This window comes from Cryobacterium sp. TMT2-42-4, assembly GCF_004402645.1.
GTDB lineage: Bacteria > Actinomycetota > Actinomycetes > Actinomycetales > Microbacteriaceae > Cryobacterium > Cryobacterium sandaracinum.
Genome location: NZ_SOFT01000011.1, coordinates 1 through 56,656, shown reverse-complemented (window position 1 = coordinate 56,656; position 56,656 = coordinate 1). Strand labels below are relative to the sequence as shown.

The window sequence follows — 56,656 nt, the reverse complement described above, 5'->3', positions numbered from 1 at the left end:
TTGTGCCGAGTGTGCCCCCACGCTCACGGCCCTCAGTTCGCCAAAAATCAAATACACAGGAGAATTGTGGCTGTCAAAATTCGTTTGAAGCGCATGGGCAAGATCCGTGCACCGTACTACCGCATCGTCGTTGCCGACGCGCGCACCAAGCGCGATGGTCGTGTCATCGAAGAGATCGGCGTCTACCACCCCACGCAGGAGCCCTCCGTCATCGAGGTCAAGTCCGAGCGTGCCCTGTACTGGCTGGGCGTTGGAGCACAGCCGACAGAGCAGGTTGAGGCTCTCCTCAAGCTGACCGGCGACTGGGGCATCTTCAAGGGTGACAAGAACGCCGTCAGTACCGTGAAGTTCAAGGAGCCGAAGGCTCCGTTCGTCGCCGACGAGAAGAAGAAGCCGGTTCTGAAGCCGAAGGCCGACAAGCCTGTGGCCAAGGAAGAGGCACCCAAGGAGACCGAGGCTGCCGCGGAGGCAACCGAAGAGGACAAGGCGTAATTTTGCTCGCTCCCGCGCTTGAGCACCTCGTCAAGGGGATCGTTGATCACCCGGACGATGTGCATGTTGTGACCCAGACGTCCCCTCGGGGCGAGGTTCTTGAGGTTCGTGTGAGCCCCGAGGACCTCGGCCGCGTGATCGGGCGTTCCGGGCGCACCGCCAAGGCACTGCGCACCCTCGTGGCCGCGCTGGCCGACGGCCGCCGCGTGCGCGTTGACGTCGTCGACACCGATTACTGAACTGGTAAATGAGTAGTTGGATATGAGTTCGGTGAACGACAGTACGACTCCGCGCAGCCAGTTGAGGGTGGGGCGCCTGACCAAGGCGCACGGCCTCAAGGGAGCGATCAAGCTGGAATTGTTCACGGATGACCCGGGGCGTCGTTTCGTCCCGGGCGCCGTGTTCACGCTGCAGGTCCCCACGGGTTCACCCTGGCACGGCAAGAAAATCGAGCTCGTCGAGCTCCGCTGGTACAACCAGCACGCGGTCGGCTTCTTCAAGGATGTCCCCGACCGCGAAGCGGCCGAAGCCCTGGCCAAAGCGATCCTCTGGATCGACCAGGACGACGCGGAACAGTCCGGCGAAGAAGACGCCTGGTACGACCACCAGCTGATCGGCCTCTCCGTCGTGCGCGACGGCGTCCAGATCGGAACCATCGCGCGGCTGGAGCACCTTCCCGCGCAGGACCTGTTGATCGTGAAGACCCCCGCCGCCGAGGTCATGATCCCCTTCGTGAAGGCCATCGTGCCCTCCGTCGACATCGCGACCGGCATCGTCACCATCACCCCGCCTCCCGGCTTGCTCGAAGAGCTCCCGGAGGAACCGGACGACGACGATGACAACGCCGTCGATGACAACGTCGACAATAGTGACAACACCGCAGCCACGGCTGCCCCCGAAACTGGATCAGAACCCCAGGCCGAGATCGACGGAGCCCCCGGCCGGAGCTGAAACACGTCCTCGGGGAGAGGCGCGCCGCGCCCGACCGTCTCCCCACCTCGTCACGACGCGGCAGACCTCTTATAGGAGCACCGTCGCATGTCGTACGTTAAACCGAGCCAACTCATCGATGACATTACTCACTCCGGTCTGCTTAAAACGCAATTGACCCTGGGGCAAATGGCGATGCGGGGGGTGCTGGCCGGGGCGATTCTCGGAGCGGCCACGACCGTCGCCTTAACCGCCACGGCTCAGACCGGCCTGCCCATCGTCGGGGCCGTGCTCTTCCCGGTCGGCTTCGCGATGATCCTGTTGTTGGGTCTCGAGCTGGTCACCGGTAGCTTCGCTCTTGTCCCGCTTGCGATCATGGAAAGGCGCACGACGGTCACCCGGGGACTCAGGAACTTCTTCGTGGTCATTCTCGCCCACCTCTTCGGGGCCGGACTGTACGCCTTCCTCTACACGACGTCGATCACGTATCTGGGCACGGACATGTCCGACCCGATGGTCCAGGCCATCATCGACCTCGCCGAGCACAAGGTGCTGCCCTACGAGGCGGTCGGTGCCGGCGGCATCCTTGTCGTGATCATCAAGGCCATGCTCTGCAACTGGATGGTCGCCATCGGCACCATCATGTTCTACACGTCCACGTCCACGGCGGGCAAGGTCCTCGCGATGTGGCTGCCTGTGACGACCTTCTTCAGCCTCGGCCTCGAGCACGCTATCGTCAACATGTTCGCCATTCCGGCCGGCATCATGCTCGGCGCCGACGTCACGGTTGGCCAATGGTGGGTATGGAACCAGGCCCCGGTTCTCCTCGGCAACGTCCTCGGGGCCATCCTCTTCACCGCGCTGCCCATCTACTTCTCGCACCGCACCCATGTGAACCGCGCCCCGGCATCCGGTGACGCAGGCGACGTCGACGCGGAGGTGGCCGCCGAGACGACCGAGCATGCCGAACCGACGCTCGTTCGCTCGTAGACTGCTCCCGTGCGTATCGACATCATCACGATCTTTCCGGAGTTCTTCTCCGTCCTCGACGTCTCCCTGGTCGGCAAGGCCCGGCAATCGGGGCTGATCGACCTTCGGGTGCACAACCTGCGCGACCACACCCACGACCGGCACCACTCCGTCGACGACACGCCCTACGGCGGCGGCGCCGGCATGGTGATGAAGCCGGAGCCATGGGGTGACGCGATCGACGCGATCCTCACCGACGTGCACCCGGGTGGCGAGCCGACGGATGCATCCGCCATGCCCGAAACGACGGATGCCGGTCCGCTCCTGATCTTCCCGTCCCCGGCCGGGGAGTTGTTCACGCAGGCCATGGCCCGGGAGCTGGCCGAGGAATCGAATCTCATCTTCGGCTGCGGACGTTACGAGGGCATCGACCAGCGGGTCTTCGACCACTTCGAGCAGGACGGCCGGGTGCGCCTGGTCAGTCTCGGCGACTACGTGCTCAACGGGGGAGAGGTGGCCGTGATGGCCATGATCGAGGCCGTCGGTCGTCTGATCCCGGGGGTCGTCGGCAACCCGGAAAGCCTTGTCGAGGAGTCCCACGAGGACGGCCTCCTCGAATATCCGAGCTACACGAAGCCCGCGGCGTGGCGCGGCCTCGACGTTCCCTCGGTGTTGCTCAGTGGCAACCATGGCGCCGTCGCCGCGTGGCGGCGGGAGCAGCAATTCTTGCGCACGGCGCGGGTGCGCCCGGACCTTCTGCCGCCAGCGAACTGAGCTCGCCGGCGCAGGTCGCCCGGGTAGTCTGGTGTCGTGTTCGTACGCAGATTCTTCTACTACTGGCAGTTCATTGCCGTCCTCGTGCTTCCGGCGTGGCTCCTGGTCGGCGCCTCCGTTTACGGCAGCGGCGGCTGGGACGTGGTCGGCAGCTTCTTCAGCGGCCTCGTGGTCGGTGTGGGCCTGCTCGCCGTGAGCATGATCTTCTTCGCCCGCACCGAGGTGCGCAGCACCCGCATGGTGTCGTGGGCCGACGTGGGCATCCTCACGCTCTGGCACGCCCTGATCGTGGGCATGGGGTTCACCTACGACGTCGCGCCGGGCCTCGCCGCGCTGGTGATCGTGGTCGGAATCGGCGCGTTCTGGTTCGCCATCTGGGAGCTGATCGCCGCCGCCCGCCGCAGCATGCGGGCCATGATGCTCCTGGTCGAGGAGACGGCGAGGGGCCCCGCGTTCCCGCCGAGCGTGCCGCCCACGCTGCCGCCGACCGACGGTTTCAGCGCCACCCCGGATCCCTCCGTCATCATCGTGCGCGAGCATCCACTCCACCCGCCCGAGGAGTCGGTCGAGAATAAGGAATCCGGGAAGAAGCACGGTCAGGCGCCGGAGGCCTGACCTTCACCCAGCTTTTGCGGGGGTGGTGCGTTTCGTGACATAATCATCGCTTGTGCCGTGGCAAGCCTCTGCCACAGGGGAGCTGCAACGTATCGGCACGAAACACACTCATTCATTTGCGGATTCGCACGCCTCGCGTGTCGCATCGCATAAGCCGTAGTCGTCCTGTGGCGGATACAGAGAGCGAACAGTATGCATATTCTCGACCAGGTGGATGCCCCATCCCTCCGCAAGGACATCCCGGCGTTCCGCGCCGGCGACACCGTCAAGGTCCACGTCAACATCGTTGAGGGCGCTCGCTCTCGTGTGCAGGTTTTCCAGGGAGTCGTCATCGGACGCTCCGGCGAAGGCGTGCGCGAAACGTTCTGCGTTCGCAAGGTCAGCTTCCAGGTCGGCGTCGAGCGTACCTTCCCGGTGCACTCCCCGGTGATCGACCGCATCGAGGTCATCACCCGTGGTGACGTGCGTCGCGCGAAGCTGTACTACCTGCGCAACCTGCGCGGCAAGAAGGCCAAGATCAAGGAGAAGCGCGACTAACACCCGTCGCAGTCGACTCCCGGCTTGCGCTGGATTCCCCCTGAGCTCCTCACCCGTACACTGGGTCAGGAGCTCAGGCGGTTTAATGACAGAAAATTCTCTGCCCACGCGATCCAATCGCCCGGGAACAGAAACAAAGCGCAAGAAGCGCGGCGTTGCACTCTTTATACGTGACCTTCTGGTCATTTTCGTGGTGGCCCTGCTCATCTCGTTCCTGATCAAGACGTTCCTGGTGCGCTCGTTCTACATTCCCTCCGGGTCAATGGAGACCACCCTCCTAATCAACGACCGGATCATCGTGAACCAGCTCGAACCGAAGCTGATCCCGGTCGAACGCGGCGACGTCGTCGTGTTCCGGGATCCGGGCGGCTGGCTGCTGCCGCAGGCTCCCCTTGAGCAGAACGCCGTCATCGCCGCCGTGGACTGGGTCATGGCCGCGGTGGGGCTGTCGGCGCCGGACAGCAACGACCACCTGATCAAACGCGTCATCGGGCTGCCGGGCGACCACGTCACCTGCTGCAACCCGCTCGGCCAGATGAGCGTCAACGACGTGCCTCTGTCCGAACCCTATGTGTCTCTGCCGACCGGGGAGACGAGCGTTTCGCAGGACGACTTCGACATCGTCGTTCCGGACGGCTCGCTCTGGGTGATGGGTGACAACCGCTACAACTCCAAGGACTCCCGCTACAACACCGAGACCCCCGGCAAGGGGTTCGTGCCCATCGACAACGTTGTCGGGCGCGCCCTCGTGATCAGCTGGCCGACCGCGCGCTGGTCTTGGCTCGACGACTACTCGGAGGTCTTCCAGGGCGTCTCCACGGAGACGAGGTAGGGAATGGTCGTGGATCCGACCCTCGACGTCGAACGGGCGTTGCTGGCCGCCGGGGCGACCTGCGTGATCGGCGTCGACGAGGTCGGCCGCGGCGCCCTTGCCGGCCCGGTGGGGGTAGGTGTGGCCGTCGTCAACGCCTCAGCTCCGGCCTTCCCGGCCGGTTTGCGCGACTCAAAGATGCTCAGTGAACCCCGACGCGGGCTCCTCGCGCCGCTGGCCGTCGCCTGGGCGCTGCACTCAGCGGTCGGCCTCGCGACGCCGCTGGAGGTCGACCAACGGGGCATCATCGCTGCGCTCGGCCTCGCCGGCAAGCGGGCCCTCGCGCAGTTGTTCGCGGCCGGGGTCGATATCACCGGCGCCGTGGTGCTCCTGGACGGCAACGACGACTGGCTGAACAGGGCACTGAGCACTCCGCTCAACGTGGTGACCCGTGTGCGGGCCGACCAGGACTGCGCATCGGTGGCCGCGGCATCCGTGATCGCGAAGGTGCACCGCGACGCTCTGATGATCGAGGCGGATGCCGCGACGCCCGGCTACGAGTGGGCCGGCAACAAGGGCTACGGCAGCCCCGCCCACATGGCGGCGATCGCCCTGCTCGGACCCACCCTGCTGCATCGCAAATCCTGGCTGAAGATCACAGCGTAGGATTGAGGAACCATGGAAGAAGATGAATTCGAGGACTACGACCGCGAGGTCGAGCTGGCCCTGTACCGCGAGTACCGAGACGTTGTGGGGCAGTTTCAGTACGTCGTGGAGACCGAACGACGCTTCTACCTCGCGAACGAGGTCGAACTGGTGCGCCGTGACACGGAGCACGATTTCTACTTCGAATTGACCATGAAAGATGTCTGGGTCTGGGACGTCTACCGTTCCGACCGGTTCGTGAAGTCGGTGCGGGTGCTGACCTTCAAAGACGTCAACGTCGAGGAACTCGCGTCCAAGGAGTTCGAACTGCCGAAGGAACTCGCGCTCGACGAGTAGCACAACGAAGACTCAGGCCGGGGGCCTGCACACTCGGCGCAACGATGCGGTCGAGAACGAAGGGTATGTCTTTTGCTGCAGGAATCTGATCGCGCTCTGGCCTCGTGGATCAACCGGGAGGCACTCGCTGAAGAGATGATCCCCTTGATCGGCCGTCTGTATCGGGAAAATCACGTCGTCACGAGCGTGCACGGCCGGGGACTGGTCAACCAGTCGGTGATCGGACTGCTCAAGGCGCACCGCTTCGCGCGGCACATCGACGATGTGGAACTGCCCCTGGAGGAGACCCTGCCGCTGCTGCAGACCCTCAGCACCCTCCGGCTCGGGACCGCGTCGATCGACCTCGGCCGGCTGGCCATGGCCTACAAGCTGGAGGGCGCCGGGCGCGGCCGGGAGGAATTCCTCCGGGCCGAGCTGGCGGATGTCGTCGACCGGCAGGGTGACTTCGTCACCGCGGGCACGGATGTCGTGCTGTACGGCTTCGGCCGGATCGGACGTCTCCTCGCGCGCATCCTGATCGACCACGCCGGCGGGGGACAGGGTTTGCGCCTGCGGGCCATCGTGGTGCGCCGCGGGTCGGACAACGACATCGTCAAGCGGGCGAGCCTGCTGCGCCGCGACTCGGTGCACGGACCATTCGAGGGCACCATCACCGTCGACCCGGTGGGCAACACGATCCTCGCCAACGGCACGCTGATCCAGGTCATCTACTCGAGCGACCCGGCCACCGTCGACTACACCCGATACGGCATCCAGAACGCTGTCGTGGTCGACAACACGGGGCGCTGGCGCGACGCCGACGGACTCCGCCAGCACCTGGCCTGCCCGGGTGTCGCCCGGGTGCTGCTCACGGCGCCGGGCAAGGGCGCGCTGAAGAACATCGTGCACGGCATCAACCATGACGCCATCACCGCGGACGACACCATCATCACGGCGGCATCCTGCACCACCAACGCGATCACGCCCGTGCTCAAGGCCGTGAACGACCGCTTCGGTATCCGGGAAGGCCATGTGGAGACGGTGCACTCGTTCACCAACGACCAGAACCTGATCGACAACTTCCATTCGGGCGACCGCCGCGGGCGCAGCGCCGCCCTGAACATGGTGATCACCGAGACAGGGGCCGCGAAGGCCGTCGCCAAGGCGCTGCCCGAGCTGGCCGGCAAGCTCACCGGCAACGCCATCCGGGTGCCCACGCCCGACGTGTCGATGGCGATCCTCAACCTCACCCTCACGCAGGGCACCACCAAGGACGAGCTCAACACCTACCTGCGCACCATGTCGCTGCACTCCGAGCTGCACAAGCAGATCGACTACATCGACTCGCCCGAGGTGGTCTCCAGTGACTTCCTCGGCTCTCGCCGGGCCGGCATCGTCGACGGTCTGGCTACCATCTGCACCGACACGAAGGCCGTGCTGTACGTCTGGTACGACAACGAATACGGGTACAGCTGCCAGGTCATCCGGGTGCTGGAGGAGATGGCGGGCGTGCATCCTCCGGTGTTCCCGAAGGTGTTGATCGAGCCGGTCGCCCTGGTCTGAGTCACTCTGGTCTGAGTGACTCTGGTCTGGGTCACTCTGGACGGAGTCACCGAGCGGCGTTGGCCCGGGTTCGGGTCAGCGCGGCCGGGGCTCGCAGATCACGACCGGGATATCACGGCCGGTTTTCTGCTGGTAGCCGTCGTAACCCCGATAGGCCGCCACGATCTGCGGCCACAGCTCGGCTTTCTCCGCGGGGGACGCCGTTCGCGCCCGCAGCTTCAGGGTGGTGCCGCGCACGGTCAGTTCGACGTCGGGGTTCGCGACCAGGTTGAGATACCACTGAGGGTGGCGGTCGTCGCCGCCCTTCGAGGCGATCAGCACGAAGCGCTGGTGCCCGTGCACGGGCGCGGTGAGCATGGTTGTGCGACGCTTGCCGCTGGAGCGGCCGATGGTGTGCAGTTCGACCGCCGGCATCGACCCGAACGAGGCGAGCAGGCGCCCGCCGGAGGCCGTTAGTACCGCGCGGTGCAGCACGCTCATCGTCTTCATCTGCAGATCCGTCAGCCGATTACGCAGTCCCATGCCTCCAGCCTACGAGGTGAACAGGGGCGACCGACGGATGTCCCGGCGTCTTCTCCCCCGCTACAGCGGCAGTGCCCCGGCAATGTCCACTAGCGCGGCCTCCAGGTTGACGTCCCAGGTCTCCAGCAGCGCGAACAGCACGCCGTAGCCCGCATAGGCGGTGACCGGGATCAGCAGCAGCCACTCCCGCAGGGAGCCGGCGTTGCCCAGCACCGGCACGGACAGGTAGCCGCCCGATGACCACAGATTCTCGAGCACCGGTACCCGGCGCCACCATCTGGGCGGTTTCGGGATCCACGGCCAGAACAGGGGCAGCCCGCCGGTGGTGAGCAGGTCGCCCAGCAGGTGCACGCCGTAGCCCAGTGTGAAGCAGATCACGAACCACGAGTGCTGCTCCGGGGCGAAAACGGCGATGAAGGCCGCCACGGCGAAGCCGATCGCCCACGCCAGCCCCCACGACTGCTTCGAGAGGCCGAGCACCTTGGCCGCAAACGCGATCGCCGCGGCGCTCATCAGGGCCGGGCCGACGCGCACCGGTTCCGTGGCCCAGACGGGCTCCCAGAGCACGAGACCGATCACGGTGGCGAGCAGCCACGCCGAGAACAGGCCGAGCAGGCTGTGCAGGCCGTGCCGGTGCCCGCCGGAGGCCCGGGAGATCCCCGTGGTGACGAGCCGGCCGAGCACGGGGACGGATTGCGAGATGGTGGCCGAGTTGTGGTCGGCGTCGGCGAGGAGGGCCGCCCCGGCGCAGAGCAGCGAGCCGGCGATCGTTCCGACGGGCGTCACGGGGAAGAGCCCGAGACCGTGCCCGGCGGTCGCCGTGACGGCGATCCAGGCGGCGGCGCCGGTCATGGCATGGTGTGCACCCATCATGAGAGGGGGTCCTAACTGGTCCAGGTCTGATTCAGGCCGTCGGGGGCAGGCCGAGCCTCGATTGGGCCGGTTCACCAGGGCCGGTTCAACTGTAGGTGGCTTCCGCTCCCCGCCCGTGCCGGCCGGCACTAGCGTGGGGGCATGAGCACACCGGTTCCGTCCGCGCCCGCCCCGGCATCCGTCGTTGTCAGCGTCGCGGTATCCGTCGTCGTGGAGCAGGCGCTGGCCCTGGCCCCGCTGATCGACGGCCACAACGACTGGGCGTGGGAGTGCCGGCAGAGCCGCGACTGCTCCGTGGAGGGTCTCGGGGGCGGTCTGTCCACCGACACCGACATCGCCAGGCTGCGGGCAGGGCAGGTCGGGGCGCAGTTCTGGTCGGTCTACGTCAGCGACGACCACACAGGCGCCGACGCCGTGCAGGGCACGCTTGAGCAGATCGACTGGGTCTACCGCCTCGCCGCACGCTACCCTCACGACTTCGGCATCGCGCGCAGTGCCGCCGACGTGGAGGCCGCCCGCGCGACCGGGCGCATCGCCTCCCTGCTCGGCGCCGAGGGCGGACACAGCCTCAACGACTCACCGGCCGCGCTGCGCATGTTCGCCCGGCTGGGCGTGCGCTACCTCACCCTCACCCACGTGCACAACACGACGTGGGCCGACTCGGCCACCGATGAACCCGAGCACGGTGGCCTTACACCCCGCGGCGTCGACTACGTGCACGAACTGAACCGGCTGGGCATGCTGGTCGACCTCTCGCACGTCTCCCCGGCCACGGCGCACGCGGCGTTGGACGCGTCCGACTCGCCCGTCATCTTCAGTCACAGCTCCTGCCGGGCCCTCAGCGACCACCCCCGCAATGTGCCCGACGACGTGCTGCGCCGCCTGGCCGTCAACGGCGGGGTGCTCATGCTCACCTTCGTGCCGCAATTCCTGTCCGAGGACTACTCGGTCTGGTCCGAGGGCGACCGGGACGGGCCGGCGCCCGTCGTGACGCTGACGGATGTCGCGGACCACGTCGAACACGCCCGCCGCGTCGCCGGGATGGCCCACATCGGCCTCGGAGGCGACTTCGACGGCACCGACGAGTTCCCCGCCGGCCTCGAAGGCGTCGACGGTTACCCCGCGCTGCTGTCCGAGCTGGCCCGGCGCGACTGGCCGGCCGCCGACCTCGCGGCCCTTGCCGGCGCCAACGTGCTGCGGGTGTTGCGCGAGACGGATGCCGCGTTCGCGGCCGCCGGACACGCGGCATCCGGCTCCTCGGTGCCTAGGTTGGTGCGCTGAGCATGCCGGGCCGGCGTGTTCCGCCAACCCGGCCGGTGCCCGGCTCCGAATCAGTGTCATGACCCCTCGACGACGCCCTGCCCTCCGGATCACCGTGTGGATCGCCGCCGCCGCCGTGCTGCTCGCGGGGGCGGTGGCCCTGGCAATGCTCGCCCAGAGCGGCGTCCAGGGCCGCGGCCTGGGCGAGGTGGACTCGGGCCCCGCGGCCCGCGGCCCCGGCGAGACCGTGGTTGCCTTCTACGGTGACTCCTACACGCGCGGCACCGGCGGCTCATCCGCGGACAAACGTTGGTCGACCATCGTCTCGGCCGAGCGCGACTGGACCGAGGTCAACCCGAGCCGCAACGGCCTCGGCTTCGTGAACCAGCGGCGGGGGGATGATCTGATCGACCAGGTCATCGCTGCCCGGCCGGACATCGTGATCAGCACCATGGGGCTCAACGACAACTTCTCGATGCCGTCCCGCGCCGACGAGATCGAGGCGGCGATCACCCGCGACTTCGAGACGATCCGGGTGGCCCTGCCAGAGGCGCGCCTCATCGTCGTGGAGCCGTTCTGGTACACCGAGGAGCGCCCGGACTCCGTGGAGCAGATCATCGGCTGGGTTCAGGCGGCCGCGCTCGGCGCCGACGCAGACTACATCTCCGGCGCCTCCCACTGGCTCGACGGGCACCCCGAGTGGATGGCCGACGACGGCCTGCACCCCAACGACGCCGACTACGCCGCCCTCGCCGAGCGGATGGACGCGGAGCTCGCCGCACTGGGGCTGTAGCGGAGGGAATCCTGATCGTTTAGTTGTGTCGCTCCCGGAACGGCAGAGCTGATTGCACCGCGTGGACGCAGCACTGAACAGCACAGACGGACCGCGGGCCGGCGTCGAATGCGTTCGGGACGGTGGTGCTGGAGGCGGGCCGGGGGTGGTCCTCCCCAGACGAGGCCGCGCCGCCGACCGCACAGCTTGTCGACCCCGGGAGTGCCGGGAGTTCCTACCCGGCACGCTGGGGGCGGAGGTGCTCGTGGCACGCAAAGACGAACTGGGCAGACAGGGCGAGGAGTGCGCCGCCCTCTTCCTCGCCGCCGCCGGCTACCGGGTCGTGGAGCGCAACTGGCGCTGCGGGCAGGGTGAGATCGATCTGGTCGCCGAGCTCGGGGGAGAGGTCGTCTTCGTCGAGGTGAAGACGCGTTCGGGAACCCGCTTCGGGCATCCGTTCGAGGCCATCACGGTCGCCAAGCTCACCCGGCTGCGTCGCCTCGCGGCGGCGTGGTGCGAACAGGCGGATGCCCGGCCCGCCCGCATCCGTGTCGACGCCATCGCCGTGATCATCCGTCCCGGCACCGAGCCCGTGATCGAGCACCTGACGGGGGTGTTCTGATGGGGCTCGCCCGCACGCATGCGGTGGCCCTGGTCGGGTTGACCGGGGCACTGGTCGAGGTGGAGGCCGACATCTCCGGGCAGCTGCCGGGCATCATCCTGATCGGGCTGCCCGATGCGGCCCTGTCGGAGGCCACCGAGCGGGTGCGGGCGGCGGCGAAGAACTCGGGCTGTCCGCTCACCCGCAACAAGCTCACCATCAACCTCTCCCCGGCGTCGTTGCCGAAGCACGGGTCGGGCTTCGACCTGGCCATCGCGCTGGCCTGCCTCGGGGCCGACCAGGTGGTCTCGGCCGCGTCGGTGGGCCGGGTAGTGCACATCGGCGAGCTGGCCCTCGACGGGCGGCTGCGGCCGACGCCGGGCATGCTCCCGGCTGTGATCGCGGCCTCCCGGCTTGGCCACGGCACGGTGATGGTGCCAGCCGGCAACGTCGATGAGGCGTCCCTCGTGCCGGGCGTGCGGGTGATCGGTGTCGCCTCCCTGCGGGACGCCGCGATCTGGCACGGCGCCGAACTCGAACCGATCCCGGTTGACCCCATCCTCGTTTCCGGCGACGCCGCGGCGGAGACGGCCGAACCCGACCTGGTCGACATCATCGGTAATGACGACGCGATCCTGGCGTTGCAGATCGCGGCGGCCGGCGGTCACCACGTGTTCATGGTGGGGCCGCCCGGCGCCGGCAAGACCATGCTGGCGGCCCGGCTGCCCGGGCTGCTGCCCGACCTCGACGCTGAGGCCTCCCTCGAGGTCAGCTCTATGCGGTCGCTCAGCGGCTGCGCCGTCGGGCGCGCCCTGATCACCCGCCCGCCGCTTGAGGCCCCGCACCACACGGCGACGGCGGCGGCCATGGTCGGCGGCGGCAGCGGGCAGATCCGGCCGGGCGCGGCGGCGCGCGCCTCGCACGGGGTGCTCTTCCTCGATGAGGCTCCCGAATTCGCCTCGGCGGTGCTGGACGCGCTCCGGCAGCCGCTGGAATCCGGGGTGATCAGCATTCACCGCGCCAACGCGGTCGCCCACTTCCCGGCCCGCTTCCAGCTGGTGATGGCGGCCAACCCGTGCCCCTGCGGGCAGTACGGCGCCCCTGACCTGAACTGCACCTGCCCGCCGAGCTCCCGGCGACGCTACTTGGCGCGCATTTCGGGACCGCTGCTGGACCGCATCGACATTCAGCTGCGAGTGCAGCGCATCACTGCCGCCCAGCTGCGGCTGGCCACTGAGACGCCCCGACTGGTGAGCGCCGTTGCCCGCGGACGGGTGATCGAGGCCCGAGCCGCCGCGGCCCAGCGCCTCGCCGGCACGCCGTGGACGCTGAACTCCGATGTGCCCGGCCCCTGGCTGCGCGGTTCCCAGGCCCGGCTGGGCAGAGCGGCCACGGCCATCCTTGACCGGGCGCTTGAACGCGGAGGCATCACCATGCGCGGATATGACCGTGTACTGCGGGTGGCCTGGTCCATCGCCGACCTCGAGGGCGTGTCCCGGCCCGGCATCGAACAGGTAGGGCAGGCCTTGTATCTGCGGAAGGGAATGACGTCATGATGCTGTTTGGGCTGGAGGAATCCACGGTGGTTGCGCTGACCGGGGGCGTGCGGTCAACCGTCGGGTCTGGCCCGGCGGATGCCGCGGCCGCCGCCGATGTGTTCGCGCGCGCCGCGTGGACCGGTATCTCGGAGCCGGGCGACGGCGCCGCCGGACTGCTCGTGCAGGGACTGGGGGCTGGGCCCGCACTCACTGCCGTCCTCGACCTGTGGACCGGGGCCCGGCTCGCGGGCGCGCTGGCCGCAACAGGGTTACCACTGACCGACGACCTGCAGGCCCTACTGGAGCTGGCCCTGCAACGCTGGCGGCCGCGATTATCCTCGGCCGAGGTGATCCGTTCCCTGCAGCAGGCGGCACGCGCGTCCGCCGGGCTCCTGGTGCCCACCGATGCACATTGGCCGAGCGGCGTCGACGACCTGGCAGTCCACGCGCCGATCGCACTCTGGTGGCGGGGCATCCCGACCGCTCTGACGGCGCTGTCCAACTCGATCGCCCTGGTGGGTGCCCGCGCGGCCACCGGCTACGGCGAGCATGTGACGATGGAGGCCTCGGCCGGGCTCGTCGACCGCGGCTTTCTCATTGTCTCCGGGGCGGCGTACGGCATTGACGGTATGGCGCACCGGGCGGCACTGGCCAGCTCGGGGCTGACCGTCGCGTTCCTCGCCGGGGGAGTGGACCGCTTCTATCCGAGCGGCCACGACGCCCTGCTGAGCCGCATCGCCACGATGGGGGCGATCATTTCCGAACTGCCCTGCGGGGCCGCGCCCACCAAATGGAGGTTCCTGCAACGCAACCGGTTGATCGCCGCCGCCAGCGCGGCCACGGTCGTGCTCGAGGCCGGCTGGCGCTCGGGTTCGCTCAACACGGCCGGGCATGCCGCCGCTCTCGGCCGGCCGCTCGGGGCCGTTCCGGGCCCGGTGACCTCGCCGACGTCGGCCGGCTGTCATCGGCTGATCCGCGAGTATGACGCCGTCTGCGTCAGCACAGCCGCGGAGATGGCCGAACTGGTGGGCGAACGGATGCTGAGCCTCACCCTCGACCTGCCGCCAGCCGACGGAGACACGGCCGGGTTCGGCGGCCGCACGAGCGAGCAGGTGCGCGTGTTCGACGCTCTGAGCACGCGGGCGGCGCGCAGCGTGACCGACATCGCCCGCCGGGCCGGACTGTCGATGTCAGCGGTGCAGGGGTCCCTCGGCGCCCTCGATCTGGAGGGAGTGGTTCGGGAGAAAGAGACCGGCTGGGTGCGCGGCCGGTAACGGTTCGCCGTTCACCCCCACTGGTCGTCCCCCGTCCTGTCGACGTTTCAGCACATCGACCGTGGCTCCGTCGTTGTCATCCATGATCACTGCAAGACTCCTGATCACTGGACGATCGTGACGATGACGGAGGCGCTCACAAGCCCCGGAGCTTCCGCCCTGAACGTGTACAGGCCCGATTGATTGCCTTGGTAACTGACCTGGCAGTCACTGAACGTAGCAACACCGTTGAGAGAAGTCCCGGTTGTCGCCGCGCACAACAGCGTGCCGGCTCTGTTGGGAGGCGGACTCGCAGAGAGCGTGACGCTTACAGCGACGTTCGCTGTGTTGCCGAAGGCATCCTGGATCGTGATTTCCGGCTGAGGCACGAAGGGGGCGTTCCTCTAGTAGCTCTTCTGAGGGAATGTTCCGGTGAAAGCGAGTTTGGACGCGGCCCCGGCCGAGATCATGATGGTGTTGCTCGCGGCCGTGATGGAGCCTGCCACGGCGGCCGTCAGTGTGTAGGCGACGGCCTTGTCGATCCGTCAACCGGTGAAGGTCGTGACGCCGGCGGTGCTGGCGGAAGCACACGCGAACAGGGTGACCTCGACGGGTGCATTGGTGAGGCTCAATGTCACGGCGGCGGTGCTGTTCGTGACGGTGTTGCCACCGGCATCCTGCACCGTGACAACCGGTTGGGTGAAGAAGGCACTCTGACTGATGGCAGTGCTAGTCGGGAAGGCGATGGCTAGTTTTGCTACGGAGCCGACCAAAATGGTGATGCTGCCGGACTCGGCCGTCCAGGTCCCTGAGGCCGCCGTGAGTGTGTAGTTGCCGGGTTTGTCGATCCGGCAACCGGTGAAGGCCGCGACACCGGACGCGGCCGCGAGCGGGTTGCCCGAGGTGCTGGACAACGCGGCGCCTGCCTGAGTCGTAAAGCTGATGGGGGCAGTGCTGGTGGTGACGGTGTTTCCGAACGCATCCTGCACGGCAATGACAGGTTGGGTTGAGAACGGGGTTCCGCCGCTACTGCTATTGGCGGGCTGTGCGGTGAAAGCGAGTCTCTGAGCGGGCCCGGCACTGACGTTGATGCCGTTGCTCGTGGCGTCGGCGAGCCCGGCCGAGGTGGCGGTGAGCGTTTAGCTGCCGGCCTTGTCGATCTGGCAGCCGGCGAAGGCGGCGAAGCCCGAGACGGCGGCCCGGGTGTTCGCGGCGCAGGTCAGGATGGCCCCGGCGGGTGAGGTGAGGCCGAGGCTGATCGTTGCGGTGCTGCCGGTGATGGTGTTTCCGCCGGCGTCCTGAACGGTGACAACCGGTTGGACGGGCGCGGCGAACGTGGACTGGCTGGTGGCGGAGAAATCAACGGCAGGTTGAGTGAAGGACAGGTTCTTCACGGAGCCCACGGAAACGGTCAGGGCGGTGCTCGTGGCGGCGGTCATGGCGCCGGAGGCCGCGGTGAGCGTGTAGGTGCCGGCCCTGTCGACGGCGCAGCCGGTGAAGACCGCGACACCGGATGCTGCCGCCAGCGGGTTGGTTGGGTGCGTGAGCCTGGCACCGCCGGGCGTCGTGATGCTGAGGGTTATGGGGGCGTTGCTGACGGTGACGGTATTTCCGAACGCGTCCAGCACCGTGACCACAGGCTGGGTGGGGACCATCCCGCCGGTGCTGTTGGAAGGTTGCGTTGCGAACACGAGCTGCGTGGCGCTGCCGGCGGCGATGGTGATACTGCCGCTTGTGGCGGCGGTGAGCCCGTTCGCGGTCGCGGTGAGTGTGTACGTGCCGGCCTTGTCGAACTGGCAGCCGGAGAAGACCGCGATGCCGGATCCGGCTGGCAGCGGATTCTGGTCGGAGGTGAGGTTCGCTCCGGCGGGCGACCCGGTGATTGCCAGGGTGACCGGGCTGGTACTGGTCGGCACGGTCTCTCCGGCGGCATTCTGGATCGCGACGCTGGGCTGGGCTGTGAAGACGGTACCGCTGGTCGCGTCGGACGGTTGGGCCTGGAACGCGACGTTCGTCGGATTCGAGACCGTCACGGTGCCACTGGGGGCGCTCGCCGCGGTCCAGCCGTTGTAGACGGCGGTGACCATGTAGGTATAGTCGCCGGTCAGAACGAGCAGGTCCTCGCAAAACGCGGTGGCCACGGTGATGGTCGGGCTGGTGCCGCAGGCCGGGGTTGCCGTGCCGGTGCCGGTCTCGGTGCGGGTGGCATAGTAGCCGGTCGGCGCGGGCGTGCCGACGGATGCCGTCCAGCGCAGGCTCACGGTGCCGGCGCTCGTCGCGGGAACGATTACTTCGGTGGGCGGAAGAAGCGTGCCGAGGGCTGCCGAGCCGGAGCCGAGCCCGGGGGCGGTGTAATACGCGGAGGCGCCACCGGTGACGGACACGACCAACACGGCAAGGGTCACGGCGGCGGTGAGGCCGAAGAGTGAGAGGCGGGTGTTTCCGGATGCGGAACGGTGGGGACGCAGGGAAGTCACGTCAACCTCTCACAGCTGTCGAACGAGCAAGAATATTCAAGGACTCAGATATACCAAAATGAAAATCGCACAGGGGGGCAGGCTCGAAGGGAGCCTGCCCACCTGTGATCGAGCTAGTTGGACGTGAGCGTCAGCGTGACGGTGGCGCCCTTCCAGGCGTCCTGGTCGTCAGGGGTGTCAAGGAACTCGAGCGTCGAGGTTCCCGTGATGGTCACATCGACGGCGGTCTGGTTCCTGGGTGTGCGCATCACGCGCGTGTCGGAGACGACGGACGGGGCGATCGTGAAGTTGTCGGCGAAGACACACCCCGGGGCGTCGGTGGTGCCGGTCTGGGAGATGGTTGCGACCTTGAGGCTGGACGTGCCCGTATTGTTTGTGGAGTACGTGACCGGCACGGAGGCGCCCGGGGTCAGACTGTCGGCCAGGTGGGCGCTCAGCGCCAGCGTGCCGTTGGACTTGGCGTTGGCCGCCGCACCGGTGCCGGAGCCGGTCGTCGACCAGTAGGCGTACGCTCCGCCTCCGCCGACCAGGAGCATCGCGGCCGCGACGAGCGCGATGCTCCTCGTCCGCAGCTGCTTGGCGGTGCCGGCAGTTGCCTAGGGTGTGGTCTTTTCGGTCATGTGATGCCCTTCTATCGATCTCGGGTCTCGACAGTCCTCATCTGTGAGGACACGTGCTGAAAGCGAGGGCGGTCTCGTGTGCGCCGTTAGGCCGGATGCGCCTCCAGAACGGGACTACGGGTACCCCCAATAGTGAGCTCGCGCGATTCCCGCCGAAGGGTGAATTGGCGCGACGACAGGCCGACGTCGGGGGCAGGCCGTAGTCTGGGCGGCACCCACGAAAGGTGAGTCATGTCAGTCGTGCAACTGGGCCAATACCCTCCAGCCACCCACCTCATCGCGCATATCAGCGACACCCACTTCCTCGGCGGAGGTCGAGCGCTCTACGGCGCGGTCGACACCGACACCACCGTGTACCAGGCGATGGCGCAGTTGGAGCGGTCCGGCCTTCGGCCCGACGCGCTGCTCTTCACCGGTGACATCGCGGACCGCGGTGAAGCCGCTGCGTACCGCCGGGTGCGTGACATCGTCGAGGCCGCGGCCGAACGGATGGGCGCGCCCGTCATCTGGGTGATGGGGAACCACGACAAGCGCGAGGCCTTCCGCACCGAGCTGCTCCGGGAAAAAGCATCCTCGGCGCCGATCGACCGGGTCTTCGACATCGGGGGAGTGCGCATCATCGCACTGGACACGAGTGTTCCGGGTTATCACCACGGCGACCTGTCCGGCGCGCAGTTGGCGTGGCTGGCCGAGGTGCTCAGCGAGTCTGCTCCGCACGGCTCCCTGCTGGCGCTTCATCATCCGCCGGTGCCGACGATGTTGCCGCTGATGTCCATTCTCGAGCTGCGGGGGCAGCCCCGACTGGCTGAGGTGGTGGCCGGCAGCGATATCCGGGCGATCCTGGGCGGACACCTGCACTACGCGACGACCGGACTCTTCGCGGGTATCCCGGTGTCGGTCGCCGCGGCGACCTGCTATACGATCGATCCGACCGCGCCGCAGGGGGCGCTCAGCGGTCTGCAGGGTGGGCAATCGATCAACCTCGTGCATGTCTACGACGACCAGATCGTGCACTCGCATGTGGCTCTCGGCGAGTTTCCGGCAGCGACCGGCTTCGACGCGGCCTTCCTCGACCGGATGAAGGCGCTCACGCCCGACGAGCGCACCGAGGCCTTCTCGCGGCAGGTCTGACCGAGGTGACTATGCCTGAGTCCGTTCGTGTACCACCGCCGGTTCCCGCGCCGGTGCACCTCCTCGATGCGTCTGTCGACGACTTCGTGGTCTACCTGGCCGTTGAGCGCGGCTTCTCCGTGCACACCGTGCGCGCCTACCGCACCGACCTGGCGGGACTGATCGCCTTCGCCGAAACCCGCAGCGTCATCGACCCGGCGGCGCTGAGCCTCGATCTGCTCCGCGATTGGCTGTGGGTCGGAACCCAGTCGGGGCTGGCGCGGGCGACCATTGCCCGGCGGTCGGCCTCCGCCCGCAGCTTCACGGCCTGGCTGGCACGCACCGGCGGCAGCGCAACCGACCCCGCCGTGCGGCTGCGCTCGCCGAAACCCGGCAGACCACTGCCCCGCGTGATCAACCACACCCAAATGCAGGAGCTACTCACCCACCTGGAACTTCGTGCCGCGGGTCCCGACCCGGCGGCGCTGCGCGACCTCGCGATAGTGGAACTGCTCTATGCGTCGGGGTTGCGGGTGTCGGAGCTCGTTGGCCTCGACGTCACCGACGTCGATCTGCACCGACTCACTGTGCGGGTCACCGGCAAGGGTTCCAAGGAACGCGTCGTTCCCTTCGGCGTGCCGGCCCAGCACGCGATCCTCGCCTATCTCGAACGGGGCCGCCCCCGGCTCGTTGAGACCGCAGCGCCCGCCGAGACCGCGGGCACCGCTGCCGAGACCGCGGGGACGTCGGTGGGCGCGCTGTTCCTCGGTGCGCGCCGCCAGCGCCTCGGCGTGCGGGCGGTCTACCGGCTGGTCGCCACTCTGCTCGCCGATGTGCCCGGCAATGGCCCGGCGGGCCCGCACGCCCTCCGCCACACGGCGGCCACCCACCTGCTCGACGGCGGAGCCGATCTCCGGGCCGTGCAGGAGCTGCTCGGCCACTCCAGCCTCGGCACCACCCAGATCTACACTCATGTCTCGGCCGAACGCCTCAAACAGAGCTACCGCACCGCGCACCCGCGCGCCTGACTCCCCGGCGACGGGTTCCGGGACTGCTCCGCGACTGCCTCGCGGCTGCCGGCCCCTCAGCTGTCTCCTCTCAGGAGCAGGGCCGGCAGCAGCACCGCGCGAGGAACGCCGACCAGATACAGCAGTGGTGACACATAGCCACCGTTCAACCGGGCGCCAAGATGCAGGCACTGCCCAGCGCAGTGCCCGCCGTCAGCAACCTGGCCGACGGGTTGCCCTGCCGCGACCCGGTCACCGACCGCGACACTGGCCGACACCGGCTCGATGCTGGACACCAGGCCGTCGGCATGTTCGATCGAGAGCACGGGGCGGTCGACCACGACCCCGGCGAACGAGACGATACCGTCGGCCGGTGCGACCACCTGCCGGCCGACCTTGGCCGACAGATCCAGACCCCGATGGCCCGGCGCATACAGCGTGGCCGGCGCCTGGAAACCCCGGAGCACCGGATGCGGCGGAGCCAGCGGCCAGTGCCAGGTGCCGGAGGTGGCCGTCTCCGCAGCCGTCTCCGCAGCCGACTCCGGAGCCGTCTCCGGAGCCGTCTCCGTGACTGACGCCGCCCCGGATGGTGTCGCACCCGCCGCGTCGCTCCGCACGATGGACAGGTAGGACAGCGGCAGCAGCGCGGCCGCGAGGAGCAGACGGAAGGCATTCATGCCACCACCGTGCGGCCTCCGTCCCACCCGAAACCGGTGAGGGCGGTATTCGTGACCGGATCCCGGACCACCCCGCCTGGGGAGGGACGCCCGCACGTGCCGGCGCGCGCGCGAGGCACCCCCGTGGGTGCTAAACTTCCCGGAGCAGCGCTTGCGCGCTGACTACGCGTGCCCATTCGGCCTCCAGACCCACTCGGTCCTCGTTTCTTTCAGATGCGGGGCGGTTCTGTGCCGGGCACCAGGAGTAGTGATCATCCGATCACGACACAAACCGATTGGCGTTCGCCTGCATCGCAGCGCGCGCCGGACAAGGAGAACGGCTCATGGCCGTCGTAACCATCCGCCAGCTGCTCGACAGCGGCGTGCACTTCGGGCACCAGACCCGCCGTTGGAACCCGAAGATGAAGCGCTTCATCTTCACGGAGCGATCCGGCATCTACATCATCGACCTGCAGCAGTCGCTCGGGTTTGTCGACAAGGCCTATGACTTCGTCAAGGAGACGGTTGCCCACGGTGGCACCATCCTCTTCGTCGGAACGAAGAAGCAGGCGCAGGAATCGATCGCCGAACAGGCCATCCGCGTGGGCCAGCCCTACGTCAACCAGCGCTGGCTCGGTGGCCTCCTCACCAACTTCCAGACCGTTTCCAAGCGTCTGGCCCGCATGAAAGAGCTTGAAGAGCTCGACTTCGAGGACACCGCCAAGAGCGGTTTCACGAAGAAGGAAATGCTCATCAAGAAGCGCGAGCTCGTCAAGCTGCACAAGAGCCTCGGCGGCATCCGCAACCTCACGAAGACGCCGTCGGCGCTGTGGGTTGTGGACACCAACAAGGAGCACCTCGCCATTGACGAAGCCCGCAAGCTCGGCATCCCCGTCATCGCGATCCTTGACACCAACTGCGACCCGGACGACGTCCAGTACCCGATCCCGGGCAACGACGACGCCATTCGTTCCGTCGGCCTGCTGACCCGCATCATCGCGGACGCTGCAGCCGAGGGTCTCATCCAGCGCCACGCCAAGCCGGAGGCCGAAATCGAGCCTCTCGCCGCGTGGGAAGCCGAACTCCTGGCCGCTCCTGCCGAGAACGCCCCGGCAGCTGACGAAGCCGCCGCCGTCTCCGACGAGACCGCCGAGGCCGTCGTGGCCGCGCCGGTTGCCGACGAGGAAGCCGCCGCAGCCTCCGCCGCAGAAGCCGAAGCCGCAGCCGTTGTTGCAGCCGACGCTCCCGCCGAAGAAACCAAGTAAGGACCAAGCATGGCAAGCATCAGCCTCGCAGACGTCAAAGCGCTGCGCGAGCGCCTCGGTACCGGCATGGTCGACACCAAGAACGCCCTCGTTGAAGCCGAAGGCGACATGGAAAAGGCCGTCGAACTCCTTCGAATGAAGGGTGCGAAGGGTAACGCCAAACGCGCCGATCGTTCCACCTCCGAGGGACTCGTCGCCGCCAAGGAAATCGGCAACACTGCCACCCTGATCGAACTCGCCTGCGAGACCGACTTCGTCGCCAAGGGCGATAAGTTCGTTGCACTAGCGGAGAAGGTCTTGGACGCGGTCGCCGCTGCCACGGCCACCACGGTCGAGGAAGGCCTGGCCGCTCCGGTCGACGGTCAGACCGTCGGCCAGCTCATCGACGGCGAGGCCGCGATCATTGGCGAGAAGTTCGAACTTCGCCGCGTCGCATCCGTCACGGGTGAGAAGTTCGCGATCTACCTGCACAAGACCAGCAAGGACCTGCCCCCGCAGGTCGGCGTCGTTCTGGGTTACTCCGGAGATGACGCGGAGACCGCGCGCAGCGTGGCTCAGCACATTTCTTTCGCGAACCCCGAGTACCTCGCTCGCGAAGACGTTCCTTCCGACCTCGTTGAGGCCGAACGCCGGATCGTCACCGAGATCTCGAAGAACGAGGGCAAGCCGGAGGCGGCACTGCCCAAGATTGTCGAGGGTCGCGTGACCGCGTACTTCAAGCAGGTTGCACTCCTCGAGCAGGATTATGCCAAGGACAACAAGCTGTCCGTCAGCAAGGTCCTGGCTGATGCCGTACTGACCGTCTCGGGCTTCGCCCGATTCAAGGTCGGCGCGTAACCGGTCGTTCGATCGTAGTGAAGGAGATCGGGTTGCAGTCGCAATCCGGTCTCCTTCTGTGTGTGGGCACCCACCAGCCCACCCAGTAGTTTTAGAACACCGCCGGAACACGGCACAGCACGGCACAGCACGGCACGGCACAGAGCATCACGAGGGAAGAAGCGCACAGAATGTCAGACACGGTCAAGAAGCGCAGGGTCCTCCTCAAACTTTCCGGCGAAGCCTTCGGGGCAGGCAGCCTGGGCGTCAATCCCGACGTCATCAGTGCCCTCGCCCGCGAGATCGCCGAGGCGGCCAAGCAGGTCGAGATCGCGATCGTCGTCGGCGGCGGCAACTTCTTCCGCGGCGCCGAATTGTCGCAGCGTGGAATGGACCGCGGCCGTGCCGACTACATGGGCATGCTCGGCACCGTCATGAACGCCCTGGCCCTCCAGGACTTCCTCGAGCAGGCCGGAGCCGAGACACGGGTGCAGTCCGCGATCGCGATGACCCAGGTCGCCGAACCGTACATCCCTCGTCGCGCGGAACGCCACCTCGAAAAGGGCCGCGTGGTCATCTTCGGCGCCGGCGCCGGGCTGCCCTACTTCTCCACCGATACGGTTGCGGCTCAGCGTGCCCTGGAAATCGATGCGGACATCGTGCTCGTCGCCAAGAACGGCGTCGACGGGGTTTACTCCGACGACCCGCGCACCAACCCGGACGCGCACAAGATCGACCACATCACCTATCAGGAGGCCCTGCAGCGCGGCCTCAAGGTCGTCGACTCGACCGCCTTCAGCCTCTGCATGGACAACGGAATGCCCATGCAGGTGTTCGGGATGGCCCCGCACGGCAACGTGACGGCCGCCATTCTCGGCGCCGATCTGGGAACCCTCGTCTCCAACTAAGCTTGACAATGCCATCGAAGAAGGAGTCATCGTGATCACGGATGTTCTGTCCGACGCCACCGCCCGCATGCACAAGGCCGTGGAAGCCGCCAAAGACGACTTCGCGACCGTGCGAACCGGTCGTGCGAACCCGCAGATGTTCGCCAAGATCCTGGTGAACTACTACGGCACACCGACGCCGCTGGAACAGCTCGCCTCGCTGCAGAACCAGGAGGCCCGCACGCTCCTGATCGGGCCGTACGACAAGGGCGCCCTGCGAGACATCGAGCAGGCCATTCGCGACACCCCGAACCTGGGCGCCAACCTCGGAAACGACGGCAACGTCATCCGGGCCACACTGCCGGAGCTGACCGCGGACCGCCGCAAGGAATATGTCAAGATCGTACGCACCAAGGCCGAAGATGCCAAGGTGTCGGTGCGCAACCTGCGCCGCAAGGCCAAGGACGACCTCGACGCGCTCAAGAGTGAAGTGGGAGACGACGACGTGGCACGCGGCGAGAAAGAACTCGAACACATTACCAAGACCCACGTGGATGCCATCGATGACGCCCTGAAGCGCAAAGAAGCAGAACTCCTCGAGATCTAAGGACGATCCAGCCTCATGACGGACGAATCAGGCGATTCCGGAGAACGCGAAGGGTTGCGCGCCAAGCGTGAGCATGGTGTCAGTCGCGCCGAGTTCAGGGCCCAGATGCAGTCGAAGAAGGCCGATCTCGAACGTCAGATGCTGGCGACCCGGGCGCAACTGGATGCGACTCAGGAACGCATCCAGGCGCGCACCGGGCGTAACCTGATCCTGGCAACCCTGATCGGGCTCGCGCTTGGTTTGTTCATGCTGTTCAGCCTCATCTTCATCAAAGACCTGTTCATGGTCTGCGCGATCGCGTTCGTGGGTTTCACGGCCTTTGAACTTGCTCAGGCGCTCCGTCTCGCCGGACGCAACGTGCCGCGCGTGCCGGTTGTCCTGGCATCCGTGGGCGTCGTGCCTGCCGCGTTCTACCTCGGCGCGGCCGGCCAGTGGCTGGCCACGCTCGCCGGCATTGGATTGATCGCCCTGTGGCGGCTGGCTTTTCTCGTCCGGCGCGCCCACCGCGCTCCCGCCCGGGAGGTGCTCGGCGACATCGGTGGTGGCTTCCTGATCCAGGCCTACGTCGTCTTCCTCGGCAGCTTTTCTGTGCTCCTGGTCGCCCAACCCGACGGCCAGTGGTGGACCCTCGCCTTCCTGCTGCTGGTCATCTCCGCCGACACCGCGGCGTACGCCGCCGGCCTCAGCTTCGGCAAGCACCGCATGGTCCCCTCGATCAGCCCGAAGAAGACCTGGGAAGGGTTCGCCGGCGCCGGCGTCGCCTGTCTCGGGATCGGCGTGCTGCTCGCCGTGTTCATGCTCGACCAGCCCTGGTGGTTCGGCCTTGTCTTCGGGGTGGTCATCTTGTTCAGCGCGACTTTCGGCGACCTGGCCGAATCCCTGATCAAGCGTGACCTCGGCATCAAGGATATGAGTTCCTGGCTGCCTGGTCACGGCGGTCTCCTCGACCGGTTGGATTCGATCCTGCCGTCGGCCGCAGCCGCGTACGCCCTCTACCTGATCTTCGCTTAGCGGCCTCGGTTTAGTCAGGCGCGCGGCAGTGAGGCAGAATGTCCCAGTGACCTCCACCTTCCCTCGGACCGGCAAGAAGACGCTCGGCTACAGCGCTCCGCAGGTGGAGGAGTTCCTCGCCGTCGCCCGAAAAGCGTATGACGCCACCGACGACAGCGTCGGGTTGACCGCCGAGGACATCCGTCACACCGCGTTCAGCATGCACAAGGGCGGATATTCGCCTACGCACGTGGATGCGGCCCTCGAGCGTCTCGAAGACGCTTTCGCGACCCGCGACCGGGACCGTGCGGCGCAGGCGCAGGGCACCGAGGCGTGGCTGGCCGAGGTGCATGACCTCGCTCAGGTGCTCGTGAACCGGCTCAGCCGGAAGGACGGACACCGCTTCCACCGGGTGAGCGTCCTCAGCGTCGGCTACAGCCGGGCGGATGTCGACCGGCTCTCCCACAAGCTCGTCCGGTACTTCGAAGACGGGCTCCCCATAACGGTGCAAGATGTGCGCTGTGCCGTCTTCCGGCCCCAGCACGGCGGTTACCGGGAAGCCCAGGTCGACGTTGTGCTGGACAGCGTCGTCGACGTGATCCTGGCCGTCCGTTGAGGTGCGTCGCGCGCCGTGTCGAGGTCAATCGGCACCGTTATCTGGCTGTTATGTCGGATTTCCGATAGGCTCGAAAAATCGTGGGTAGACATCTGAACATCATTGAGTCCGAACACGCCGTCAGGCCCGTCAAGGTCAGAATGAGAAGGTCCCGCCCGCGAGGGCGCATCCCCCTCGTCGCCTTCACCGCCGCAGCGGCGTTCGTACTCGTCACGGTCGTCGACCCGTATTCCGGCGCGACGGCCTCACCCTACTTCCAGGTTGCCGGTGACCGATTCAACGGTGAGGCAGCCCAGGAGATCCAGGTCACTGCCGCAGCCTCGAACACCTTCACGCGTGACAGTTTCACCGTCACCGAGAAACCCAAGCCCGTTCCCGTTCCCGTTCCCGTCGCCGCTCCCGTCGCGTCCCGGTCCGCGTCGAGTTCGGCTCCATCGGCGGCCGTTCCTGACCCCGGTTCCGCGCAGGCGATTGCCGCCGATGCGGTGGCCGCCCGCGGCTGGGGCGACGATCAGTTCAACTGTCTCGTGTCGCTCTGGAACAAGGAGTCCGGCTGGCGCGTCAATGCGGAGAACAGCTCCAGCGGTGCCTACGGAATCCCGCAGTCGCTGCCGGGCTCCAAGATGGCCACCGCCGGTGATGACTGGGCGACCAACCCCGCGACCCAGATCCAGTGGGGCCTCGGCTACATCTCGGGCCGCTACGGCACCCCCTGCGGCGCCTGGGCGCACTCCGGCGACGTCGGCTGGTACTAGCGCTCTGTGTTCGTCCAGGGTCGCACGTAGACTGGCTCAATGGCCCGCAGCAACCGACCCCGTGGCCGCAAGCCCGGTCCGGGAGCCGATGATGACGGCCTTGAGCGGATGCGTGCCGGCTGGCGACGCACGGAAACCCGCCGCGACGGCCTCTGGACGGTGCAACCCGTACCGGGGCCGCAAGCCGTGAAATCGTACCTCTGCCCCGGCTGCCACGGCGAGGTTGCCCCCGGCACCGCGCACGTGGTCGCCTGGCGCGGCGACGGCGTCATGGGTGAGGCATCCGACCTTGCCGCGAGGCGCCACTGGCACTCGCACTGCTGGAAGATCAAATAACCGCCCAAGCGGCACCAGGGGAGAAACCATGACGTCGAGTGTGGAAATTCGTGGCGGCGTCGAGCTGCCGGCCGTGCGCGAGCAGATCGAGCTGCACACCGCGGACGGCCTGACCCTGGTCGGCGAACTGGCCACGCCCGTGAGCCGGGCACCGGTGGCGACGCTGGTAACGCTGCATCCGCTGCCCACTCACGGCGGCTTCATGGACTCACACATCCTGCGTAAGGCGGCCGGGCGGCTGCCGGCCCTGGCCGACCTGGCGGTGTTGCGCTTCAATACGCGCGGCACGACGTCGCCGCGCGGCACGAGTGGCGGCAGCTTCGGCGACGGCCTCGATGAGCGCCTCGACGTTGCCGCCGCGATGGCGTTCGTCGCCGAGCGCGGGCTGCCCGATCCCTGGCTGCTCGGCTGGTCGTTCGGCACGGAACTCGCAATCAAGTACGGCCTGGAGCACCCGGTCCGGGGTGCCATTCTCCTGTCGCCGCCGCTGCACCGGGCGTCTGACGCCGAGCTGGCCGCCTGGGCCGGCCGGGACGCGAGGCTGGTGGCCGTCATCCCCGAGTTCGACGACTACCTCCGCCCCGAGGAGGCCCGGGAACGCTTCGCGAGCGTGCCGGACACCCGGCTCATTGCCGTGGAGGGCGGGAAGCACCTGTGGGTGGGGGAGAGTGCCACCCGCCGCGTACTCGACGAGATCGTCGCCGTGGTCAACCCGGCCGCCGCGCCTCTGCCCACGGAGTGGACTGCATCGGCCTAGTACCCGACCGTCCTAGAGCTCGTTCTGTCGGGGGATCACGACCTGCTTGATGATCATGATGGTTGCCGCGGCGACGGGGATGGCGATCAGCGCGCCGAGGATGCCGAGCAGACTGCCGCCCGCGAGAGCGGCGACCACGACGACGGCGCCGGGAACGGCCACGGCCCGGTTCATGATGTTGGGGCTGAGCAGATAAGCCTCCACCTGCATATAGATCAGGTAGTAGATCGCGGCGACCAACGCCGTGAACATCGAGCTGCCGATTCCGGGGATCAGGCAGGTCAGCACGATGATGATCGACCCGGAGATCGTGCCCACGAGGGGGATCAGCGAGAACAGGAACGCGATCAGCGCGAGCAGCGCCGGGAACGGCGCGCCGATGATCGACAGGAAGATGAAGCTGAGCACGCCGTTGCAGAGCGCCAGGGCTCCCTGGCCGATCACGAATCGGCCGACGGATGTCGTGATCTGCTCGCTGAGATCGGCGAACCGAGCCCGCTTCGAGGCCGGTACCAGCTGATACACGGCCTGCTTGATGCTGTTCAGCGATGCCGTGAAGTACAGCGTGAGGATCAGGATGATCAGGGCGCCGAAAAGGCCGCTGACGATGGCGAGGCCGGACTGGATGATCGTGCTCGTGATGTTGGTGATGTTGCCGCCGACGAAATCGGTGACCGACTCTGTGATTTTCGACAGCGGGAGAGCCGGAAACTGCTTCTGCACATCGGCGAGAAAGGTGGAGGTGTTGATGGACGTGACCAGGTCCGGGATGGCCTTGGAGAGCTTGGAGACCTGGTCGACGATGATCGGCACGACGGTGAAGATCACTCCGGTCAGAACCCCGATCACGGCGACGAGCACCGTGAGCATGGCTGCCCAGCGGGGAAACCTCTTCTTCTCGAGCCAGGAGACGGCCGGGTCGAGCCCGAGCGCGAGGAACAGTGCCGCACCGATGTAGGTGATGATCGTTTGCAGAGTGATCACCGACGTGATGATGAGCAGGCCGACGCCGACGCCGAGGGTGCCGATCAGTCCGACGCGAAAAGCATTCTGAATCTTCACTGATGTCCCCTCGGCTGGTGTCAGTGCTCGTCGTCGTCGTTGGCGGCGACCTTTTCCGCCTGCGTGAGCAGACCGCGCAGGCTCTCGAAGTAGCCGGCCACGGCGTCACGCTCAATCCTAATCTGGGACAGGCGCTCCTCCGCGTCGGCCACGAGCACGCGCGTGCGCAGTTCGGCATCGGTCACCAGCGCGGCGGCCCGCGTCTCGGCGTCTCGCACCAGACGTTCCACCGATTCCTCGGCAACCTTCTTCGATGCCCTGACCTCATCGCGGGCGGAGGCGTCCAGCTGGTCGTTCAATGCGCGCAGTTCGACCGTGCGCCGGTTCGTCTCGGCAAGCTGCTTGGTGGCATCCGCGACGAACTTCTGCGTCTGGGCCACCGCCTCCTGGTGGCGCTGCAGCTGGCCCTGCTCCGCTTCGTCTCGCCGGGCCTTCAGCTCGACGTCGAGGTCGGCCCTGGTCTGATCGATCTCGCGCTTGAGCTTGGCGGCTTCGTGCTCTCCCCGCTTGCGAGCGGCCGTCAGATGGTTCTCCAGGTCGATGCGCAGCTGCTCGCTTTCGGCGGTGAAGTCGGCGCGGGTCTGCTCATTGTCACGACCAAGGTCGGCGTGGGACTGCTCGATCTCGGCCGCGAGGCCGACGCGTGCCTTGTCGATCTCACGGCTGAGGTCGGCGCGCTGGCGTTCGAGGTCGCGGGCCAGGTCGGTCTGGGCCTGCTCGCTTTCGACGGACAAATCCGCGCGCTGCTGCAGCGTCTCCCGTTCGAGGTCGGTTCTCGCCTGCTCGATTTCGATTGCGAGAAGGTTGCGGGCCTGTTCGGTCTCGTGGGCGACATCGATGCGAGCCTGTTCGGTTTCCCGGACGAGGTCGATGCGGTGCTGATCCGTCTCGGCGGCGAGGTCGATGCGAGCCTGTTCGGTTTCCCGGGCCAGGTCGGCGCGTTGCTGGTCGAGTTCGTGGGCGACTTCGGCGCGGGTCAACTCGGTCTCGCTCGTGAGCCCGGCCGCGACCTCACGGGCCTCGGTCGCCTCCCGCTGCGCCACCACGCGAACCTCGGCGGCCTCGCGCTCCGCCTCTGAGCGGATCGCGGCCACTTCCCGCTTCACGGTTGCGCGCAGCTCGGCGGCCTCGGTGGCCACCGCTCCGCGGATGGCCGCCGCTTCGTGCACGGCGTCCTGGGTGAGCGTGGTGGAGTCCTCGTGGGCCCGGGCGAGTAAGTCGTCGGCTTCAGCGACGGCATCATTGAGGATGCGGCCGGCCTTGACCGCGGCATCCGACAGAGCCCGTTCGGCGTGCTCCTTGCCCTCGCGGAGCAGGGTCTGCACTTCGCTCGCTGCGGAGGCGCGCAGCCGTTCGGCGTCGATGTCCGCCTGGGCGATCACCCTCGTCGACTGCTCTTCCGCCACGCGCAGGGTGTTCTCGAGCTTGGTGCCGAGACCGGAGAACGTGGGGCTGCCGACCTCTTCGATTTCCGCGTTCAGATCGTCGATCTGGGTGGTGAGGCGTTTGATTTCCTTCTTCGCCTCGGTGCCCTGGGTATTCGCCTGAATCAGGTCGCGGCGCAGTCCCTGGATGGTCTTGTCGACTTCGTCGCGGTCGTAGCCGCGGAATACCTGGGTGAAGTCTGCTTCGTCGTTCGCCACGCTGTCTCCTCAAAATGGGGCTCTGACCCCCGTTTACGGACTGACAGAGGGAGCCTCCACAATTTTAGTCTGTTCAGACCGCACTGGTGCGTCCCAACCCGAGGGACTATTAGGTGCCTCTCAGGGGCAACCAGTATCGTAAGACGTCCTGTCTGTTGCTGATCGGGCCCGCATCCGGGTCCAACGTGCCCGTGTGCGCGATGAGCGGCCGGCGACACAGGAGGGTTGACGTGCGTTTTGTTCTTGCCATAGTGGCATTCGTCCTTGCTGCGGCGATGATTGTGCTCGGCATCGCCCAGCGGACCATTTTTCTCGATCCGGCCTCGGTGAGCCTGAGCGCATCCGTGGAGGACGCCCTCTTCGCGGTGGTCGAGTCCAGTGCGCTCAATGCGGTGCCGGGAAGCCAGACGATCACCGTCAGTGGTTCCGAAAAGGTTTTCCTGGCCTACGGGCGCACCGACGACGTCAAGGCGTGGCTCGGAGATGAACCGTACGTCGACATCCGCAAGGCCAAGGACACGGTCGCCCTCAGCAGCACGCTCATCGATCCGGCCACGGAGGCCGAATCGGCCACCGAGTCTGAGTCCGGCCCCGCGGCGCCGGCGGACCCCGCGGCTGAGCCGGAGACGGTCGCCAACCCGGCGGGCTCCGACCTGTGGCTGCAGGAGTTCACGGCTGAGAACACGCTGACCACCACCCTCAAGGTTCCCGACGGCATCTCCCTGATCGTGGCCTCCGACGGCACGGCCCCCGCGCCCACAGATGTCAGCCTGTCCTGGCCTACCGACAACTCCACTCCCTGGGCAGGCCCGCTGATCGTCGGCGGCGCTGCCGTCGGCCTGATCGGCTTGATCATCTACCTCCTGGCGCTCCTGCACCTGCGCCGCTCCCGCGGCCCCCGCCGCAATCTGCCCCGCGGACCACGGATGCCCCGGCTCCCGCGCGTGCCCCGTCCAAAGGCCATCAAGGCGAGCCAGATCAACCGATCCGGTAAATCGATCGCCCGGTCCATGGTCGCCGTGCCCGTGATCCTGGTCAGCGGTTTGGTGCTCAGCGGTTGCTCGGCCGATTTCTGGCCGGCCACGTCCTCTCCCGACGCTGCCGCCAGTGGGACGCCGACTCCGACCGACACCGCCGGCCCGGCCCAGGACGTGCCGCCGCCCGCCGTGACGGTGCCGCAACTCGAACGCATCGTGACCGATATCGCCTCGGTGACCGCGGATGCCGATGCGAGCCTCAACGCCGACACCCTCGCCACCCGGTTCACCGGCCCGGCATTGGAGAAGCGACTGGCGAACTACAAGATCCGCGGGGCCGACCCGGCCATCGCCGCGCTTCCGGCGCTGCCCACGTCGCCCCTCCGGCTCACGCTGCCGCAGCAGTCCTCCACCTGGCCGCGCGTCGTCATGACGGTCCTCCAGGACGAGGCTGACACCGCCGCCGCGCCGACGGCCCTCGTGCTGCGACAGGAGTCGCCGCGGGCCGACTACCTGGTCGAATACATGATTCAGCTTGAAGCGGCCGCCACGGTCCCCAAGGTCGCCCCGGCGACCATCGGCGCCCCGATCATTGCGCCCGACTCCACGTTCCTCCTGCTCTCACCCGACCAGGTCGCCGCGGCCTACGCCGACGTGCTCCAGCTGGGGGAGGCCAGCCCCTCCTACGCCCTGTTCGAGGCGGAGGGCGACAGCTTCCGCACCCAGGTCACCGAACTGAAGACCTCACGCCAGGCCGGCCTGCCCTCGACGGCGTCGATCGAATTCGGTGCGGCCGCCGGCACCGGGCGCACCGTGGCATTGGCGACCAACGACTCCGGCAGTATCGTCGCCGTGAGCCTGACCGAGACCGAGACGGTGAAACCGGTGGATGCCGGCGCGACCGTGAGCCCCGAGGGTGCCAGCAAGGCCCTCTCCGGCATTACCGCCACGGCCAAGGGCATCACCAGCACCTACGGCGACCAACTCCTGTTCCATGTTCCGGCCGCCGGTTCGAACGAAAAAATCGTCCTCCTTGGTTTTTCCCAGGGTCTGATCTCATCAACGGAGCTTCCATGAGTGTTGTCCCCCCGTCCCTGTCCGGCATGAACCTGCGTGGAGCCGTAGACCTGTCTACGCTGGTGAACCGTCCGGCGGCGCCGGCCGCGGGCGCACCGCCGGCGCCGGTGGGGCCAGGGGCGCCGGGCGCGCCCGGTACACCCGCGGTGGGTCCGGTCGCCGTACCCAGTCTCGTGCTCGAGGGCACGGATGCGAATTTCGGCGAGATACTGGAACTCTCGATGAGCGTTCCGGTCATCGTGGACCTCTGGGCCGAATGGTGTGAGCCGTGCAAGCAGCTCACGCCGATCCTGGAAAAGCTCGTCCTGGAATACGCCGGCCAGTTCGTGCTGGCCAAGGTCGACGTGGACTCGAACCCGCAGCTCACCCAGGCCTTCCAGGCGCAATCGATCCCGACCGTGGCCGCCGTGATCGGCGGTCAGCCGGTGCAGCTGTTCAGTGGCGCACTGCCTGAGGGCCAGGTGCGCGAGGTTCTGCACCGGGTCTTCGAGCTCGCGGCGCAGCACGGCGTCACCGCCATGGCCGCCGCCCCGGAGGCCGCCGGCGACGCCGAAGCGGAGGCGCCGGCCGCCGAAGAACCCGAGCTGCCGCCGCTGCACCAGGAGGCCTACGACGCCATCGAGCGCGGAGACTATGACGCGGCGATCGCCCTCTACAAGACGGCGCTGGCGCGGGACCCCCGGGACCAGATGGCCGTCGCCGGCCTGGCCCAGGTGAGCCTCCTGGCCCGGTTGCACGGCAAGACCATGGCCGATATCCGCTCCGCCGCGGCGGCCGCGCCCCACGACCTTCAGACGCAGCTCGCGGTCGCCGACCTCGACCTTTCCGGCGGTCACATCGAGGATGCCTTCGATCGGCTGCTCGCCCTCTTCCCCGCGCAGGAGCCGGCCGGCCGCAACCTGATCCGCGAGCGTATCCTGGAATTGTTCGAGGTCATCGGCCAGGACGACCCGCGGGTGCCGCCCACCCGCTCCCGCCTGACCGCGCTGCTGTACTAGACGGCATCGAACTCGTTCGGGATGGGGTCGCTCAGTCCCACGCTCTGCAGCAGCAAAAAATGGCCCCGTCGGCGTTTCCGACGGGGCCATTTGCGCGCTCTCGCGCACTGGGGCGAAGCGGGTCAGCGGTGTAGGCGCAGCCAGAGACCGGCCAGCGGGGGCAGGGTCACCACGGCGGATGCCGGGCGTCCGGCCCACGGCACGGCGAGCGCGGTCACGGCACCCAGGTTTCCGACCCCGGAGCCGCCGAAGTCCGCGGCATCCGTGTTCAGAATCTCCTCCCACACCCCGGCGAACGGCAGGCCGACCTGGTAACCGTTGTGCGGTGCCCCAGAGAAGTTGAACAGGCAGGCAATGGGGTTGCCGTCGGCGTCCCAGCGCAGGAACGAAACCACGTTCTGGGCGGCCGCGCCGCCCTCGAGCAGCTCGAAGCCGCTCGGGTCGTTGTCCTGGGCCCAAAGGCTCGGGTTCGACCGGTACACCCGGTTCAGCTGGCCGACAAGCGTGAACAGGCCGCGGTGAGCCGGCTGGTCGAGGGTCCACCAGTCCAGGCCGCGCTCCTCGCTCCACTCGGAGCGCTGCCCGAATTCCTGACCCATGAACAGAAGTTGCTTGCCGGGGTGCGCCCACATGAAGGCGAGATAGGCACGCACGTTGGCGAGCTGCTGCCAGGAGTCACCGGGCATCTTCGCGACCAGCGAGCCCTTGCCGTGCACGACCTCGTCGTGGCTGATCGGCAACAGGAAATTCTCGCTGAACGCGTAGACGAATGAGAACGTGATCTGGTTGTGGTGGTGCGCCCGATACATCGGGTCGATCTGCATGTACTCCAGCGTGTCGTGCATCCAGCCCATGTTCCATTTGAAACCGAACCCGAGACCACCGGCACTGGTCTGCGCCGTGACCCCACCCCAGTTGGTGGACTCCTCGGCGATCATGACCGTGCCGGGATTTCGCTTGTAGGCGGTGGCCGTGATCTCCTGCAACAGGCTGATCGCCTCGAGGTTCTCGTTGCCGCCGTGGATATTCGGCTCCCACTGGCCGTCCTCGCGGGAGTAGTCCAGGTAGAGCATCGAGGCCACGGCGTCGACCCGCAGCCCGTCGATGTGGAACTCCTCGAGCCAGTAGAGGGCGTTCGCGACCAGAAAGTTGCGAACCTGTTTCTGGCCGAAGTCGAAGACGTAGGTGCCCCAGTCCATCTGCTCGCCGCGGCGAGGGTCGGGGTGCTCGTACAGCGCTTCGCCGTCGAAGCGGGCCAGCGCAAAGTCGTCTTTCGGGAAGTGCCCGGGCACCCAGTCCATCAAGACGCCGATGCCGGCCCGGTGCAGCCGGTCGATCAGGTAGCGCAGGTCGTCGGGGTGGCCGAACCGGCTCGTCGGCGCGTAGTAGCCGCTGACCTGGTAGCCCCACGAGCCGCCGAACGGATGCTCGGTGAGTGGCATGAACTCCACGTGCGTGAACGCCAGTTCGTTCAGATAGTCGATCAGCTGGTCGGCGAGGTCGCGGTAGCTCAGCCCCGGACGCCACGACCCGACGTGCATCTCGTAGATGCTCATGGCCCGGTTGTGGGGGTCGGTGGCCGAACGGTCGGTGAGCCAGCCGGCATCCGCCCACTCGTAGCTGGTCTCACCGATGATGGAGGCCGTCTTGGGCGGGATCTCGGTGTAGCGGGCCATCGGGTCGGCCTTGCGCACCCAGTCGCCCGAGCGGGTCAGCAGCTCGAACTTGTAGTTGGAGCCGGCGGTCAGCCCAGGCACGAACAACTCCCAGACCCCGGTGCTGCCCATGTTGCGCATGGCGTGCAGCGTGCCGGTCCAGGCGTTGAAGTCGCCGATCACGCGGACGGCCCGGGCATGCGGGGCCCACACGGCGAAGGATGTTCCAGACGTGGTGCCCAGCGGGCCCGCGTTCGGCCGGTAGTGGGCGCCGAGAACATCCCACAGGCGTTCGTGGCGACCCTCGCCGAGAAGGTGCAGATCGAGCTCGCCGAGGGTGGGCAGGTAGCGATAGGGGTCGTCGACGATCCAGGTGGGGGCGTCGCTGTAGCGGGCCTCCAGCAGGTAGTCCTGAAGGCCGAGAGTGCTCACGCCCTGCCAGATACCGTGGCCCAGGTGCGCCAGCTCCACATGCGCGCCCGTGAGCAGCACGGCGAAGACCTCGGTCGCGAGCGGGCGGAGGGCACGGATGACGGTGAGCGGGTCCGCGATACCGGCCTGATCGATCAGGTGCTGGCCGAGGACCTCGTGCGGGTTGTAGTAGCTGCCCGTGGAGACGGCCTGGAGGACGTGGTCGGCGATGACCGGCAGCTCGAACGGCCCGGCGGAGTGCAGCGCTCCGGCAGGCTTCGGCACGCTCGCCTTCACGGCTCCCTGCGGCTGGGCGGCAACCGACTCGTCCAGGAACTTCTGGTCAGTGGTCCTTTTGTCAGTGGTCTTCTTGGCTGCGGTCTTCGTGTCTGCGGCCTTCGTGTCTTCGGCCTTTTTGGCCGCCGGACCTCCCTGTGCGTGCTTCATTGAGCTGGTCCTTTCACGTGCAGGATGTGCACCGGTTCGGTGAATGCGTCGAGGCGCACGAAGTTGTCGGCCGACCAGGTCCAGATGGCGCCGGTGATCAGGTCCTCGACCTCGAACACGGAGCCGTACGGCAGACCGAACCGGGCGACGTCGAGGTGCACGACGGTTTGGCGCACGGAGTGGGGGTCGACGTTGGCGACGATGATCAACGCATCCGAGTGCCCGCTGCCCGTGAACGGCGCGTCGAGGAATTTGCTGTAGACAAGGATCCCCTCGTCTTCGCTCTCGTGGAGATCGAGGTTGCGCAGCTGCCCGAGGGCCGGGTGCTCGGCGCGGATCCGGTTGAGAAGGGTGAGGTAGGGCGCCAGGGACGCGCCGGCCGCTTCGGCGCCCGCGAAGTCACGCGGCCGGTACTGGTACTTCTCGTTGTCGATGTTCTCCTCGGCGCCGGGCCGGGCCACGCACTCAAACAGGTCGAAGCCCGTGTACACGCCCCAGGTCGGCGCCGCGGTGGCCGCGAGGGCCGCCCGGATTTTAAACGCCGCCGGACCGCCGAACTGCAGATACTCGGAGAGGATGTCGGGCGTGTTCACGAACAGGTTCGGCCGCAGGAAGTCGGCGGTCTTGTGGGCAAGGCCATCGAAGAATTCCGCGAGTTCCTGCTTCGTGTTGCGCCAGGTGAAGTAGGTGTACGACTGCTGGAACCCCACCTTGCCCAGACCCTGCAGCAGGGCAGGCCGGGTGAAGGCCTCGGCGAGGAAGAAGACATCCGGGAATTCGGCGTTGATCTCAAAAATCAGCCACTCCCAGAAATCGAGCGGCTTCGTGTGCGGGTTGTCGACCCGGAAAATATTGACGCCCACTCCGATCCAGTACCGCACGATCCGCAGCACCTCAGCGCGGATACCCAGAGGGTCATTGTCGAAGTTGACCGGGTAGATGTCCTGATACTTCTTCGGCGGGTTCTCGGCGTAGGCGATGGACTCGTCGGGAAGCGTGGTGAACCACTCCGGGTGCTCGGTGACCCAGGGGTGGTCGGGCGACGCCTGCAGGGCCAGGTCGAGCGCGACCTCGAGGCCGTTCTCGCGAGCAACCGCAAGAAAGAACTGGAAGTCGGCGACGGTGCCGAGGTCCGGGTGGATGGCGTCGTGGCCGCCGTGCGCCGACCCGATCGCCCAGGGCGAGCCGGGGTCGTTCGGTCCGGCGTCGAGCGTGTTGTTGGGTCCCTTGCGGAAAGCCAGGCCGATCGGGTGGATCGGCGGCAGGTAGAGCACGTTGAATCCCATCGCGGCGACGGCCGGAAGCCGGTTGGCCGCGGTGCGGAAGGTGCCGCTCTGCCAGGAGCCGTCGGCGCGCTTCACGGCGCCCTCCGACCGAGGGAAGAACTCGTACCAGGAGCCGACGCCGGCCCGGGTGCGTTCGACCAGCACGGTCCGGGATTCCGAGACCGATTCGAGCCCGGCCATCGGGCGCACGGCGGCCGCGGCAGCCAGCTTCGGGCTGCTGAGCACTTCGAAGCGGGCGGCGACGGACTTGGCCGGGTCGACGAGGGACTTCGCGGCCGCGGTGAACGTGCGCCGCTCGTTCAGAGGGCGGGTCTTGACGGCGCTCTCACGGATGAGCAGCTCAGAGCCGATCAGGAACATGAGTTCCACATCGACCTCGGCGGGGATCTTCAGCGAGGCGTTGTGCCGCCAGGTGGCCCAGTCGTCGGCGTAGGCGCGCACGCGGTAGGTCCAGCGGCCCTGGGTTCCGAGGGTGACGAGGCTCTCCCAGCGGTCGGTTCCGGGGGAGTTCAGGGACATCGGATGCTGCGACTCGGTTCCATCGGGAGCGGTCAGCAGCAGCATGACGCCGATGAGGTCGTGCCCCTCCCTGAACGCGGTCGCGGCGAACGGAACCGCTTCGCCCACGAACGCCTTCGCGGGCCAAAGGTCGTCGTTTAATTGAGGGGACAGATCGAGGATCGGGATACGGCCGATCCGAGGTTCTGCCGGGACTGTCGTCTGGACTTCCTGAACCGCGCCGAGGGTTTCAGGAGCCGCACCTGTGCGTTTTACTGTCTTAGCCACCTACTGACCGTAGCGCGGATCGGGGGTGTATTGCTGCCTCTATTCACCCGCCGGACACGTCACGCACCTAGGCTGAGGATGTGAAAGCGATCCGCAAATTTACCGTCCGAACCGTGCTGCCCGAGTCGCTCGCCGCGCTCGACGAGCTTGCCGGCAACCTGCGCTGGTCCTGGCATGAGCCGACCCGCCAGTTGTTCGAGCACATCGCCCCCGAATTGTGGCGTGAGAGCGGTACCGACCCGGTCGCGTTGCTGGGGGCCGTCGACACGGCCCGCCTCGAAGCGCTCGCCCAGGACAACGACTACGTGGCGTGGGCGAACGCCACCCGCGACGAGCTGCGCGACTACCTCGAGAAGCCCCGCTGGTACCAGGGGCTCGAGGGCGACAAGCCGGCATCGATCGCCTATTTCTCCCCGGAGTTCGGCATCGCCGCCGCGTTGCCGCAGTACTCGGGCGGCCTCGGCATCCTCGCCGGCGACCACCTGAAGAGCGCCTCGGACCTTGGCGTGCCGCTGGTCGGTGTTGGCCTCTTCTACCGTGCCGGGTACTTCAGCCAGGCCATCTCACCCGACGGCTGGCAGCTGGAGAGCTACCCGCTGCTCGACCCCGACGGCCTGCCGCTGTCGGTGCTGCGCCGGGCCGACGGCTCGCCCGTGCAGGTCTCCCTCGCACTTCCCGACGACCGAACCCTGCACGCGCGGGTCTGGCAGGCGATGGTCGGCCGCATCCGGCTCTTGATGCTCGACACCGACATCCCCGAGAACACCGACGACCTGCGACTGGTCACCGACCGCCTGTACGGCGGCGGCGGCGAACACCGTCTGCTGCAGGAGCTGCTGCTCGGCATCGGCGGCGCGCGCGCCGTGAAGAAGTGGAGCAGCCTCAACGGCCAGGCCGACCCTGAGGTGTTCCACACCAACGAGGGTCACGCCGGTTTCCTCGGCCTCGAACGCATCTCCAGCCTGATCGGCGAGGGGCTCAGTTTCTCGGAGGCGCTGCAGGTGGCCCGGGCCGGAACGGTGTTCACGACCCACACGCCGGTCGCCGCCGGCATTGACCGGTTCGAGCGCAGCCTGGTGCGGCGCTACTTCGAGACCGACCTGCTTCCGGGCGTCGCCGTCGACGACCTCCTCGCCCTCGGCGCGGAGAACTTCGAGGATGGCAACCCGGACGTCTTCAACATGGCCCTGATGGGCCTGCGACTGGGGCAGCGCGCCAACGGCGTCTCGAAGCTGCACGGCGAGGTCAGCAGGGTGATGTTCAAGGGTCTATGGCCCGGTTTCGACGCCGACGACGTGCCGATCGCCTCGATCACGAACGGTGTGCACGCCCCCACCTGGACCGACCCGGCCCTTCTCGCGCTCGCGCAGAGCCGACTGGGCACCAGCGACACGTCCGCCGCCGATTGGGCGTCGCCCGCCGTGTCCGACACGGATCTGTGGCAGGTGCGCGGCCAGATGCGCCTGCAGTTCGTCGAGGACGCCCGCCGACGGATCGCCGCGGCCTGGGAGGGGCAGAACCCGGGCGGCATCGTGCCGTCCTGGATCGGGCGGGTCTTCGACCCGAACGTTCTCACGATCGGGTTCGCCCGCCGCGTGCCGACCTACAAGCGTCTGACCCTGATGCTGCACGACCCCGAGCGGTTGCGCGCGCTGCTGCTGCACTCCGAACACCCGATCCAAATCGTAATCGCGGGCAAATCGCATCCGGCCGACGAGGAGGGCAAGCGCCTGATCCAGAGGATCGTGCAGTTCGCGGCCGACCCGGCGCTGCGCACCAAGATCGCGTTCCTGCCCGACTACAACATCGGTATGGCCCAGCTGATGTACCCAGGCACGGATGTCTGGCTCAACAATCCGCTGCGCCCGCTCGAGGCGTGCGGCACGTCCGGCATGAAGGCGGCCCTGAACGGCGCCCTCAACCTGTCGATCCTCGACGGCTGGTGGCCGGAATACTACGACGGCAACAACGGTTGGGCGATCCCCACCGCAGACGCCGCCGGTGACGCGGCCGAACGTGACCGGCTCGAGGCGGACGCGCTGTACGAGCTGATCGAGCACCAGGTCGCACCGAAGTTCTACGACCGCAACGCCGACGGAGTGCCCGAACGCTGGGTCTCCTCGATTCGGCAGTCGCTCGCGAAGCTCTCACCGGAACTCAACGCCGGTCGGATGGTGCGCCAGTACGTGCAGGAGCTGTACCGGCCTGCCGGCACGGCCGAGGCCCGCCTGTCCGAGAACAACTACCGGGCCGCCCGGGAATTGGCCGCCTGGAAGGGGCGGATCGTCTCGGCCTGGCCCGGCGTAGCCGTGACCCACGTCGAATCCGGCGGCGTCGCCTCGGTGCCGCAGGTCGGCGACGAACTGCACCTCCGCGCACACGTGCAGCTGAACGGTCTTGCGCCCGAGGACGTCACCGTCGAGGTCGTCTACGGCAAGAGCCTCGCCAATGACGACCTGAGTGATGTCAGTACCCTGCCGCTCAATACGGAACCGTTCGGGACCGGTGCGACGGATGCCAGCTCGCCGACGCTCTTCACCGGCACGATAGAACTCGACCGTGGCGGCGCATTCGGCTACACCGTGCGGGTCGTGCCGCGCAACGAGCTCCTGGTGAGCCCCGCCGAGATGGGTCTGATCGCCGTCGCCGGCTAGCGCTGACCGGCCTCACGAAAAAGCACCTTCGTTCCGACGGGGGTGTTTTTTCGTGCGGTTACGGGCGTGCGATCGCCGCGAAGACCGCGGAGGCTGCCCGGGCCAGATCGGCCGGTGTCAGCTCGATGTCGAAGCCGCGGCGCCCGCCGGAGACGAAGACGGTGTCGAACGTCAGGGCGCTCGCGTCGACCACGGTCGTGAGCCGGCTCTTCTGACCGATCGGGCTGATGCCGCCCACCACGTAGCCGGTCTTGCGCTCGGCGAGCGACGGGTCTGCCATCACGGCTTTCTTTGCACCCACGGCGGTGGCCAGGGCCTTGAGGTCGAGCTGGCCGGTGACCGGCACGACGCCGACGACCAGCCGGCCGTCGACATCCGTCAGCAGGGTCTTGAACACCCGGCCGGCGGCGACGCCGAGTTTCTCCGCCGCTTCCAGGCCGAAACTCGTCGACGACGCCTCGTGCGGGTAGACGTGCGGGGTGAACGGGATGCCGGCGCGCACGAGCGCCACCGTCGCCGGAGTTCCGGCGCTTCCCTCCACCCGTTTGGCCACGGTCAGCGGCCCCCGGTCCGGTTGCCCATGCTTCGTGCGCCCACGCTCAGTGCGCCCGGAGCAGCTGCATCGAGGCGGCCGGAACGAGGAACTGGTCGCCGGGGGCGTGCTCGATGACGGCGTCGCTCAGGTCGTCGTGGCTGGAATCCCAGAGCAGCGAGTACGAGGTGACGCCCGCGTGCAGGGGCAGCGTCACCGTCACCTCTTCCTCACGACCCTGCACGATCAGCAGGATTCGGTTGAAATCCTCGTGCTCCGGGGTGCTCGCCGCCAGGTACTGCAGAGTGCGCTCATCGGACGAGTGCCAGTCGTCCTCGGACATGGACCGGCCCTCCGCGTTGTACCAGTCCATTTCGCTGGCGCTGAGGGTCGTCTCGCCGGGGCGTCCGAACCGCACCGGGCGCAGCGCCGGGTTCTCGCGGCGCAGCTGGAGCAGGCGCCGGGTTACCCGGTGCAGGTCCTCCTGCCAGTCGTCGAGGTCCCAGTTCAACCAGGTGAGCTCACTGTCGTGGCAGTAGGCGTTGTTGTTGCCGCGCTGGCTGCGACCGAATTCGTCGCCCGCGGTGATCATCGGCACACCGGCCGACAGCAGCAGGGTCGCGAGCAGGTTGCGCATGGCCTTGCGCCGGGCGGTCAGGATGTCCCGGTCTCGGGTCGGGCCCTCCGCGCCGTGGTTGAACGAGTTGTTGGAGTCGGTGCCGTCGCGGTTCGACTCCCCGTTGCCGACGTTGTGCTTGACGTTGTACGAGGTCAGGTCGGCCATCGTGAAACCGTCGTGGGCCGTGATGAAGTTGAGCGAGGCGAGCGGGCCGCGCTCCCGGGAGAATGTGTTCGCGGAACCTGCCAGGCGGGTCGCGAAGCGCCCGATCCCGCTCCCGGCGTGCCCGTCGCGGGCGGCCGCCAGGTCGGTCAGCCAGAACGAACGCATGCGGTCGCGGTAGCGGTCGTTCCACTCGGTCCAGCCGTCCGGGAAATTGCCGGTCTGCCAGCCGCCCATCCCGATGTCCCAAGGCTCGGCGATCAGCTTGACCGTCGAGAGTTCCGGGTCGGCCGTGATCGAGGCGAGCAGTGGGCTGTCCGCCTGAAAGTCGACGTTCTCGTCCCGGGCGAGCGTGGCCGACAGGTCGAAGCGGAAACCGTCGATCTGCACCTCGTTCGCCCAGTAGCGCAGAGAGTCGAGCACGAGCCGGCGGGGAACGTCGTGGGAGACGTTCAGGGTGTTGCCGCAACCCGTGACGTCGATGTATCCGCCGGCGCTGTTCTGCCGGTAGTAGGCGGCGTTGTCGATGCCGCGGAGGCTGCTGACGGGGCCGTTCGGGCCCTCCTCGGCGGTGTGGTTGTAGACCACGTCCAGGATGACCTCGAGGCCGGCCTCGTGCAGGAGCTTGACCATGCCCTTGAATTCCCGGAGCACCGCTTCGGGACCGGCGGCCTGGGACTTCTGGGTGGCGTAGTCGGCGTGCGGTGAAAAGAAGTTGAAGGTGTTGTAACCCCAATAATTGCTCAGACCCTGCTTGAGCAGGCGCTGCTCGGACACGAATGCCTGCACCGGCAGCAGTTCGACGCTGGTCACGCCGAGGTTCTTCAGGTAGCCGATGGTCGACTCGTGGGCAAGGCCCGCATAGGTGCCGCGGAGGTTCGCCGGCACCGAAGGGCTGAGGTTGGTGAGGCCGCGAACGTGGGCCTCGTAGACCACGGTGTGGTCCAGAGCGATCCTCGGTTTGACCGAACCGGCCCAGTCGAAATCGCCATCGACTACGGAAGACTGCCACTGGTCGGGACCGACCCGCACGAGTCCCCGGGAATAGGGTTCGACCAGTGTCTTCTCGGGGTGGAAGGAGTTGCGGGGGGCGGCGGGACCAGAGACGCGGATGCCGTAGCGGCGTCCGGGGGAGAGGGTTCGAGAGTGTCCGGACCAGACGCCGTGCTCATCCTTGACCATGGGCACGGTCTTGATGATCCAATGGGGGTCGGTGGCGTCGAAGATGCACAGGTCGATGGCGTCGGCGGTCTCCGACCACACGCGGAGTTCGCCGCCGTGGGTCGTGACTCGCACGCCGAGGCTGTGCAGGGGATCAGGCGGGGTCATGCGTTCTAGAGTAATGAGTGCAGAAGCCGTGTATTACCACCCGGAGAACCGCCGGTGGGACCCGGCGAAACTCGAGCGAGCGCGAAAGGAGTGAGATGGCGATCTATCTGGACCATGCGGCAACCACCCCCATGCTGCCCGAAGCCATTGACGCCTACGTTCGGGCGATGGGGGTGGTGGGCAATCCCGCATCCGTTCACAGTCAGGGTCAGAACGCGAAACGGATGCTCGAGGAGGCCCGCGAGCAGGTCGCCGCCAGCCTCGGCTGCGACCCGATCGAGGTAGTCTTCACCGGCGGCGGCACCGAGGCGATCAACCTCGGCATCAAGGGGCTGTTCTGGGCCAGGCAGCCGCGCACCCGCATCCTCGTTCCCGGCGGCGAGCACCACGCCACCATGGACACGGTCGAGTGGCTCGAACGCCACGAGGGGGCCGTGGTCGAGTGGCTGCCGCTGGACGCCGTCGGCCGGATCGACCTGTCAGCGGTTGCCCAATCCATCGCCGCGAACCCCGACGACATCGCCCTGGTCACCTGTCTCAGCGCCAACAACGAGGTCGGGACCCTGCAACCGGTCGCCGAGGTGGCCGCGCTCGCCGCGGCGTACGGCATCCCGGTGCACGTCGACGCGGTGGCGGCGTACGGTCACGTTCCGATCGATTTCCACGCCCTCAGCCAGGCCGGCGTGGCCGCGCTCAGCGTCTCGGCGCACAAGATCGGCGGCCCGGTCGGGATCGGGGCGCTCGCCCTCGCGCGCCGGGCCACGGTCGAGCCGCTGCTGCACGGCGGCGGGCAGCAGCGTCAGGTACGCAGCGGCACTCAGGACGTCGCGGCGGCCGTGGCGTTCGCGGTCGCGGCCAACGCCCTGCACGACCTTCAGGCCGAGAACGCGCGGATCTCCGCGCTGCGCGAGCGCCTCGTCGTCGGCGTCTCCGCGGCCGTGCCCTCCGCTGTGGTGAACGGCGACCCGGACCCGCAAAACCATCTGCCGGGCACCGCGCATTTCAGCTTCCCGGGCTGCGAGGGTGACTCGCTCCTGTTCCTGCTCGACGTGGCGGGCATCTCGGTGTCCACGGGGTCCGCCTGCCAGGCGGGCGTGCCCGAGCCCTCCCACGTGCTGCGCGCCATGGGCCGCAGCGAAGTGGAGGCGCGCGGCGCCCTGCGGATCACCCTCGGCCGCACCAACACCGAGGCCGACGTCGACGCTCTGCTCGCCGCCCTCCCGGCCGCCCACGCCCGGGCGGCCCGGGCCGGCCTGGCCGACCGGATGCCGGGCCGCTGAGCCGCGCCGCGGCATCCGCGCTCTGCTGCACGTTGTCGCTCCTCACCCGCCGCGCGGCTGACGTGGTGGTGCTGGACGCCGTGGACCTACACGTGTAAGGTATTTCTTACAGGTAAATGGATGTCGAGGGGAGCGTGAGCACGATGACGCTCGACGAGGAGATCGCCCGGCTGTCCGCACTCGCCAACCCGCACCGGTTCCGCATTATCGCCCTGCTGGCGGAGGAGTCCCTCCATGTGAGTGAGCTCGCCCGTCGGCTGGGGATGTCCCGGGCACTGTTGTATATGCACCTGCAACGACTCGAATCGGCCGGTTACGTGACCGGGCACCTCGAACTCTCCGACGACGGCAAGGCCCTGAAATTTTTCGAGGTCGTTTCGTTCGAGGTCACCACCAACGTCGCACGCATCGTTGCGGCGGTCGCAGCCGATACAGAAAGCACACACTGATGGACAACATTCCCTGGTTCGCCTGGATCGCCATTGTCGGCATCATCGCCGGAGTCACATCGAGCATCGTGGCGGCCGCGCTGCGGTCGCGCGAGAAGCAGGCGGAGTTCGCCGGAGCGGCGGACCTGCGCGGCCTCGTCGAGCAGAGCACCGCGAGCAATCAGGCCGTGCTGGACCGGCTCGCACTGCTGGAGCTCCGCCTCGACTCGATCGAGCGAACCCTGACCGATATCCCCTGACCGATATCCCCTGGCCCTGGCCCTGGCCCTGGCCTTGGCCTTGGCTGGTGCCGCGGGCATCCGTCGTCGCTCGTCCCGGCCCATCGTTCCGTTGCGCGGGGGCTGGGCGGGGGCTGCGCGGGGGCGCTCACCCGATTACACTCGTCAGGTGAAGGTTTTGGCAGCAATGAGCGGTGGGGTGGACTCCGCCGTCGCCGCAGCCCGCATGGTCGAGGCGGGACACGAGGTGGTCGGGGTGCACCTGGCCCTCAGCCGGATGCCCGGAACCCTGCGGACCGGCAGCCGCGGCTGCTGCACGGTTGAAGACTCGATGGATGCCCAGCGGGCGGCCAACATCATCGGCATCCCGTACTACGTCTGGGACTTCTCCGAGCGGTTCAAGCTCGACGTGGTTGACGACTTCATCGCCGAATATGCCGCCGGCCGCACCCCGAACCCCTGCATGCGCTGCAACGAGCGGATCAAGTTCGCCGCCCTGCTCGAAAAAGCCCTCGACCTGGGCTTCGACGCCGTCGCCACCGGTCACTACGCCACGATCGTGACGGATGCCGACGGCAACCGAGAGCTGCACCGCGCCAGCGCCTGGGCCAAGGACCAGTCCTATGTGCTCGGCGTGCTCACCCAGGACCAACTGGCGCACTCGATGTTCCCGCTCGGCGCGACGCCGTCCAAGGCCGAGGTGCGAGCGGAGGCCGCGGCGCGCGGTTTCTCGGTGGCGAACAAGCCCGACTCCTACGACATCTGCTTCATCCCCGACGGCGACACCCGAGGCTGGCTGGCCGAGCGCGTGCCCCCGGCGACCGGAGACATCCTCGACCGGGACGGCAACACCCTGGGCACGCACGAGGGGGCGGCCGCGTTCACCGTCGGGCAGCGCAAGGGGCTGCAGATCGGCACCCCGGCGGCCGACGGCAAGCCCCGGTTCGTCCTCGAGGTGCGCCCGATCTCCAACACCGTCGTCGTCGGGCCGAAAGAGGCGCTCGCGATCAAGAAGATCGCCGGCACGAAGTTCACCTGGTGCGGCGTGGCCCCCGCACACCCGGAGATCGCCTTCGGCTGCGACGTGCAGATCCGCGCCCACGCCGACCCGGTTCCCGCCGTGGCCCAGATCGTTCCGCTCGAGGCCGGCTCGTCCGCCGAGACCAGCGCGAGCCGCGGGAGCGGCGCCACCACCGAGCTCGTCATCATCCCGAGCGAGCCGCTCACCGGCGTCGCACCCGGGCAGACCGCCGTCGTCTACCTCGGCACCCGCGTGCTTGGGCAGTGCACGATCGACCGCACGGTCAGTGCCGTCGAGAGCGCCGTCGAGAGTGCCGTCGCCGCCGCTGATGCCGTCGCCGTCGATGCATAGCCCGGCGTCCGACCCGGCGGCAGACGCGCCCCTGCACATCGCCGCGGCCGAGGTCTCCGACCTGACCCAGCGCATCCTGGAAGCACGGGACGCGTACTACGACCGCAACGAGGCCGTCATCACCGACGCGGAGTACGACGCGTCGGTGCGCCGCCTCGCCGAGCTCGAGCGGGAATTCCCCGAGCTGGCCAGTCAGGACAGCCCGACCCAGACCGTGGGCGGCCGCGCCGAGACCAGCCTGTTCGATCCGGTGCAGCATGCCGAACGCATGCTCAGCCTCGACAACGTCTTCTCGCTCGACGAATTCGGCCTCTGGGCCGCGAAGGTCGAACGGGACGCCGGGCGGCCCGTGCACTACCTCTGCGAGCTCAAAATCGACGGACTCGCGATCAACCTGCGCTACGAGCAGGGGGTGCTGGTCAGCGCCGCCACCCGCGGCGACGGGGTGGTCGGCGAGGACGTCAGTGAGAACGTCGCCTGGGTGCCCGGCATTCCGAGAAAACTGCGGGGCACCGGGCATCCGGCCCTGATGGAGGTTCGCGGTGAAGTGTTCTTCCCGGTCGCCGAATTCCTCGAGCTCAACGCGCAGCAGGTCGCCGCCGGCGAACGCGTTTTCGCGAATCCGCGCAACGCGGCGGCCGGCTCCCTGCGCCAGAAGGCCGAGGGTAAGGCCGCGGAACCGCTGCGCCTGATGCGGGCCAGGCTCGGCCGGCTCCGGATGCTGGTGCACGGCATCGGCGCGTGGGCCACCCCGCCGGTTGCGTCCCAATCCGGCGTCTACGAGCTGTTGCAGGGCTGGGGTCTGCCCACCAGCAGCTACTACCGGGTGGAACCCTCCGCGGCTCTCGCGGCGGATTTCATCGCGTACTACGGCGAGCACCGCGCCAGCGTCGACCACGAGATCGACGGCATCGTGATCAAGGTCGACGAGTTGGCCCTGCATGCCGAACTTGGTGCCACCAGCCGGGCGCCGCGCTGGGCGATCGCCTACAAATACCCGCCCGAACAGGTCAACACCAGGCTGCTCGACATCGTCGTCAGCGTCGGCCGGACCGGCCGGGCCACGCCGTTCGCCGTGATGAAGAAGGTGCGGGTCGCCGGTTCCGAGGTGCGCCAGGCCACCCTGCACAACCAGGACGTGGTCCAGGCCAAGGGCGTCCTGATCGGCGACATCGTCGTGCTGCGCAAGGCCGGCGACGTCATCCCCGAGGTGCTCGGCCCGGTGGTCGAGCTGCGCGACGGCACCGAGCGAGCCTTCGTCATGCCGGTGAACTGCCCGGAGTGCGGCACGCCGCTCGCCCCGACCAAGGAGGGCGACATCGACCTCCGCTGCCCGAACGCGCGCAGCTGCCCGGCTCAGGTGCGCGGCCGGGTCGAGCACATCGGCTCCCGCGGCGCCCTCGACATCGAGGTGCTCGGCGAGGTGGCCGCCGCCGCTCTCACCCAGCCCACCCGTCCGGCGGAGCCGCCCCTGCCCACCGAGGCCGGCCTGTTCGACCTCACCCTCGACGACCTGCTGCCGATCGAGGTCATCGTGCGGGACGCCGAGACCGGGTTGGCCAAGGAAGAGGATGACGGCTCCGTGCGACTGCGCACGCCGTTCCGGCGCAACCCTACGGCCGCCGAGAAGAAGGAGGGCGTCGAGGGACCGCAGGCGTCGTCGAGTGCGCAGAAGCTCCTGCGCGAGATCGAGCTGGCGAAGACCAAGCCGCTGTGGCGGCTTTTGGTGGCCCTCAACATCCGTCACGTCGGGCCGGTGGCGGCGCGCGCCCTGGCCGGCCACTTCGGTTCCCTCAAGCTGATCCGGGCCGCGTCCCGCGAGGAGCTCGCGGAGGTCGACGGGGTAGGCGGCATCATCGCCGACGCCATCATCGCGTGGTTCGAGGTGGACTGGCACCAGGGCATCGTGGAGCAGTGGACGCTGGCCGGCGTTCAGTTCCGCATATCGGGACATCCCGGTCCGGGAGCCGCTGCGGCGGCAGGGGGAGTGCTGGCCGGGCTCACGGTGGTGGCCACCGGCTCGATCGAGGGCTACACCCGGGAAGAGGCGCAGGAGGCGATCATTTCCGCCGGGGGCAAATCCGCCGGGAGCGTGTCGAAGAATACCGACTTCGTGGCCGCCGGTCCGGGCGCGGGGTCGAAGCTGGCCAAGGCGGAGGCGCTCGGCCTGCGGATCCTCGACGCCGCCGAATTCCACCAGCTGGTCACGAGCGGCCCCGAGTCCCTGGCCGAGACCACGGCCGACGCCGACGCCGACCCGGCTTGATTCAACGGCTCTCCTCGCCCGGTACCTCTGACGCGTTGACCCAACCGAGCACCATCCGGGTGAACAAATCCACATCCTCGATGCTCCAGACATGGTGCATGCCGGGTGCGGTCCAGGTGCGAGTCTGCGGCAGGTGGGCGAGCAGCGCGGGAAAGCTGTCCCGGACGACGCGGGACTCCCGTTCGCCCGCCACCGCCAGCAGGGGGCCGCGGTAGTCCTGCAGCCTCTCCGGGACGCCGCCGCGGTTCACCTCGGCGAAGACGCGCCGGGCATTGTCGGTTCGGAGACTCAGACCGTGTTCCACGAAGAGGTCGACCGCGTCGGAGGGCAGGCCGAATGCCTTCGCCTGGGCCCGCCAGTACCAGGGGCGGTGCCAGAGCCGCAGTTGCATCGTGCTCAGGAGACGGGCCGTGCCGTGCACCCCGGTGAGCGGCACGCCGGACACCAGGCACGAGTGCAGCAGTCCCGGGTGCCGGGCCATGACGTGCGTGGCCACCAGGCCGCCCAGGGACAGCCCCACCAGATGGGCCCGGCCGCCGCGCGCGTGCGCGGCGATGATGCCGGCCACATCGTCGGCGGTCTGACCGAGGGAAAGCCAGTCCTCTCCGGCCCGGTCACCGAAACCGGGCAGGTCGGGCGTGAGCAGGTGCCGGTCGGTCATTCCCTCCACCTGCGGTCTCCAGGACCACGAGGCGACGCTGCCGCCGTGCAGGAACATGATCGTGTCGGTCCCCGTGGTGTCAACGCCGTGCTGCAGGGGATAGCGGGATTCCAGACGGCGGCGGGGAGGGCTCATCCGAGGGCTTCCTTCGTCTCGACCAGCCACGCGAGTTCCGCTTCGGCGTGGAGGATTCCGTTCCGCAGCGTTGCGAAGCGCAGCCTGCGTCCGAGGTCGTCCGGGGCACGATCATCGGGCTCGCGGTGGGCCTGCTCCTGCTCGGCGACGGAACGCAGTGCGGCCACCATCGCGGTGGCCTGGCCGCGCCGCGCCCGCAGCAGTGCCCGGGTGGCCGGCACCCCCAGGGTGCCGACGAAGAACATCCGCATCAGGAACGCGTCGTGCGAGGTTTCGGGTTCCAACGGCGCCCGCAGCCAGTCGCCCAGAGCCGCCCGGCCGGCCGAGGTGATGTGGTGCTCGCGCCGATCGGGGCGTCCCTCCTGCGGAATGACCTCGACGTCGGCGAGTCCGTCGGCGACCAGTGCCGCCAGCGTGCGGTAGATCTGGGATTGGTCGGCGGACCAGAAATGGGCGACGGATGCCTCGATGCTCTTTTTGAGGTCGTATCCCGTCATCGGTGCGAGGTCCAGGATCCCGAGGAGGGCGATTTTCAGCGACATGTTTATATAAGATCACACCTATACAGGATAATGCAAGTATCAATTTTGGCGCAATTGACCCTCGATCGGGGGTCTCCCGGACCCGCTGTGGGGGCACGGCCGCACCATCCGTTTCAGTAGTCTGGAGACGCAATGCTTGTCTGTTAGGGGCCGGGTTGTTTTGCTACTCGGTGTTCGTGAGGGGACGTGCCCAGGTTTGCTGTTAGAAGCGGCGGTTCTAACGCTCTCTCTGGCTCTCAATGGAGTCAGTGAGACCTCTGGCGCGCTCGCTCTCAGCACCACAGTCCAGGGCCAACCGGTGCCGAACCGGGGCGCCGAACCCGCCGCGGCGGAACCGTTGTGGCTGAACCTGTCGGCGCGCACCGGCACGTCGGTCGGGGTACCCGGCGCCGGCGACCCGCGGGTTTCCGCGCAGCCGATCGCATCCGTGCCGAGGTCCGCCACGGTCGCCACGGTCGAATCCGTGCGGGGGTTGACCGGAGCCAGCCTGCTGGCCGGGCTGTCCACCCTCTCCGTGGCCGACCTGGCCGCGTTCGTGGAGCAGGCCCCCGGCCAGATCGACGCCCTGTTGACGGCACCGCCCGCAGCCTCCGCGGTGGCCGGCCTCTGGACGGAACTCGGCGCTTCCGAGCGTTCGTCGCTGCTGGCTGCCGCACCCAAGCTCGTGGGCAACCTGGAGGGCGTCCCCTTCCGGGAGCGGGGCAGGGCCAACGCCCGCTACCTCACGCAGAGCCTGGCCGACGTTACCCAGCGGCTGTCCGACGCGACCGACGACAGCGAGCGCACGCTGCTCAACCGAGAACTCGCCGTCCTGACCCAGGTCAAGGCGGCACTGAGCACCCCCGACGGCGCCCCGCGCCGTTCCTTGATCCTCCTCGACCCCGCAGGCGGCGGGCGTGCCGCAATCGCCCTCGGCAACCCGGACACCGCCGAATTCGTCACCTATCTGGTACCCGGCATGAACTACACCGTGGAGCAGCAGATCGCCAACTGGGCCGACACCGCAGACGCCGTGTACACGGAACAGATCGCGGTGCTGCGCGGGGGGGCGCCGTCCGGGCACGCCCTGACCGGCGGCATCCGCGCCGCCGGCGTCGCCACGATCGCCTGGATCGGCTACGAGGCCCCCACCGTGTTCACCGTGGGCGGGACGGGCCTCGCGGAGGTCGGCGCCGACTTCCTGGAGCAGTCGGCTTTAGGCATCGCGGCCGACCGAGGCACGCGTCGGCCCTTTGTTTCGGTGCTCGCACACTCGTACGGGTCGACCGTGGCGCTCACGGCGCTGGCCCGCGGCACGTTCGGGGTGGACGCCCTGGTGCTGGTGGGGTCCCCGGGCAGCCAGGTGCAGTCCGTCGACAGCCTGAGCGTCGCGCCGGGCAGTGTCTATGTGGGCAGCGCCGACTGGGACCCGACCGTGAACAGCGCTTTCTTCGGCAGCGATCCCGGCGCGGATTCCTACGGAGCGAACACCCTCGGCGTGTCCGGCGGGAACGATCGGATCACCGGCTCCTGGCTGAACGGATCGGTCGGCCACAACGCCTACTTCGACGTTGGAAGCGAGTCCCTGCACAACATGGCGTTGATCGGAACCGGCAACGCGGATCTTGTCACCGACGGCTCCGAATAGAATTGGGGAATCCACCCCCGACGATCGTACGGAGCAACATGTCTGAAATCACGGCCGAGCAGGTTGCCCATTTGGCCAACCTTGCCCGGATCGACCTCAGCTCGGAGGAGATCGCCCGCCTCACGACCGAACTCGGTCAGATCGTTGACTCGGTCGCGAAGGTAGCCGAAGTGGCCACGCCGGATGTGCCGGCGACGAGCCACCCGATGCCGCTGACCAATGTCTTCCGCGCCGACACGGTGGTCCCCTCGCTCACGGTCGAACAGGCGCTCTCCGGGGCTCCCGACCGGGACGGCGACAAGTTCCGCGTGCCCGCAATCCTGGACGAGGAGTAAACCATGACCAACGTGATCAAGTTGTCCGCCGCCGACCTCTCGGGTCTGCTTGTCGAACGGTCCATCAGCTCCGTCGAGGTGACCCAGGCCCACCTGGACCAGATCGCGGCCGTCGACACCGGTGTGCACGCGTTCCTCCACGTGGCCGGCGAGGCCGCGCTCGCCGCCGCAGCCCGCGTCGACGCCCGGCGTGCCGCCGGCGAGGTGCTCGGGCCGCTCGCCGGGGTTCCGATCGCCATCAAGGACGTGCTCGCCACCATCGACATGCCCTCGACCGCCGGTTCCAAGATCCTCGAGGGCTGGATCCCCCCATACGACGCCACCGTGGTCAGGCGCGTGCGCGACGCCGGGCTGATTCTGCTCGGCAAGACCAACATGGACGAGTTCGCGATGGGCTCGTCGACCGAATTCTCCGCCTACGGCCCGACGCACAACCCGTGGGACTTCGACCGGATCCCCGGCGGCTCCGGCGGTGGCTCCGCGGCCGCGGTCAGCTCCTTCGAGGCGCCGCTGGCACTCGGCAGCGACACCGGCGGCTCGATCCGCCAGCCGGCCGCCGTCACCGGCTCGGTCGGCGTCAAGCCCACCTACGGCGGTGTGTCACGCTACGGCTCGATCGCTCTCGCATCCTCGCTCGATCAGGTCGGCCCGGTGACCCGCACGGTGCTCGACGCCGCCCTGCTGCACGACGTGATCGGCGGGCACGACCCGCTCGACTCGACGTCGCTCACGGACACCTGGCCCTCGATGGCGGCCGCCGCACGCGCCGGCCTCGCCGACGGGGCGCTCACGGGGGTGCGGGTCGGCGTGATCAAGGAGCTGAGCGGCGACGGATTCCAGGCCGGAGTCGCGCAGCGCTTCACCGAGACCCTCACGCTGCTTTCCGCGGCGGGCGCCGAGATCGTCGAGATTTCCGCCCCCAGCTTCGAGTATGCGATCGCTGCCTACTATCTGATCCTCCCGGCGGAGGCGTCGAGCAACTTGGCGCGCTTCGACTCGGTGCGCTTCGGAATCCGGGTCAACCCGGAAGACGGCCCGCTGACCAGCGAACGGGTCATGGCGGCCACGCGCGACGCGGGCTTCGGCCCCGAGGTCAAACGCCGCATCATTCTCGGCACCTACGCCCTCAGTGCCGGCTACTACGACGCCTACTACGGCAGCGCGCAGAAGGTGCGCACGCTGATCCAGCGCGACTTCGACGCGGCCTTCGCGAAGGTCGACGTGCTGGTGTCGCCGAGTGCGCCGACCACCGCGTTCAAGTTCGGCGAGAAGATGGCCGACCCGATGGCCATGTACCTCAACGACGTCACCACGATCCCGGCCAACCTTGCCGGGGTCCCCGGCATGAGCCTGCCGATGGGACTCGCGCCCGAGGACGGCCTGCCGGTCGGCCTGCAGATCATGGCGCCCGCGAAAATGGATGCCCGTCTCTACAGCTTCGGAGCCGCCGTCGAGGCGCTGCTCGAAGCATCCTGGGGGCACACCCTCCTCAGCCGGGCGCCGGAACTGGCGCCGAGTGACATGTTTGCCGGCACAGCGTTTACAAGCACAGAGGGAGCCGTCTGATGAAGAAGGCCGAACTGATGGACTACGACAAGGCTCTGGAGCTGTTCGAGCCGGTGCTCGGCTTTGAGGTGCACGTCGAGCTCAACACCAAAACAAAGATGTTCTGCGGCTGCGCGAACGAGTTCGGCCAGGGTGCCAACACCAACACCTGCCCCACCTGCCTGGGTCTGCCCGGAGGGCTGCCGCAGGTGAACGCGAAGGCCATCGAATCGAGCATCCGTTTGGGGCTCGCCCTCGGCTGTGAGATCGCGGAGTACTCGCGGTTCGCCCGCAAGAACTACTTCTACCCGGACACCGCGAAGAACTTCCAGACTTCGCAGTATGACGAGCCGATCGCGTTCAACGGTCAGCTCACGATCGAACTCGAAAGCGGACGCCTGGTCACGGTCGACATCGAGCGCGCTCACATGGAGGACGACGCCGGCAAGCTCACCCACGTGGGTGGGGCGACCGGTCGCATCCAGGGTGCCGACTACTCGCTGGTCGACTACAACCGCGGCGGAGTGCCGCTGGTCGAGATCGTCACCCAGATGATCGAGGGCGGCGAGGCGGACTCACCCGAGATCGGCCGCACCTACGTTGCCGCCATCCGCGAGATCGTGAAGGCGCTCGGCGTCTCCAACGCCCGGATGGAAGAGGGCAACGTGCGTTGCGACGCGAACGTGTCCCTGCGCCCGCGCGGCTCGAACGTGCTCGGTACGCGCACCGAGACCAAGAACGTGAACTCGCTGCGTTCGGTCGAGCGGGCCGTGCGGTACGAGATCCAGCGTCAGGCTGCCCTGCTGCACGCCGGTGGAACCATCACCCAGGAGACCCGGCACTGGCATGAGGACACCGGCATCACCTCGGCCGGTCGGCCCAAGTCCGACGCCGACGACTACCGGTACTTCCCGGAGCCCGACCTCGTTCCCGTGGCCCCGTCGCGGGAATGGGTGGAAGAACTCCGCGCCACCCTGCCGGAGCCTCCGGCCGCCCGCCGCAAGCGGCTCCAGGCCGATTGGGGCTTCGCCAACCTCGAATTTCAGGATGTCGTCAACTCCGACCTTCTCGACGCCGTCGAGGCAACCATCGCGGCCGGCGCCGCAGCTCAGGCCGCCCGCAAGTGGTGGACCGGCGAGGTTGCCCGCCTTGCGAACGCCTCCGGTGTGTCCGCCGACTCGCTTGTACAGCCGGCGCAGGTCGCCGCACTGATCGAACTCGTCGTGGCCGGAACGCTCACCGACCGCCTGGCCCGACAGGTGCTCGAGGGCGTCATCGGCGGCGAGGGCACTCCGCTCGAGGTCGTCGAGTCCCGCGGTCTCGCGGTCGTCTCGGACGATGGCGCGCTGATCGCGGCGATCGATGAGGCTCTGGCCGCCCAGCCCGACGTACTGGTCAAGATCCGCGACGGCAAGGTTCAGGCTGCTGGAGCCGTGATCGGCGCCGTCATGAAGGCCATGCGCGGACAAGCGGATGCCGCCCGCGTGCGTGAGCTCGTGCTCGAGCGTGCCGGAGCGGCCGAGTAATGGGCCTGCGGAACACGCGCCAACCTGCCGCCGACGGGTACCCCGGTTCCCAGCCGGGTGCCCTCGGTGTGGGAGCGCAGGTCGTGGTGCGCTTGGATCGTGGTCGGTATCCGGACTCCGACGCCGAAGACCCGAGCGGCGTGATCGTGGCGGCCGGAGAACTCCAGGGTGCGGCCCTGTACGCCCCCGTGTCCGGACGGGAAAGCGTATGGGTCGTGGAGTTCGACGAACCCTTCTACGGTCTCGACGGTTCTGGCCCGCACGCGTCGGCTCGGGTGGCGCAGAGCTCGCTCGAAGCCGCCCCCGAGGCGTAACCGTCGTGGAGCAGGAACTGGAGCAGGAGCGCCCGGCGACCGCGCGGGACATCCGTCGCTGGCGCCGCTACCTGGCAGACGAACGGGCCGAAGCGACGGTGTACCGCGACCTCGCCGGTCGCCGTAGCGGCGAGGAGCGCGAGATCCTGCTGGCTCTGGCCGACGCCGAGGGGCGCCACGAGCAGCACTGGCGGCACCTTCTCGGTGACCAGGTCGGAGCCCCGCGCCGGGGCGCGATCCGCACCCGTTTCCTGGGGCTACTGGCCCGCAGGTTCGGATCGGTGTTCGTGCTTGCCCTCGCCCAGCGTGCCGAGGCCCGCTCCCCGTATGACGCCGATGCCGACGCCACCGAGACCATGGCCGCCGACGAGCGCATCCACGAGGAGGTCGTGCGTGGGCTGGCCGCTCGCGGCCGGCAGCGGCTGGCTGGCACGTTCAGGGCCGCGGTCTTCGGGATCAACGACGGCCTCGTCAGCAACCTGGCCCTGGTGCTGGGCATCGGCGCCACCGGAGTGCCCGCCGCCACGATCCTCTTCACCGGTATCGCCGGTCTCCTCGCCGGGGCACTCTCGATGGGTGCCGGCGAATATGTCTCGGTACGGTCCCAGCGTGAGCTGCTCGAAGCCTCAACGCCGAATCCGGCGTCCCGGAACGTGCTGGCCCATCTCGATCTGGCTGCGAACGAGTTGACCCTGGTCTATCGCGCGCAGGGGATGTCGCCGGAGAAGGCCGAAATCCATGCACGCGAGGTTCTGCGCACGGTGGCCATCGCGACCGGCTCGGTCGACGTCAAGAAGACCGGCGGCCTGGCTCCGGCGATCGACGAGCACGAGGCCATCGGCACGGGAATCGGAGCGGCCACGTCGAGTTTCTGCTTCTTCGCCTCCGGGGCGATCCTGCCGGTGCTGCCGTATCTGTTCGGCCTCGACGGGATCACCGCGGTCATCGTGGCCGCCGTGCTCGTGGGGCTCGCCCTGCTGGCCACCGGTGCCATCGTCGGTCTGCTCTCGGGCGGGCCGCCCTGGCGGCGTGCCATCCGTCAGCTCATCATCGGTTTCGGTGCCGCCGGCGTCACCTATCTGCTGGGTCTTCTCTTCGGAACCTCGATCGCCTAACGCGGCTCCCGAGCCGGCCGGTAATTGAGCCGCCCCGGTGGTTGAGCTTGTCGAAACCCAGATCAGAACGGGGCCGGATCGTCCCTGGCCAGCGGTCGAACGGTCGGCTTCGATCCCGGCCGCTTCCCCGGTGGGCGGATGATCGTGGCTGGCTCACTGATGAACGTGCGCCCGGTCGGCGAGGTCCACTTCAGGGTTCCGTCCGGGAGGTGCGTGTAGGTCCACCGGGTCTCTGACTTCAGT

55 protein-coding genes and 1 pseudogene are annotated in these 56,656 nt (G+C 67.9%); 41 read left to right on the top strand and 15 right to left on the bottom strand.

The features are described 5' to 3' along the window. The first annotated feature begins 66 nt into the window (after window positions 1–66). From rpsP to E3O18_RS02480, 11 genes are all read left to right on the top strand, one after another. A complete protein-coding gene (rpsP, locus tag E3O18_RS02530; RefSeq protein ID WP_134396306.1) occupies window positions 67–492 on the top strand; it encodes a 30S ribosomal protein S16 in 426 nt (141 codons plus the stop codon). A 2-nt stretch (window positions 493–494) separates the two neighbouring features. Then, window positions 495–731 carry an RNA-binding protein gene (locus tag E3O18_RS02525; protein WP_134396304.1) on the top strand — a complete coding sequence of 79 codons (237 nt, stop codon included), beginning with the start codon at window positions 495–497 and terminating at the stop codon, window positions 729–731. A gap of 31 nt (window positions 732–762) precedes the next feature. Next, complete coding sequence (gene rimM / locus E3O18_RS02520; protein ID WP_241973383.1) at window positions 763–1,443, top strand: ribosome maturation factor RimM; 681 nt, start codon at window positions 763–765, stop codon at window positions 1,441–1,443. Window positions 1,444–1,530: 87 nt separating this feature from the next. Next, a complete protein-coding gene (locus E3O18_RS02515) occupies window positions 1,531–2,412 on the top strand; it encodes a formate/nitrite transporter family protein (protein WP_134398157.1) in 882 nt (293 codons plus the stop codon). Window positions 2,413–2,421: 9 nt separating this feature from the next. Continuing rightward, complete coding sequence (gene trmD, locus E3O18_RS02510) at window positions 2,422–3,165, top strand: tRNA (guanosine(37)-N1)-methyltransferase TrmD (RefSeq protein WP_134396299.1); 744 nt, start codon at window positions 2,422–2,424, stop codon at window positions 3,163–3,165. Between the two features lie 36 nt (window positions 3,166–3,201). After that, window positions 3,202–3,780, top strand: coding sequence for an MFS transporter (locus E3O18_RS02505; RefSeq protein ID WP_134396297.1), 579 nt, complete (start codon window positions 3,202–3,204; stop codon window positions 3,778–3,780). A 192-nt stretch (window positions 3,781–3,972) separates the two neighbouring features. Beyond that, window positions 3,973–4,317 (top strand): 50S ribosomal protein L19, encoded by a 345-nt coding sequence (rplS, locus tag E3O18_RS02500; protein ID WP_104169856.1) that lies wholly within the window; start codon window positions 3,973–3,975, stop codon window positions 4,315–4,317. An 85-nt stretch (window positions 4,318–4,402) separates the two neighbouring features. Then, window positions 4,403–5,149: a signal peptidase I gene (gene lepB, locus E3O18_RS02495; RefSeq protein WP_134396295.1), complete on the top strand. Its 747-nt coding sequence runs from the start codon at window positions 4,403–4,405 to the stop codon at window positions 5,147–5,149. A gap of 3 nt (window positions 5,150–5,152) precedes the next feature. Next, window positions 5,153–5,794 (top strand): ribonuclease HII, encoded by a 642-nt coding sequence (locus E3O18_RS02490; RefSeq protein ID WP_134396293.1) that lies wholly within the window; start codon window positions 5,153–5,155, stop codon window positions 5,792–5,794. 12 nt (window positions 5,795–5,806) lie between these two features. Then, window positions 5,807–6,130 carry a DUF2469 family protein gene (locus E3O18_RS02485; RefSeq protein ID WP_066596196.1) on the top strand — a complete coding sequence of 108 codons (324 nt, stop codon included), beginning with the start codon at window positions 5,807–5,809 and terminating at the stop codon, window positions 6,128–6,130. A gap of 72 nt (window positions 6,131–6,202) precedes the next feature. Further along, window positions 6,203–7,672 carry a glyceraldehyde-3-phosphate dehydrogenase gene (locus E3O18_RS02480; protein ID WP_134396291.1) on the top strand — a complete coding sequence of 490 codons (1,470 nt, stop codon included), beginning with the start codon at window positions 6,203–6,205 and terminating at the stop codon, window positions 7,670–7,672. Between the two features lie 75 nt (window positions 7,673–7,747). On the opposite strand, the gene E3O18_RS02475 is transcribed toward E3O18_RS02480, so the two are convergent. Further along, entirely contained in the window at window positions 7,748–8,194 is a 447-nt protein-coding gene (locus tag E3O18_RS02475; RefSeq protein WP_104103135.1) for a nitroreductase family deazaflavin-dependent oxidoreductase, read from the bottom strand. Between the two features lie 60 nt (window positions 8,195–8,254). Then, window positions 8,255–9,067 carry a metal-dependent hydrolase gene (locus E3O18_RS02470; RefSeq protein WP_134396289.1) on the bottom strand — a complete coding sequence of 271 codons (813 nt, stop codon included), beginning with the start codon at window positions 9,065–9,067 and terminating at the stop codon, window positions 8,255–8,257. A gap of 141 nt (window positions 9,068–9,208) precedes the next feature. Here E3O18_RS02470 and E3O18_RS02465 point away from each other — a divergent pair, with 141 nt between their 5' ends. The 5 genes from E3O18_RS02465 (at window position 9,209) to dprA (ending at window position 14,512) form a co-directional block, all read left to right on the top strand. Continuing rightward, entirely contained in the window at window positions 9,209–10,348 is a 1,140-nt protein-coding gene (locus E3O18_RS02465; RefSeq protein ID WP_134396287.1) for a dipeptidase, read from the top strand. A 58-nt stretch (window positions 10,349–10,406) separates the two neighbouring features. Then, the gene (locus E3O18_RS02460; protein ID WP_241978099.1) at window positions 10,407–11,120 is read left to right on the top strand and encodes an SGNH/GDSL hydrolase family protein; all 714 of its coding nucleotides are present in this window, start codon (window positions 10,407–10,409) and stop codon (window positions 11,118–11,120) included. Window positions 11,121–11,364: 244 nt separating this feature from the next. Continuing rightward, window positions 11,365–11,721, top strand: coding sequence for a YraN family protein (locus tag E3O18_RS02455; RefSeq protein WP_134396285.1), 357 nt, complete (start codon window positions 11,365–11,367; stop codon window positions 11,719–11,721). Beyond that, window positions 11,721–13,256 carry a YifB family Mg chelatase-like AAA ATPase gene (locus tag E3O18_RS02450; RefSeq protein ID WP_134396283.1) on the top strand — a complete coding sequence of 512 codons (1,536 nt, stop codon included), beginning with the start codon at window positions 11,721–11,723 and terminating at the stop codon, window positions 13,254–13,256. The genes E3O18_RS02455 and E3O18_RS02450 overlap by 1 nt, the downstream gene beginning before the upstream one ends. Beyond that, window positions 13,253–14,512 carry a DNA-processing protein DprA gene (gene dprA / locus E3O18_RS02445; protein ID WP_134396282.1) on the top strand — a complete coding sequence of 420 codons (1,260 nt, stop codon included), beginning with the start codon at window positions 13,253–13,255 and terminating at the stop codon, window positions 14,510–14,512. Before E3O18_RS02450 ends, dprA begins: the two co-directional genes overlap by 4 nt. A gap of 524 nt (window positions 14,513–15,036) precedes the next feature. On the opposite strand, the gene E3O18_RS02440 is transcribed toward dprA, so the two are convergent. The 3 genes from E3O18_RS02440 to E3O18_RS02430 all read right to left on the bottom strand — a co-directional run bounded on the left by E3O18_RS02440 (window position 15,037) and on the right by E3O18_RS02430 (window position 17,504). Continuing rightward, window positions 15,037–15,480 carry a hypothetical protein gene (locus E3O18_RS02440; protein WP_134417378.1) on the bottom strand — a complete coding sequence of 148 codons (444 nt, stop codon included), beginning with the start codon at window positions 15,478–15,480 and terminating at the stop codon, window positions 15,037–15,039. 150 nt (window positions 15,481–15,630) lie between these two features. Continuing rightward, entirely contained in the window at window positions 15,631–16,968 is a 1,338-nt protein-coding gene (locus E3O18_RS02435) for a hypothetical protein (RefSeq protein WP_134417377.1), read from the bottom strand. 113 nt (window positions 16,969–17,081) lie between these two features. Next, window positions 17,082–17,504, bottom strand: a complete 423-nt coding sequence (locus tag E3O18_RS02430) for a hypothetical protein (RefSeq protein WP_134417376.1) — start codon at window positions 17,502–17,504, stop codon at window positions 17,082–17,084. A 315-nt stretch (window positions 17,505–17,819) separates the two neighbouring features. On the opposite strand from E3O18_RS02430, the gene E3O18_RS02425 reads away from it, so the two are divergent. Next, on the top strand, window positions 17,820–18,719 hold the full coding sequence (locus E3O18_RS02425) for a phosphodiesterase (protein ID WP_134396274.1): 900 nt from the start codon (window positions 17,820–17,822) through the stop codon (window positions 18,717–18,719). A gap of 11 nt (window positions 18,720–18,730) precedes the next feature. Beyond that, window positions 18,731–19,726: a tyrosine recombinase gene (locus E3O18_RS02420; protein ID WP_134396273.1), complete on the top strand. Its 996-nt coding sequence runs from the start codon at window positions 18,731–18,733 to the stop codon at window positions 19,724–19,726. 56 nt (window positions 19,727–19,782) lie between these two features. Here the strand turns inward: E3O18_RS02420 and E3O18_RS02415 are convergent, their stop codons facing one another. Further along, window positions 19,783–20,382, bottom strand: a complete 600-nt coding sequence (locus E3O18_RS02415; protein WP_134396272.1) for a M23 family metallopeptidase — start codon at window positions 20,380–20,382, stop codon at window positions 19,783–19,785. Window positions 20,383–20,705: 323 nt separating this feature from the next. On the opposite strand from E3O18_RS02415, the gene rpsB reads away from it, so the two are divergent. The 9 genes from rpsB (at window position 20,706) to E3O18_RS02370 (ending at window position 27,390) form a co-directional block, all read left to right on the top strand. Next, window positions 20,706–21,626, top strand: a complete 921-nt coding sequence (gene rpsB / locus E3O18_RS02410; protein WP_134396271.1) for a 30S ribosomal protein S2 — start codon at window positions 20,706–20,708, stop codon at window positions 21,624–21,626. Between the two features lie 9 nt (window positions 21,627–21,635). Beyond that, a complete protein-coding gene (gene tsf / locus E3O18_RS02405; protein WP_134396270.1) occupies window positions 21,636–22,463 on the top strand; it encodes a translation elongation factor Ts in 828 nt (275 codons plus the stop codon). A 170-nt stretch (window positions 22,464–22,633) separates the two neighbouring features. After that, complete coding sequence (gene pyrH, locus E3O18_RS02400; protein WP_134396269.1) at window positions 22,634–23,350, top strand: UMP kinase; 717 nt, start codon at window positions 22,634–22,636, stop codon at window positions 23,348–23,350. Window positions 23,351–23,381: 31 nt separating this feature from the next. Beyond that, a complete protein-coding gene (gene frr / locus E3O18_RS02395; protein ID WP_104103176.1) occupies window positions 23,382–23,936 on the top strand; it encodes a ribosome recycling factor in 555 nt (184 codons plus the stop codon). Window positions 23,937–23,951: 15 nt separating this feature from the next. After that, the gene (locus E3O18_RS02390; protein WP_241976552.1) at window positions 23,952–24,947 is read left to right on the top strand and encodes a phosphatidate cytidylyltransferase; all 996 of its coding nucleotides are present in this window, start codon (window positions 23,952–23,954) and stop codon (window positions 24,945–24,947) included. A gap of 46 nt (window positions 24,948–24,993) precedes the next feature. Beyond that, on the top strand, window positions 24,994–25,542 hold the full coding sequence (locus tag E3O18_RS02385) for a DivIVA domain-containing protein (RefSeq protein ID WP_134396268.1): 549 nt from the start codon (window positions 24,994–24,996) through the stop codon (window positions 25,540–25,542). Window positions 25,543–25,682: 140 nt separating this feature from the next. Then, on the top strand, window positions 25,683–26,297 hold the full coding sequence (locus E3O18_RS02380) for a lytic transglycosylase domain-containing protein (RefSeq protein WP_134396324.1): 615 nt from the start codon (window positions 25,683–25,685) through the stop codon (window positions 26,295–26,297). Window positions 26,298–26,336: 39 nt separating this feature from the next. Continuing rightward, on the top strand, window positions 26,337–26,633 hold the full coding sequence (locus E3O18_RS02375) for a hypothetical protein (protein ID WP_134396267.1): 297 nt from the start codon (window positions 26,337–26,339) through the stop codon (window positions 26,631–26,633). Between the two features lie 28 nt (window positions 26,634–26,661). Next, window positions 26,662–27,390: an alpha/beta hydrolase gene (locus E3O18_RS02370; RefSeq protein ID WP_134396266.1), complete on the top strand. Its 729-nt coding sequence runs from the start codon at window positions 26,662–26,664 to the stop codon at window positions 27,388–27,390. A 12-nt stretch (window positions 27,391–27,402) separates the two neighbouring features. Here E3O18_RS02370 and E3O18_RS02365 read toward each other — a convergent pair whose 3' ends face one another. Both E3O18_RS02365 and E3O18_RS02360 read right to left on the bottom strand, forming a co-directional pair. After that, window positions 27,403–28,452, bottom strand: coding sequence for an AI-2E family transporter (locus E3O18_RS02365; RefSeq protein ID WP_134417375.1), 1,050 nt, complete (start codon window positions 28,450–28,452; stop codon window positions 27,403–27,405). Between the two features lie 20 nt (window positions 28,453–28,472). Next, a complete protein-coding gene (locus E3O18_RS02360; protein WP_134417374.1) occupies window positions 28,473–30,095 on the bottom strand; it encodes a hypothetical protein in 1,623 nt (540 codons plus the stop codon). A 251-nt stretch (window positions 30,096–30,346) separates the two neighbouring features. Between E3O18_RS02360 and E3O18_RS02355 the strand changes: the two genes are divergently transcribed. Together E3O18_RS02355 and E3O18_RS02350 are read left to right on the top strand one after the other, a co-directional pair. Then, window positions 30,347–32,149: a hypothetical protein gene (locus tag E3O18_RS02355; protein ID WP_241978098.1), complete on the top strand. Its 1,803-nt coding sequence runs from the start codon at window positions 30,347–30,349 to the stop codon at window positions 32,147–32,149. Next, window positions 32,146–33,147 (top strand): tetratricopeptide repeat protein, encoded by a 1,002-nt coding sequence (locus E3O18_RS02350; RefSeq protein WP_134396262.1) that lies wholly within the window; start codon window positions 32,146–32,148, stop codon window positions 33,145–33,147. The genes E3O18_RS02355 and E3O18_RS02350 overlap by 4 nt, the downstream gene beginning before the upstream one ends. Window positions 33,148–33,269: 122 nt before the next feature. Here E3O18_RS02350 and glgB read toward each other — a convergent pair whose 3' ends face one another. After that, entirely contained in the window at window positions 33,270–35,660 is a 2,391-nt protein-coding gene (gene glgB, locus E3O18_RS02345; protein WP_134417372.1) for a 1,4-alpha-glucan branching protein GlgB, read from the bottom strand. After that, window positions 35,657–37,633 carry a maltotransferase domain-containing protein gene (locus E3O18_RS02340; protein ID WP_241973384.1) on the bottom strand — a complete coding sequence of 659 codons (1,977 nt, stop codon included), beginning with the start codon at window positions 37,631–37,633 and terminating at the stop codon, window positions 35,657–35,659. The genes glgB and E3O18_RS02340 overlap by 4 nt, the downstream gene beginning before the upstream one ends. Window positions 37,634–37,812: 179 nt before the next feature. Here E3O18_RS02340 and glgP point away from each other — a divergent pair, with 179 nt between their 5' ends. Then, window positions 37,813–40,386: an alpha-glucan family phosphorylase gene (gene glgP, locus E3O18_RS02335; RefSeq protein ID WP_134396260.1), complete on the top strand. Its 2,574-nt coding sequence runs from the start codon at window positions 37,813–37,815 to the stop codon at window positions 40,384–40,386. A 58-nt stretch (window positions 40,387–40,444) separates the two neighbouring features. Here the strand turns inward: glgP and ybaK are convergent, their stop codons facing one another. After that, on the bottom strand, window positions 40,445–40,939 hold the full coding sequence (gene ybaK, locus E3O18_RS02330) for a Cys-tRNA(Pro) deacylase (RefSeq protein WP_198410580.1): 495 nt from the start codon (window positions 40,937–40,939) through the stop codon (window positions 40,445–40,447). Between the two features lie 46 nt (window positions 40,940–40,985). Further along, the gene (glgX, locus tag E3O18_RS02325) at window positions 40,986–43,028 is read right to left on the bottom strand and encodes a glycogen debranching protein GlgX (protein ID WP_134396258.1); all 2,043 of its coding nucleotides are present in this window, start codon (window positions 43,026–43,028) and stop codon (window positions 40,986–40,988) included. A 95-nt stretch (window positions 43,029–43,123) separates the two neighbouring features. Here glgX and E3O18_RS02320 point away from each other — a divergent pair, with 95 nt between their 5' ends. The 5 genes from E3O18_RS02320 to ligA all read left to right on the top strand — a co-directional run bounded on the left by E3O18_RS02320 (window position 43,124) and on the right by ligA (window position 48,613). Then, the gene (locus tag E3O18_RS02320) at window positions 43,124–44,308 is read left to right on the top strand and encodes a cysteine desulfurase family protein (protein WP_134396257.1); all 1,185 of its coding nucleotides are present in this window, start codon (window positions 43,124–43,126) and stop codon (window positions 44,306–44,308) included. Between the two features lie 143 nt (window positions 44,309–44,451). Further along, entirely contained in the window at window positions 44,452–44,757 is a 306-nt protein-coding gene (locus E3O18_RS02315; RefSeq protein WP_104103546.1) for a winged helix-turn-helix domain-containing protein, read from the top strand. Beyond that, window positions 44,757–44,996, top strand: a complete 240-nt coding sequence (locus E3O18_RS02310; RefSeq protein ID WP_134417371.1) for a hypothetical protein — start codon at window positions 44,757–44,759, stop codon at window positions 44,994–44,996. Before E3O18_RS02315 ends, E3O18_RS02310 begins: the two co-directional genes overlap by 1 nt. A 148-nt stretch (window positions 44,997–45,144) precedes the next feature. Beyond that, window positions 45,145–46,347, top strand: a complete 1,203-nt coding sequence (mnmA, locus tag E3O18_RS02305; RefSeq protein ID WP_134417369.1) for a tRNA 2-thiouridine(34) synthase MnmA — start codon at window positions 45,145–45,147, stop codon at window positions 46,345–46,347. Beyond that, window positions 46,340–48,613: an NAD-dependent DNA ligase LigA gene (ligA, locus tag E3O18_RS02300; protein ID WP_134396254.1), complete on the top strand. Its 2,274-nt coding sequence runs from the start codon at window positions 46,340–46,342 to the stop codon at window positions 48,611–48,613. Before mnmA ends, ligA begins: the two co-directional genes overlap by 8 nt. Window position 48,614: 1 nt before the next feature. Here the strand turns inward: ligA and E3O18_RS02295 are convergent, their stop codons facing one another. Both E3O18_RS02295 and E3O18_RS02290 read right to left on the bottom strand, forming a co-directional pair. Continuing rightward, on the bottom strand, window positions 48,615–49,409 hold the full coding sequence (locus E3O18_RS02295; RefSeq protein WP_134396253.1) for an alpha/beta hydrolase: 795 nt from the start codon (window positions 49,407–49,409) through the stop codon (window positions 48,615–48,617). Further along, window positions 49,406–49,951, bottom strand: a complete 546-nt coding sequence (locus E3O18_RS02290; protein ID WP_134396252.1) for a PadR family transcriptional regulator — start codon at window positions 49,949–49,951, stop codon at window positions 49,406–49,408. Before E3O18_RS02290 ends, E3O18_RS02295 begins: the two co-directional genes overlap by 4 nt. A gap of 298 nt (window positions 49,952–50,249) precedes the next feature. Here E3O18_RS02290 and E3O18_RS02285 point away from each other — a divergent pair, with 298 nt between their 5' ends. Genes E3O18_RS02285 through E3O18_RS02265 form a run of 6 tightly spaced genes read left to right on the top strand, consistent with a single transcriptional unit; the run spans window position 50,250 to window position 56,413 of the window. Then, window positions 50,250–51,578 carry an alpha/beta hydrolase gene (locus tag E3O18_RS02285; RefSeq protein ID WP_166784588.1) on the top strand — a complete coding sequence of 443 codons (1,329 nt, stop codon included), beginning with the start codon at window positions 50,250–50,252 and terminating at the stop codon, window positions 51,576–51,578. A 38-nt stretch (window positions 51,579–51,616) separates the two neighbouring features. Beyond that, window positions 51,617–51,913, top strand: a complete 297-nt coding sequence (gene gatC, locus E3O18_RS02280) for an Asp-tRNA(Asn)/Glu-tRNA(Gln) amidotransferase subunit GatC (protein WP_166784587.1) — start codon at window positions 51,617–51,619, stop codon at window positions 51,911–51,913. A 3-nt stretch (window positions 51,914–51,916) separates the two neighbouring features. Continuing rightward, window positions 51,917–53,479, top strand: coding sequence for an Asp-tRNA(Asn)/Glu-tRNA(Gln) amidotransferase subunit GatA (gene gatA / locus E3O18_RS02275; protein ID WP_134396250.1), 1,563 nt, complete (start codon window positions 51,917–51,919; stop codon window positions 53,477–53,479). Further along, entirely contained in the window at window positions 53,479–54,984 is a 1,506-nt protein-coding gene (gene gatB, locus E3O18_RS02270) for an Asp-tRNA(Asn)/Glu-tRNA(Gln) amidotransferase subunit GatB (RefSeq protein WP_134396249.1), read from the top strand. The genes gatA and gatB overlap by 1 nt, the downstream gene beginning before the upstream one ends. Further along, window positions 54,984–55,298, top strand: coding sequence for a hypothetical protein (locus E3O18_RS16025; protein ID WP_134398634.1), 315 nt, complete (start codon window positions 54,984–54,986; stop codon window positions 55,296–55,298). Before gatB ends, E3O18_RS16025 begins: the two co-directional genes overlap by 1 nt. Window positions 55,299–55,303: 5 nt before the next feature. Beyond that, window positions 55,304–56,413, top strand: coding sequence for a VIT1/CCC1 transporter family protein (locus E3O18_RS02265; protein WP_241976549.1), 1,110 nt, complete (start codon window positions 55,304–55,306; stop codon window positions 56,411–56,413). Between the two features lie 62 nt (window positions 56,414–56,475). Here the strand turns inward: E3O18_RS02265 and E3O18_RS16375 are convergent. Continuing rightward, window positions 56,476–56,656, bottom strand: a pseudogene (locus tag E3O18_RS16375) (hypothetical protein); the annotation flags it as partial.

What these genes read in the sequence shown, in the direction of transcription:
- E3O18_RS02515 (WP_134398157.1), top strand. Translation starts at nt 1,531, where the DNA reads ATGTCGTACGTTAAACCGAGCCAACTCATCGATGACATTACTCACTCC.
- rplS (WP_104169856.1), top strand. Translation starts at nt 3,973, where the DNA reads ATGCATATTCTCGACCAGGTGGATGCCCCATCCCTCCGCAAGGACATC.
- lepB (WP_134396295.1), top strand. Translation starts at nt 4,403, where the DNA reads ATGACAGAAAATTCTCTGCCCACGCGATCCAATCGCCCGGGAACAGAA.
- E3O18_RS02490 (WP_134396293.1), top strand. Translation starts at nt 5,153, where the DNA reads ATGGTCGTGGATCCGACCCTCGACGTCGAACGGGCGTTGCTGGCCGCC.
- E3O18_RS02485 (WP_066596196.1), top strand. Translation starts at nt 5,807, where the DNA reads ATGGAAGAAGATGAATTCGAGGACTACGACCGCGAGGTCGAGCTGGCC.
- E3O18_RS02475 (WP_104103135.1), bottom strand. Translation starts at nt 8,194, where the DNA reads ATGGGACTGCGTAATCGGCTGACGGATCTGCAGATGAAGACGATGAGC.
- E3O18_RS02470 (WP_134396289.1), bottom strand. Translation starts at nt 9,067, where the DNA reads ATGATGGGTGCACACCATGCCATGACCGGCGCCGCCGCCTGGATCGCC.
- E3O18_RS02465 (WP_134396287.1), top strand. Translation starts at nt 9,209, where the DNA reads ATGAGCACACCGGTTCCGTCCGCGCCCGCCCCGGCATCCGTCGTTGTC.
- E3O18_RS02460 (WP_241978099.1), top strand. Translation starts at nt 10,407, where the DNA reads ATGACCCCTCGACGACGCCCTGCCCTCCGGATCACCGTGTGGATCGCC.
- E3O18_RS02450 (WP_134396283.1), top strand. Translation starts at nt 11,721, where the DNA reads ATGGGGCTCGCCCGCACGCATGCGGTGGCCCTGGTCGGGTTGACCGGG.
- dprA (WP_134396282.1), top strand. Translation starts at nt 13,253, where the DNA reads ATGATGCTGTTTGGGCTGGAGGAATCCACGGTGGTTGCGCTGACCGGG.
- E3O18_RS02430 (WP_134417376.1), bottom strand. Translation starts at nt 17,504, where the DNA reads ATGCTCCTGGTCGGCGGAGGCGGAGCGTACGCCTACTGGTCGACGACC.
- E3O18_RS02425 (WP_134396274.1), top strand. Translation starts at nt 17,820, where the DNA reads ATGTCAGTCGTGCAACTGGGCCAATACCCTCCAGCCACCCACCTCATC.
- E3O18_RS02420 (WP_134396273.1), top strand. Translation starts at nt 18,731, where the DNA reads ATGCCTGAGTCCGTTCGTGTACCACCGCCGGTTCCCGCGCCGGTGCAC.
- E3O18_RS02415 (WP_134396272.1), bottom strand. Translation starts at nt 20,382, where the DNA reads ATGAATGCCTTCCGTCTGCTCCTCGCGGCCGCGCTGCTGCCGCTGTCC.
- rpsB (WP_134396271.1), top strand. Translation starts at nt 20,706, where the DNA reads ATGGCCGTCGTAACCATCCGCCAGCTGCTCGACAGCGGCGTGCACTTC.
- tsf (WP_134396270.1), top strand. Translation starts at nt 21,636, where the DNA reads ATGGCAAGCATCAGCCTCGCAGACGTCAAAGCGCTGCGCGAGCGCCTC.
- pyrH (WP_134396269.1), top strand. Translation starts at nt 22,634, where the DNA reads ATGTCAGACACGGTCAAGAAGCGCAGGGTCCTCCTCAAACTTTCCGGC.
- E3O18_RS02390 (WP_241976552.1), top strand. Translation starts at nt 23,952, where the DNA reads ATGACGGACGAATCAGGCGATTCCGGAGAACGCGAAGGGTTGCGCGCC.
- E3O18_RS02380 (WP_134396324.1), top strand. Translation starts at nt 25,683, where the DNA reads ATGAGAAGGTCCCGCCCGCGAGGGCGCATCCCCCTCGTCGCCTTCACC.
- E3O18_RS02375 (WP_134396267.1), top strand. Translation starts at nt 26,337, where the DNA reads ATGGCCCGCAGCAACCGACCCCGTGGCCGCAAGCCCGGTCCGGGAGCC.
- E3O18_RS02370 (WP_134396266.1), top strand. Translation starts at nt 26,662, where the DNA reads ATGACGTCGAGTGTGGAAATTCGTGGCGGCGTCGAGCTGCCGGCCGTG.
- E3O18_RS02350 (WP_134396262.1), top strand. Translation starts at nt 32,146, where the DNA reads ATGAGTGTTGTCCCCCCGTCCCTGTCCGGCATGAACCTGCGTGGAGCC.
- glgB (WP_134417372.1), bottom strand. Translation starts at nt 35,660, where the DNA reads ATGAAGCACGCACAGGGAGGTCCGGCGGCCAAAAAGGCCGAAGACACG.
- glgX (WP_134396258.1), bottom strand. Translation starts at nt 43,028, where the DNA reads ATGACCCCGCCTGATCCCCTGCACAGCCTCGGCGTGCGAGTCACGACC.
- E3O18_RS02320 (WP_134396257.1), top strand. Translation starts at nt 43,124, where the DNA reads ATGGCGATCTATCTGGACCATGCGGCAACCACCCCCATGCTGCCCGAA.
- E3O18_RS02315 (WP_104103546.1), top strand. Translation starts at nt 44,452, where the DNA reads ATGACGCTCGACGAGGAGATCGCCCGGCTGTCCGCACTCGCCAACCCG.
- E3O18_RS02310 (WP_134417371.1), top strand. Translation starts at nt 44,757, where the DNA reads ATGGACAACATTCCCTGGTTCGCCTGGATCGCCATTGTCGGCATCATC.
- ligA (WP_134396254.1), top strand. Translation starts at nt 46,340, where the DNA reads ATGCATAGCCCGGCGTCCGACCCGGCGGCAGACGCGCCCCTGCACATC.
- E3O18_RS02295 (WP_134396253.1), bottom strand. Translation starts at nt 49,409, where the DNA reads ATGAGCCCTCCCCGCCGCCGTCTGGAATCCCGCTATCCCCTGCAGCAC.
- E3O18_RS02290 (WP_134396252.1), bottom strand. Translation starts at nt 49,951, where the DNA reads ATGTCGCTGAAAATCGCCCTCCTCGGGATCCTGGACCTCGCACCGATG.
- gatC (WP_166784587.1), top strand. Translation starts at nt 51,617, where the DNA reads ATGTCTGAAATCACGGCCGAGCAGGTTGCCCATTTGGCCAACCTTGCC.
- gatA (WP_134396250.1), top strand. Translation starts at nt 51,917, where the DNA reads ATGACCAACGTGATCAAGTTGTCCGCCGCCGACCTCTCGGGTCTGCTT.
- gatB (WP_134396249.1), top strand. Translation starts at nt 53,479, where the DNA reads ATGAAGAAGGCCGAACTGATGGACTACGACAAGGCTCTGGAGCTGTTC.
- E3O18_RS16025 (WP_134398634.1), top strand. Translation starts at nt 54,984, where the DNA reads ATGGGCCTGCGGAACACGCGCCAACCTGCCGCCGACGGGTACCCCGGT.